Here is a 57,671-nt window from a genome sequence, read left to right as displayed (position 1 = left end):
ATACTGAACTGAAAGTAAGAACTATAAGTGTTAGTAATGCGGCTAATCGCTTTCCTTTTCCTTTCATGATTTTTTCCTCCTTATCTGACGTAGTATATCGCATAGAATTCTCTTCTATATGCCATATAATAAACCGTTACTAGTTACAAACTAGTTACAAAGAAAATCTTTTTTATATTTATTTTTGTAACACCCTGTTATCGGCGAAAAATCACAAGATTTCTTTGCTTTCTAGCCACCTGTACTATGGCCGCTGCTGCAAACAGCATAATCAGAATTCCTGCTGCACGTCCTGTTTCTTGCCCACTGTCACCAGTGGCAGGAAGATAAACCGTCTTGTAATCCAACCAGACCAGATCAAATACGCAATTTCCTTCCATATATTCCTCATCCTGCCAGTCATCCGACTCTATTATGTAGGAATACTCTGAAAGGGCGAATCCTGGAACATGGTCTGTCTGCATTATCAGATATTCTCCGGTGATAATGCCACCAATAGCTATCTGCGCTTCGTCGTTCAAACTAAGCAGTGCATATTCTGTATATTCATTAGTTACATTCAAAGCCGAATCATAGACCAGCTGAACTTTATCCTTATTCTCTGTTGCAACCTGCGTAACAGCTTCATTAATGTCACCTGAATAGGTGTTAGTCTTTTTATAAAGAGTAAATTTGTCGTCAAGCATTCTAGGAGCTGTTGCTAAAATCTCATCGCCAGTCTTCTGATATGAATCTGCATATCCCATGCAGGCTGTGAGTCTGATTCCATAGGCTGCCGCTCGTGCAGACTCCTTAATCACAGCTCTGAGATTCTTATCAAGTGGGCTGACTGAATAGCTTAGACATGTGTAAATGTCATACCATCCATCAGGTGTGCTGTACTGATTCTTCTTGGCACTGATTTTCGCATTTAAGGTACCAATCTCTACTGATGTATCAAGTGAAACAATCACAAGGGATACTCCACCTGTCTTATATACAAGATTAGAGGTATCCACAGATGTATCACCTATAGACTCTGTCTCTACAGTCACTCCTTCTGGATCAGTCTGTTCGTCATCTAAATTCTCTGACTCATCTGAGACTTCTTCGCTGCCATCCTCATTTTCTGTTTCTTCCAATGCTTCAACTGGCTCACCTGTCTCCGCAGCCTGAGCTTCTCTTATCTCCTGAGTTGATGTGTTTCCTCCCACACCTACAGTCTTTAAGCCTTTCTCCTCAATACTGTACTGAGTACCATAAGCTTCATTAAAAGCTGTTAATGCAAGCTCAGGTGTGCCGTCTGGTCCCGCCAAATGATTTCCATCTATCTCGTAAAAATAATCCTGAGAACCAAAGAAAACAAATTTGTCACTATAATCCTTATAGAACTGGGCATTACTGTAATTCATTACCGTGTAAGCAGCTTCTGGAAGTTCTGTTTCCTGCCCCTCTTCTGTTGTAGTAAGCTTCAAACTGTCAGCTATATACTCCATTCCATAAGGTATAACAAATGACACTGTAAGTACTCTTTTACCATCTGAATACATACTGTTATAGGATGGCATTGTAATATTTGATGTTACAGTAACCTGATCATCCAGCTCTGTCAGTGGAACCGTCTCCTGAACCATTCCTCTATCGCTAGTATCATTTGCGATTGAAGTAGTCATGGATGGAACACTGTAATTATCCTCTGTATAGGTAATTGTTTTTTCAGAACCCGGTGGTAATACAAACCATTCCAAGTCGTATACTCGGCTATGGCCCTTAGGCAGGACGATATAATATCCTGCTTCTATCTCAACTGTATTTCCACCACCCACCTCATAGGTAAAGGACTCGCCCTGTAAATTAGCTACTCCTGTAGAAGTGTTTCTCAGTCCATCCAAGAGCAATTCACAGAACTCCTTTGCAGCCTTCGGCTTCATTTTTGAAAGCCCTGCCGGACTTAAATCTGCATAGAATTGTCCCGTTCTTTTTTCAGACATCCATGAAGTTACTGCAAAAGCCCAGGAATAGCTGGCAGATGATTCATCGTAATTACAGATACGATAAATCTCCACCACATCTTTTACCTCCAGTCCTTGAAAGATTATGCTTGATGTGGCTGCAGCATATGAAGTTGTCCCCCTAAGCATTGAAAGTATTATTGTAAAAACCACCAGCAATGCCTTCATCCTTTTTTTCATCCTTTAGCTACCTCACTGAGCAAAGAATAACCATTTAACGTTACTGTTACCTATTGGTAATCTAAACTGAATATATGTCTCCTCTTCTATATTATTTACATGTACTGCTCGATCACTATCCACAATCATATCTGTATAAACATCGCCATCGCTTAAATAATAAATTGTTGTACCCACTACTCTGCTTCCATCTAAGAATACTGCCTGTAAAGCACTGTTTGTCGAAGAGTATTCCGGCTCCCAATCAAGTCCCATCGGAATATCTACCCTTGGATCTTCTTCTAATATCTCAGCTTCACCACTGTTCGTAGCTACTATTTCAATGGTGTATTTAGCGATGTCTGGATTAACTGGTTTTTCTCTATAAAACATCCAGCTTTCTCCAGGATTTAATACAACTGACTTGGAAGTCCCCATCTCATTCCATTCCAGTCTGCTTTCTATTCCATCATCCACGTTTATGAAATAGTAATAGTACAACTGCACTAAATAGGATTTTCCACTGGCGGCTGCATTATGGATCAAAATATACTCATCATTCTTATCATTTAACGAATCATAGCGAGAATAAATGATATCGTTGTTTGATATTCTATATGCAACATAACCGTAGTCAGTAGCATTGTTTTTATATTCTTCACTTGGAAGAGGCAAAGAAAGTATCGCATTCATAGCTGCTTCCCTAATCTTTTCCAGCATATCCTCTTCCTGTTCTGTCATATTATCAGGATCTTCTCCAGTCTGATTTGCATATTCTTCTTTCGGCTGTGTAAGACCCTTAAGAGAATCTGTAATCTCATTAATCTTATTTGAAATATTTTCAAACACTGTCGCCGGTGTTGGTGTAGGTGTTGGTGTTGGTGTCGGCGTTGGTGTCGGCGTTGGTGTTGGCGTTGGTGTTGGTGTTGGTGTTGGCGTTGGCGTTGGTGTAGACTTTGGTGTTGGTGTTGGCTTTGCTGTCGGCGTTGGTGTTGGCGTTGCTGTCGGCGTTGGCGTCGGTGTTGGTACTGGTGTAGTCTGTGTACTTTGTTGTTCTGTAGTCTGCTGTGAAGAACCAGAAGATTTTCGACCAGAACCTGATGAACCAGATGAACCTGACGAACCAGATGAAACAGCGGAGCCGCTACCTGAGTTCTCTGAAGCTGGTTCTGGCTCAGGCTCCTTTATCTCACCAAAAGACTGTGTCTCACCTGATGGAATACTTACTGAATTGCTATCTGCATCAACAATACTGATTTCACTACTTGTGTTGTTATAAAAATTAGTTAATACATCATTACTGGTAAGAGTCACCTGAGAATTCTCAGCGCCTTCTAACATAAATAAATCTACTGTTCCGCTTGAAGTCAAATCTACAGGTACAGATGTCTTTACGATTGACCCATCTGCCCCACTCTGAACTCTTACAGAAATTTTCTCTGCTCCTGCACCTGAAAGAGCAAGATTTGTCTTGCTAAAAATATCGAGATTTTCCAATTGTCCATCTATACTTACAGAGGATATGGACTCTTCTGCCTCAAGTGAAAGCTCTTTTACAGTTCCATATATTTCTACAGCCAAAGTTGAGCCATAGGAAATATTAGATATGCTTTCAACCATACCATCAGCTTCGACAATTATATGGCTGGTGTTTGCCTGAAGAATAATATTGTTACCGCTTGCATGTTCAACCCAAGTGTTAGCTGAAATCTGGGTAATATTAATAGTATTAAAATTGGCATAGTTAGACACTTCAGTGTATGGAGCATCCACATTTAACGCCAACTGACTGTAATCTCCAGCAGGAATTTCCAAAGACTGCTCCTCTTCAGACTGAATTGTAATAGAGCCGATTGTTGCATCCTGAGTAGAGGCTGAGAGCTTTTCCTCAAGCTCAGCCTGATTGGTTACAATAATACTGCCATCCTCTGTGTAACTATCTGTAACAGTGTATGTATCAACTACTTCCTCGGTAGCACCAACTGGTACTCCCAAGCCTTTGTGTCTGATTGCAATAATCGCTAAAACTACAGCCAAAACTACAACTGCACTTACCACGAGGGCTATAATTATGGACTTTTTTTCATCTTTTTCGAAGGAAATCATTCCGCCCCTTCGAACCATTTTGTTTTTAGCCATAAAAAATCCCCATAGACTATTTCCATGTTACATGAATTGTAGTCTATAGGGTGTTACAAACTCGTTACATCACAGCATATCAAGCAGAGTACCTAGTGTATTCTCTGCCCATGGATACTGCATCATGTATTCATCTGCGAAAGATTTCTTTGCCTTTTCGTCTCCCTCAAGAAATTTTAAGTAATCACAGGACATGGACTTTATATCTACACTGTAGCAATCCATATCGTTACGAAGGAAATTTGAAATACCAATATCCTCCATGCTCTTTCTAATATCGTTGGCAAGCACCCTTATATAGCCCTTCTTCTCTTCGTTGTCCTCTTCCTCCTCCCAGAGAGCACTTCTAAGCTCTCCGGTGGAAACCATCGCACCTTTTCGATCTATAAGGTATGCCACCATTTCCTTTGATTTCTTTCTGGCGAAATGAACTGGAGCGCCCTTATGAAAAATCTCAAAGTTTCCAAAACAGATGACCTCCAGCTCTTTCCCATCTGCTTTATCAGCAGTCTCAGATACTCCTGCCGGTTTTCGGCTGGCGGTTAGCCTGTCGATTGCTGCCTTCATATCCTCTTTGGATACTGGCTTAAGTATAAAGGCTTTCGCTGTGGTCTTCCAGGCATCCAGGCTATAGTGAGCATAGCCTGTACAAAAGACTATATCCACATCAGGATTTACTTCGGAAAGAGACTGCGCCAGCTTCAGACCATTCATTCCTGGCATATCCACATCTGAAAACACCATATCTACCTGATGAAGCTTCATCATTTCAATGGCTTCAAATGGATCAGAAGCAGTGTAAATAGCTGCACTGTCCCCCACTATTTCTCTCAGGGTGTCTTCCATTCCCTCAACTATGATTTTTTCATCATCAACTATCAGATACTTCATCCTTTTTACCCTTAGGCACATGGACTATAGCCTTACAGCCATGTCCTACCTGAGACTCAACTTCTAAGTATCCATTAATCATAAACTTAAGTCTACTGTTGGTATTCTTAAGTCCTACATGATTCTTTCCATCATCAGTTTCAAGCTCTGATGAATCAAAGCCTACACCATTATCCTCAACCTTTGCCAGATATTCATTTTCATCTTCGTAAACGCGAATTGAAACTCGTCCGCCTTCTGTCTTCTTTGCCACTCCGTGGCGTACAGCATTCTCAACAAGTGTTTCCACAGAAAGAGGTGGGACGCTAAAATGCTCACAGCTTACAGCTATCTCCACTTCCAGTCTGTCACCGTAGCGAAGCTTTTGCATATACAGGTAATGATTTATAATCTCCAGCTCCTCAGATATTGGAATACATACATCCATATCGTAGGCGTCAATATATGAACGAAGGAAGGCAGATAAATTAACCACTGCCTCGGCTGCAAGCTCCGGATCCTTCCTACATAAAAACTGAATAACATTTAAATTGTTATATATAAAATGTGGCTGGATTTGAGTCCAAAGCATATAGTTTTTAAACTGGTTATTTGCACGCTCCGCCTCTACCAACTCTTCTGCCTGCTTTAGCATTCTCTGGTTCTTTTCTATCTCATAAAACAGATACATAAGCATCAGCGAAATTGTAATTGAGATGTTTATAATAGATGAAACCTCACCTGTAACCACCATAATGATGGCACTGCAAACAGGAAAAGAAAGGTAAATAAGCAATGCCAAAACTTGGAGATTGCTAAAATAATGTCGAGAATAAAACACAATGAATAGTATTAGTGCAAAGCAGATAAACACTGGCATTAATGCCAGCACATAGCTTTCTCCCCTATGATATATATTATTCTCATCAAAGTAATAAATTCTGTGTGTATACTGATCAAAAACAAGTATTACTATGGAAATAACCATAAGAAGTATTCCAAGATACTTAAACCAGACAGAAAAGCTACCTCCATTATTTACAATTACTGCCTTAAGATATGCTAAAAAGTATATTTCCAAAAGATAAAGGCTGAAAAAAAGTCCAAAGTTAGCCACTCTGAGAATAACTCTGCTCACATTTCCCGGTTCGCCGTTATATGTAACAGCAAACATGTCAAAAACCAAAATAACAGTATTTATAAGCAAAAGATATCCCAGCTGGATGTTTTCTCTCTTTTCAACTGTCTTACCACGGTCAATTGAAAAAGCTGCTATCAGGCAAAATAACGAACCCCACAACTCCAATGCACCGATTCCAACACTTCCTGGAAACATATCATCCTTTCTACTTTATAAGTGAAATGATAAAGAAGCACATTAGCGCCAAAAGAACAACTATCCCAATGGAATCTGCAATAAGGAACGTACTTATTGATGCCAATTTCTGGAGCACATCACCGATTGTCTTTGTTCCAAATTTTTCTGCCAAAGTTTCCCTCATGCCCTCAGCGGCAATGCCCATCTGTTCCTTCATTGGTTCTGTATAATCAAGGTTATCCTGCAATGTTTTTAGTCTTTCTTCAATAGCCTGACATTTTGCTTCCATAGGCATATTTGCCTCTTCAAACTCATCTCTAATGGAGCTCTTAAGCTTATCTAAACCATTTAGATTATCCATTCTTGTAGACATATCGTTTAAAGTGGCAGTAATAGCAGTCAAAAGCTCTGCATTGTTCTTTTCCGCCTGTTTGATTGCCATCTTTAGATCCTGATTTTCTGCTCGTCTGTTTTCTAAAGCATCCTTAAGATTATAGACTTCTCTTCTTAGACGATCGATTTCCTCGCGGATTTGTCTTTCATCCATGGTATCACGGTCGCGATTTCTGTCATTATCCCTATCATAATCACGGTCTCTATCTCTGTCTCGATCACGTCCTCTGTCATCATCCCTGTCATAATTACGATCCCGGTCGCTGTCTCTATCCCTGTCTCTGTCCCTATCGTAATCCCTATCCCTGTTGTAATCTCTATCTCTTTCTCTGTCATAATTATTATTTGACATAGCCTCTACCCCCTGAAATGCTGTACCTAAAGACACAATACTCACAATTATGTTTATAAAATTGTAGCATTAAAAAAAGTTCATTCTGTTTAGGAACTGTGAAAAAATCTAGACACATAAAAAAGCCAGCTCAGATGCTAACATCTGAGCTGGCTTTATGGGGTCTTACATATACGAACTTGAATCCATTCTTCTTTGTCTTACAACCATAAGAACTAACGCTGATGACATGATAGAAATACCTATTACTGTAAACAGAAGAATACCTATTCCACCTGTACTTGGAAGTGTCAAACCTTTATAGTTCAATACTCTAAGTGATATAATACCATTTTCAATAAGCTGCTTGCTATTATCGTAGCCATCGTAGAATCCACAAAGGCTTCCGTTAAATTCAAGCTGTGCAGTCTCATCATCTATACGATTAATAGTAAAGAGAATATCCTCTGCAAGTGAATTGTATCCACTTGGTGCTCTTGTTTCCATGAGGATGTAATTTCCTTCATCCAAACCTGTCACTGTAACACCTGCTTCTGAAGCAACTGATGTAAGCGAGCCATTGAATTGTGCCACCCCATTAATGTATCCTGCTGTATATTTGGTAAATACATATGCCAGGACATCACCCTCATCATACTCTACACCTGCTTCTGTTGTTCCAGATTCTGACTTAGTCTCCTCGTATGTATAATAAATGCTTTCCTCTTCCTTCTCTTCTATATCCTCTTTAACCTGCTGATATGTGAGCCCAAGCCTGTCTGAGTCACTTCCGCTCATATCTGCCTGCCATACATATTCATCATTTATCTTCTTGTATGTGTTTACTTCCTTGTAAATATTAAACTGAGCACCTGCGATTGGAGCATCAGTATCACCATCAACCTTTATTACCTGAAGACCATAGCTGTAACCTCTTACAGTATCACTAATTCCAGAAGTTCCTTCGTATACTATTGTTGCCGTATTGTAGTTATTCTCAGAATTAACTTCCACATTATCTGTAATGATTGCCTTGTAAGACATTGTTACAATTGCAGAATCAAAGCTTCGTCCCTCTGGATCCTCCTTAATCATCTGCTTTAAAACACCCACGTTAATATTTAATTTTAGATATGTGCAATCTCTGTTGTCGGAATTAGTTTTTGTTCTGACAGGATCAAGAGTATAAACCGGCGCAGACACCTTTATTGCATAATAAGTCTGACCGTTTTCATAGCCTTCCAAATCAGATACATGTGTACAGCCTGATGTGTAGTCAGCTATATTGTCATCTGTAAGTACAAAGTAATCAACATCTGCTGTCAATCCACTTCTATCATATGAAGAATCAGCTATCTCATAATAATCAAAGTTTGATGTTGGGAACGGCTCTTTAACAGATCCAGGCGTAGAGCCTGTTGTTGTAAAGCTTACATCCTTTTCATCAGCAACACCATCATTATTTGCATCATAAAGTGTGAAAGACTGACTCATGTAATCCTCAATGTACATTGAGTATATCTGATCCATTGCTCTTGTGTATGTAATTCTGTCACTGTATAAAGTAGGTAATGTAATATCGATATCAAAATCTACAACCTCACCTATTCTTACGGCATCAGCCTGCTTGCCATTAAGCTTTTTGTCGATTGTAGCATCAGCTGCCTTAAGCTCTGCAAAGTATACGGAATCTACATAGTAATTTCCCTCCGGCCCATTCACTCTAGGAGTAAGATCCTTTACTACAGGAGTAAATCTCTTGGCGTCAGCCTTTACCATGACAGCGTAGATACCAAGCTCAAGATTATCGAATGTTACTTCAAATGTTTCTGCATCATTTGCAAGTGTAATACTATCTGTATATGGTTCAAGCTTTCCGGAAAAAACTGTATTTCCATCTACTTCCTCTGATGATGAGCCATACTCAATTACATTTAATGGTCCTCTGCTATCTCTGTTATAAAGAAGATACTTGTAAAACTCTGTCCATGTCGACTGACTTGCTGAGGAAAGATTCTTAGGAGTTGCATATGCAGTCTTGATAGTTCCATTTGTAGAATATGTGTCATATGCACTGAGCCAGTTTGAAACTGCTGGTACCCAATAAGGGTCTGAATATTTCTTTGTAACTGTATCATAGTTAATTGCAGCCACCTTATAAATTGTAACTGTCTCCCCCTTAGCTGTAAGCTTTACAACAAGATTAGTTGTAGCACTTTCACTATCCACCTTAATAGTAGTAGCTGCTGCAGTACCAGAGGTATTTGCTCTGTTATTCAGGGAATCAGTCTGAAAATCTGCTGCCAATGTCTGTACAATAAACATAGGGAAACATGACATTACAAACATCATTGCAATTATGAGACTAATAAGTCTGTTTTTTCTTGTTTTTGAGTTTGCTCTCTTCATATTTTCCACCTTCCTGTTCCCTGTTAGTAAGGCTACTATCTTTATGATGAGTTCATTTTAATCTAAGGAGTGTTACAAAGCCGTTACATTTTATACGGAATTCACTTTGTAATTTTCTGTAATAAAAAATACCCAGAGGACTTTAAAATCCTCTGGGTATTAAGGTTAATTCATTAAATCATCTGACGTTTTCTTCTGCCTAAGATAATAACGATTACAGCACCCATTACACCAGTACCAATGATGATGAATAACAGGATACCAATTCCACCTGTACTAGGAAGTACTAATCCCTGATAGTTGTATACATCAACCTTGATACATCCATTTTCATTTATAATTGCTGAATTTGGATCTGTATCGCTATAAGGCTTATCATCTGTTTCCATCTCTCTGAACCAGATATAAGAATTATCTGCCTTTGCCATTTCACCGTCATTAAGCTGATTAATCTCAAAATAGATATCCTCTGCCAGCTCGTTATAGCCTGCAGGAGCCTTTGACTCTACAAGTACATAACTTCCAACACCAAGACCATGAGCTGTAATACCTTGTTCAGTATTTACAGAAATCAAAGTGTCATATACATCTTGATTATATTTGTTCTGGAAAATTCCATTGTTCATTGATACCTTCTTAAAGTATCTTGAAGCTTCGTCATTTTCGCCTGGAAGTACATAGTAATTATTCTTTTCTGCACTCTCAAGTGCTTCATAGTCTGCATCCGATAAAGATAATTCCTTATAAAGGTTAAACTCTGCACCTGAAAGGTAAGTTGTAGTTGAAGCACTACCATCAATCTTTACAATGTTAAGACCATATGTGTATGCATGTACAACGTCATGCATCTCTGTCATTGTCCTACCATTAGAATCCTTCTCGTAGTGAATATAAGCTGTATTTGTATTTTCGTTAGAATTAATCTTTGCATCCTGATCAAGAATTGCATAATATCTAATTCTAAATCCTGATACAGCTCTATCCTCATTTTTAGCTATATTAGCCTTCCATGCTCTGATTATAGGCTCGTCAAAGCTAATTGAAATATTTGTTGTAGCCTGACCTGTAGGAATAGTGAATTGCTCAAATATTGGGCCTGTTCTTGGTGTAGCATAGTATCCAATAAGATCAGAATTCTTTGTAAGAATTGTATTATCAGATGGATTAGCTATGTAAACTATAGTGCCATCCTTCGCATTATCCTCTGTAAGTAATATAGAACTTGATCCCTGAGAATTCTCAGTAAACTTATATGCTGTAGCCTCTGGAATACTATTCTCATCAATCCTAGCTTCTGCTAGATTTTCACCATCCTTATACAGATAGTATAATGCTAATCTGTGCTCTTCATCAGGTTCATATAATGTGAATCCTTCTGCCATCAAATCTTCAAATGACAGCTGGTAGCCACTGCCAGAACCTGTAGTTAATCTGTCCTTATACTGTGGAAGCTGGAAATCAATAGTAAACTCTATTGGATTAGCTGTATCATTAATCTCAGCTACATCCTGCTTCTGTCCATTAATCTTCTTTTCAATAGTAGGCTCAACTTCCTTGATATAAACGGTGAATAATTCCTGTGTAAAGAAAGCTCCCTGTGGTCCTGACTGCTGTGGATATACTGATGCTACTGTAACTGCATATGGATTATTATTACCATCTGTAGCAAGAATAGCGTATATACCATATTGTATGTTATCAAATACCATAGAGTATTCTTTGGCGCCATCAGCACCCTCAGAAACCTCATGATTATCAGCATCAACATACTTATAACCCTTTGAAGCGTACTGTCCAGATGGCGTAGCATAAAGGTCTACAAGCTGATCATCGCCTGCAGTTGTAAATACATCATATCCCTCTACTCTAAGCATATCCTTATAGAAGGATGCTATTGTTGAAGATGATGCCTTACCATTTGACAAGTCGTAAGGGGTAGCTGCTGTTGCAGCATAGCTTGACTGATTAATCCAGTTCTTGACCTGGCTAACCCATTCCATATCCTTTAATGAGTCTGCCTCATCATCCCATGTCATTTCTGCAAGCTTATACATTGAAAGCCTATCGTCAACTGTTGCAAGAACTACCTCAAGATCTGCATAAGCTGTTGTCTCTGTTACCTTTCTCTGATAAGGTACTGTCTCCTTGTCTGCTGCTTTGTTATTTAATGATTCTACTGCGTATTCTGCATTAGGATCATAAATCTTAAATGGTACTACAGCCTTAGCTGAAACTGTATTAGAAGCAAGGACTGTATTCTTAATTGTTACTGTAACCTCTGCATAGTAATAGCCTATTGCAGTTGGTGGAGCTGTCTGAATTGTTCCACCAGTCACTGTATCTGCCGTTGATACCTTATAATACTTAATATCTGAAATGTTAGCTGTATTATTGGTAGCAGACATAATGTCATCAGCACCTACAATGTTAGAGCTTGAGTACGCTCTTCCATCATAAGGAACATCCGCTGCCTGAATCGTTAAATCAATAGTTTCCCCTAAGCTTGATGCACCAACTGCATAATATGAGCACTTAGGGTCAGATGCTGAACAGAACATATGAATAGTATCTGAACCATCTGCTGCATAAAGGTTCCAAATGTGATTTAGAGGCTGAGTTGTTGTCTTAAACTCAAAGTTTGTTTTCTGAACAAGGGCTGTCTGGGTTAATCCCTTTACATAGTCACCGTATTCTACGAAGAAACCTGTAGCTGTGTAACTTGTAACCTTAGAACTACCATACTGAGCCCAGTTAGTATCAACAATATCATTCCATGAATAGCCTGAAGCTACATAGTATGGAGAGTTTGTTCCAATCTTTCCATTTCTGTTACCTGTGCTCCAACCAGAACCAATCTTAAGAGTTGTCATTGAAAACTCACCATTGGAGTTGTTTGGCTCACCGTTGTTCCAGTTGTTGTAGTATCCTTTTGAATCAGCTGTCTGTAAAACAGAATTTGATGCAGCTGTAGGGCTCTGTAAGAACTTTCCACCACCCTCGTTTACATCAGGACCTACTGCCCAGTACCAGTATCCGATACCATCACCATTGCCGGATGGTGTAAATGTCTTATAGAAAGGAATACCATTCTTAGAGTCAGCTTCACCATGGGTCATCTTAGTACCACCAAGCCAACCAATCTCGTTAGAGCATCGATAGATGAATGCATCCTCTTCAACAGTTGATACTGTTGCAAGATATCCCTGAAGTCCTTCATATGTCATATTAAGAGCTGTATAGTAAGCCCATTCCCAACTACCATATGACCAAGACTTTCCTGTTGGATCTTTAACAGCTGTACCTGACGCTTTGTCAAACTTGATAAACTGGTAGTAATGCTGAGAATCCTCTGAATAGAAGGTCATGTACTTAACGATATCTTTTCCTACTGAGAAGTTAATCTTCTGGGAAGAATTCTGACAGTTCAAGAACTGAATCTTTCTAATATAGGCTGCAATCTGTACAAGATTCTTTCCTTCTGGGATGTTAATAATATAAGTACCATCTGTAGAAAGAGATGTCTCATATGTAAATCCACTTACGCTAGGAAGTATTATCTTCTCACCGTTCTCTCGAACAGATGTGAAGTTAATAACAAGACTCTTGTAAAGATTTGTACCTGTACCTAAGCAGTTATAATAGGTCATAACACCAGAAGCATTATAGCCTGGCTGGCCTACATCAATTGTGTCGGCAACTGCGTAGGATGGGAATGATGGCACGGCAATAGCGGCCACCATCAAGATTGTCATCATCACTGATAATAATCTCTTTTTGAATGTCTTTCCTCTTGCCATAAGATAACCTCCAATCACAACTCTATTGTTCAACGCATAAAAAATTCACGTACCCACTATCAATTGTGTAAGGTCATTCTAGACTGTCCCCTGTTACAAACTAGTTACACTCTCAAAAAAAATTTTTGTAATTTGCATTTTTTGTTACGAATCAGCGGAGAAAAGGCTACTAAACAGATATAATGAGCCTGCCATACAGATTACGTCTGCATCACTCTCAAGCTCTAAAACATCGTCTCCTGTAAAGGCCTGTGCCTTAACTCCTCGTAATATGATTCTCTCAGCCAGCTCATCTGCAGACATGGTGCGAGGATTTGGCACCTCTACGGTGAAAACCTCTTTAGCAAGAGGAAGAAGCTCATCAAGCATAATTTCAACTTCTTTATCCTTTAAAATTCCTAGAACAAAAGTAATCTTCTTTTCTGGGAAATAAGTTCTTAATGAATCAGCAAGGACTGCTGCCCCCTGACGATTATGTCCTCCATCAACAATCACAGGAGGATTATTCTTAATTACAGAAAATCTGCCAAACCAGTTTGTATTGTTAAGACCAGTCCTAAGTGCTTCATCAGAAATTATAAAGCCTTGTCTTTTAAGCTGCTCTACAGTTTTCATGGCAAGTGCTGCATTTTTCACCTGGTAGGTGCCAAGAAGCTGCGTGCTGAGTCTGCTTCCAAATTCAGCCACCATAAATTCCTGTCCCTTAAGATTTCTTGAAACTACCACTGGCTCTGATGCAAAGTGAAGCTCCACATTCTTTTCTTTACAAACCTGAGCAAGAACCTCCACTACCTCAGGCTCCTGCTTTGCAGATACCACTATAGTGCCAGTCTTAATAATTCCTGCTTTTTCAGTGGCAATCTCTGTCAGTGTATTTCCAAGAATAGACATATGATCAAAGCTAATTGGAGTAATTACACTTACAAGTGGAGCCGGGATAACATTTGTAGTATCTACTCTTCCTCCCATGCTCACTTCCATAACAACAATGTCACAATCCATATCCTTGAAATACAAAAATGACATTACAGTCAGGATTTCATACTCACTTGGGTAAATTCCATCAGAAGCAAGCTGGTCATAGTACGGTTTTACGATACTAAATATTCTGGCAAACTCTTCATTAGAAATATCCTGACCATTCACCTTATACATTTCATTGTAAGCAAACAAAAAAGGTGAGGTAAAACACCCCACCTTGTAATTTGCTTCCTTTAATATAGTAGCGATAAAAGCTGAAGTGGAACCTTTTCCATTTGTGCCTGCCACATGGATATATTTTAAATCCATGTGGGGGTTATCAAGCTTTTCCAGCAATGCATTTTCTGCATCCAGTGAAAATAAGCTCTTAGTCCCTCCACAGTTATTAACTGGTGGAACAAAATGTGGAAGATTCTTAAAAAACTCTATCGCTTCTTCATAGGAATATTCTCTCATTTTAAGCCATAGCTCCTACTTTTACTTTGTCGAAAGCTTTAAGCACACTATAGAATAAAATAGTGTAAACAGGAATCATAATTAATTCCTTTGGAAGTCTTGATACTATAGCTGCAACATAACCTCCCTGCAAATATAATAGACTTAACCAGTAGCTGTTCATGATTACTCCGACAATTACCGTATATACGATTTGTGTCATAAGCACTCTAAGGAATGTAATCTTCTTGCCATGAAGCATCAATCCAAAGATGATACCGCCTACAATACCGCTAAGAGTGAAGCCAGGAAAGAATGGGCCAGTTGGTTTCACCAAGTATCCACCAATATCAACAAGAGCCCCTACGACTCCTGCTACACCTGGGCCAAATAGCATTCCTGCCATGCTGATTGGTAATGAGCCAAATCTAATCTCAATTAGCTGATTGATTGGAAGCTTGAAAAATCCAAGTACGATTCCAATAGCTGTAAGCATGGCTGCAACAGTAAGTGTCTTTGTGTCCATAAGTTTCTTCATAAAAAATGCACCTCCTTTGCAGTTCCTTTTGTCTACACTAGGAGGTGCATAATGCACTTCTCATATGTAGCAGCGGGATGCGACCATAAAACCGCGGATAAAACCTTCGTCCAAATGACAACTCCCTGTTCACCTGGCACTTAACGCTTTACAGTCTACTCTGCATTTGTTTTTTTGTATTATAAGTGTCTTATATGCTAAATGCAATAACAAAAATAAAAAAAGCTGTGAATACTTTTTTGTGCTCACAGCTTTTTTTGGTAATTAACTATTATTTAAGGATAATATTTCCCTTTACAGTGCCGTAATCTTTAGCAGTAATCTTTCCGCCAAGCTGAGTATTAACATAATCCATAACAGCCTCGTCCATTACGATACCTGTATCAAACTGGTTTGTAGCGCTACCAAATGCGTAGTATGTGTCACCACCTGCAGCAACGAAGTTATTTGTTACAACTGCATATGTGTCATCCGCCTTGAATGGCTTACCATTGATGCTGTCGATTGTAACTCTGTTAATAGAAGCTGGCTTATAGTATGTAGACTCTGGATAAGCCTCACCCTGTGCAAATGGAACAGCTGTGTTTACTGTAAACTTAATTCCTGATACCTGTGGGAAGCCACCGATTGCATCTGGTGTACAGTATGTGCTGGCCTCAAGAGCCTCTAAAAGAACAGAACCCTTTACATAAACAACTGCTACTGTATTTCCAAATGGAAGAACTGTATTGATATCCTTCTTTGTTACAGAACCTGCACCTATAGAAGCACGGATACCACCACCATTTGTGATAGCAACAATATGATCCTCTGGAACTGTAAGGGCGCCCTTCTCCTTTGTAACACTCCACTTAAGACCGTCAGCAATCAAATCACCAAGATTAGTCTCCTCTGTACGAACACCAGGAGCCTTCTTTCCGTTAAGATCAATCTCAGACTTTGCAAGCTCAACACCATACTCAGCATCTACTGCATCCTCGATTGTCTTGTCTACTGCTGCGATAAATGTATCCTGGATGATTCCATCATCAAGCTTTACAAGATACATATCTTCAATCTTCTTAGATGCATTATCGATAACTACTACACCAGCTGTCTCAAGCTTTGTTCCAGTAGACTGAACTGGCTCATCACCTGGCTCGTTAGGATCTGCATCCTTGAGAGACATAAGTGTGTGTGAATGACCATCGATTACTAAATCAATACCTGTTGTGTTAGCAAGCATATCAACACTTCTGTGTCCATCAGGCGCTGACTCCTCATCAACACCAAGGTGGCTAAGGCATACTACAAGATCAACGCCCTGAGCCTTAAGAGCCTCTACCTGTGACTGAGCGCATGTGTAAATATCGCTCTTTGAAAGGAACTTAACACCCTTGATTGTTGCAGGATTAACCTTTGTCTGTGTCTCTGGTGTCTCAAGACCAAAGAAACCAATCTTTAATCCAGAAGGTGTTGTGAAAACAGTATTTGCATCAAAAAGATTCTTTCCCTTAGCATCTACTACGTCTGCGCAAACTACCTTGAACTTAGCATTTGAAAGGTTGTACTTAAGCTGATCATAACCATAATCAAATTCGTGATTTCCAAGTGTTACAACATCGTATCCCATAGCATTCATCATGTTGATGGCATACATACCCTTTGTTGAACTAACGTAAGGTGTTCCCTGGCTGAAATCACCTGCATCTGTAAGAATAACATCAGCGCCTCTTGCCTTAAGCTCATTTCTAAGAGCTGCAAGCTGTGAGTACTTATCCATTGCACCGTGAACATCGTTTGAGTGAATGATAAGTGTCTTGCCAGATAAATCCTTGGCAATCTGTGGCATAATCTTATACTGTGCTTCATAAGCATATGCCTTAGTTGGAGTAAATCCCATGGTAACCACCATGGCAGCTGCGAGGACAAATGTAACAACCCTCTTTAAACCATTTCGCTTTTTCATTAATTACCCTCCTTAAAAAAATGTCTATAAGACAATTATATCCAATTTTAATAAAAAGGGTAGATTCTATTTATACGTATTTACGAATTATTCCTTGTCCCTCCAAGTAATAATCTTAATCCCTTATACAACAAAAGGGCCCTATGTCTCCATAGGACCCCTGAGTATCTGGGAAAACTTTATTATTTTGTAAATACGATAACAAGTCTTGTGCCAAAGAATGGATCTTTACCACGAACCTCGCAAATGCCAGTTCCTAAGAATTTGCAATATGCTAACATACGTGCTTCGTAATCCTTACCGTCCTTGAGTGTTACAGTTGTTCCCTTCTTAACGCCGAAGTAAGAAGCCTCGTCATTTGCGTTAACTGTAAACTTCATGCCTAAAGTAACACGATTTGTCTTCTTATTCCACTTAACATTTCTCTCATTTACCCATGCGCGAAGAATATGTACCTGTGCATCGGCAATTACATCAAGTGCAACAACCTTCTCACCTGTAAAGTTAGTACTTGTAGCTCTAACAACTGCGTAGTACTGTCCATCACCATTTGATGCAAATGCTGGAAGCTTATTCATCTCCTTACCATTTTCACCAAGCTTGTATGTAACAGTGTAATCGTTCTTAGAAACCTTCTTACCGTTGAACTTAACAGTTACGTTAGGTGTAGTAGCCTTCTTCTTTTCCTTTAAGTTCTTTGGTGCTTCAAACTCAAAGTTGTCACCAGCAAAATCAGCTGCTGAAATTGTGAAGTTAGCCTTAAGCTCACCTTCGTACTCACCCTTAAGCTTAACGATTACTGTAGGAAGTGACTCATCAAAGTCTTCTCCCATACCTGTGCTAACCTTTGTAGCTGCGTTCTTATTATTCTTGTAAGAAACCTTGTAATCGATGCCCTTAACTAATGTCTTGTCACCAACTACAACAACTACCTCTGGCTTAAGAGCCTTGCCTGTATAAACTACATCATCAACAAGTGCGATTGTAGGAACTTCTTCTACTGGCTCCTCAGGCTCTGCTGCAGCATCAGCAAGTGTTACCTCACCGTATACTCTAGGTGCGCTCCATCCGTTACCAGTCTCATCATACCATGTTCTTGTACCAACACGGCCACCGTTTGCACCATCATTAATCTGAAGATCAAAACCGATAGCTGTGCCTACCTCTGGAGTAATATCTGTCCAAGCAAAAGCTGCCTCAACCATGTAGCCATCATCTGTTAATGTAACAGCGTGCTCACAGTTTTCCTCAAGGCACTTAGTACCATTGAAGCTTGTCTCGTCTAAGTAGTTAATTCTGTACTGCTTATCGTCATCCTCAAAAGCGTCTGACTTATGATTGTTCTCATCGATGAATACCTCAACAGAATCCTTCTCGTGAACAGCTTCTGCACTGGCATCAAGAACATCATCCTTTACATTCATAAGAACATAAAGCTTATTCTCATCCCAGAGAACCTTAGCTGATGCTGTTGCATTTGGATGTGTACCACCTGTAATTGTGAGTTCAACAGGCTCAACATTCTCCCAAACCTTATCAACATCACCATCAACTACTGGTGTACCCTTAGCAACTGACATGTATGGCTTGCAAAGTGCCTTTGCAAAGTACTTGCTGCCCTCATCCTGTGTAAGTCTTACGTTGTTGTATGCGTGTTGACCTTCAGTATCTGTTACAACTACATCCATTGCAAATTTTGCAGAAGTAGTAAACTCTGTTGGTCCTTCGATAGAAAGAACGCACTCACCGTTCTCATCAAATGCAGCCTCAGCTGTCTGAACCTCAGCGCCATCAGCCATAGCCTGAGCAAAATCAACATAAAGCTTTGCAGATGTAGCACCAGCTGCCTTAACCTTTACAGAAACCTTCTTACCATCCCATACTGGAACAAAGCTGTACTCTGTACCATCGATAGAGATGTTCTTACCATGAGCAAATGGATCACTGCCAACAGCCTGAACTACTGTAAGGCTATTGATTGCTGGCTCAAGCTTTGTAGGATCTACAAGTGCCCAATAAGCTGGCTTAGCCTTGTACTCTCCGTCGAAGAGAAGTGGCACCTGCTTCTGTCTTCCGTTAGCTCCACCACCAACGCTGCTGCTTGTCTGAAGCCATGAGTTAGGATCGATTACACCCCAAACTGTAAAGCCGTTTACATCGATACCAGGCTGTGCATCAATTTCCTTGTATGCATCATAAACATCCTTGTATCTGTAAGCTTCCTTTGTGTACTCAGCAGAAAGCTCTGCGTCTGTACCTCCAAAGTCTGAGCTGCACTTGAAGTCAAGCTCTGTAACCTGAATCTTTCCAACAATCTTACCGTATCTGATACCACAGTCGATAATCTGCTGCTTTGTTGCAGAAAGCATATTGTGATGTCCCTGCATACCATAGCCTGAGATTCTTGTAGGAAGAACTGAATCCTTCTCGTGTCTCTTTACGCTTTCAAGTAACTGAGCGATTGCATCTGGCTTGTTGCCTGAGCACTCATTGTAATCATTGTAGTAAAGCTCAAGCTTATCCTGGCCCATCTCGTGTGCATAGTAGTTTGCGAATCTAAATGCATTAAGGATGTAATCTGGTGCATCTTCCTTGCTACCAATACCATAAATTCTAGCCCAGTTTGATCTTTCGCTAGGATCCGCACTTCTGTATGTGCCAGAGCCATCAGAGCATGCCTCATTTACAACATCCCATCCATAGAACATATCCTTGTACTCTGATGAGAATACATGCTCAAATACACTCTTAATGAACCACTCGTGACGAAGAGTCATCTCTTCTGGAGATACCCATGCACCATTAGGATCATAGTTCTCCTTGAAGAACCATTCTGGTGTCTGTGAGTGCCATGTAAGAACGTGACCTCTTACCTTAATCTGATCCTCAGGATGCTCATCATTCCAATCCTTTAATAACTCAAGCATCTTTTCTGGACGAGAGAAGTCCATCTTTGGAACCTTCATGTTCTCGTGCTTAACACCCTTAGCATCTGTCCATGTTTCCTCAACAATCTGACCATCATATGGCTTGTCATTGTTGTAGCCAAAGAGTGAATCTGGCTTGAACTCATTGCCAAATGTAACTGCGTTGAAATGCTTCTCTACAAGGTCCATAAGAGCCTTATCAGAGATTTCTGAAAGCATGATAGCTGCACCTGTGTAAGAATCCTTACCAAGACCCTTGTCAGATGAAACATAGTCCTTTAAGTCTGGAATATCCCACTCGATTTCAGTCTTCTCTTCTTCCTCTGTCACCTCAGATGGTGTTGGAAAATCATCCTTTGAGCCTTTTAAAGTAAGTGTAATGCTTGTGATAGTATAATTTGCGCCGCCATCAGCTGTAGTCATCAAACCAATACCATCAAAATCCTGATTATCACTATTTTCAATAACATTTGTACCATAAGCTGGCTTAATCTCTTCGCCTTCGTTGCGAAGCTTAACAGAAAAGTAATTAACATCACCTTTCTTGATATTTACCTTTACTGACTTAACCTGCTTACCTGTAATACCTTCTGGTAAACCTAAAACCTTTTCAGCATACTGTCCACTATAGGAAATCTTAAAAGCGCCACCACTGACAGTAATGTCAGTTCCCCATGAACCGCCTTTGTTATAGTCCCTATCAAAATCAATCATAGGATATGTGATTTCACATTCCTCGTTTGACTCTTCCTCAGCTTCTTCATCCTCAGCTGGAACTGCTTCTTCTGCAGACTCCTCCTTAACCCCATCAGAGTCCTCATCTTTAGCTTTGTCTGCCTCGTCAGATTCTACTGTTTCTTCTGTTTCTTTTTCAACGTCATCAGAATCCGCTGTTTCTTCTGCCTTTGATTCTGTGTCCCCTTCTACAGCTACGGTAGCATCATCCACTTCTGTCGCGTGAACAGATGGTGGAACTACAGATGTAGCCATCATTGCAGAGATTGCAACGAGGGACAAGAATCTGTAAAGTTTTCTTTTTACCATTCCCATATATTCTCCTTTTTTTTTGATAATTGAAGAACTGCCATTTAAAATTGCCTTCGGCAATGGGCAGTTCTTGATATCAAGGCATCTCCCCTAAAGGGTCCCCCCTTGATATATACACCGGCCGGTAATTTTATAATACATGGGAGAAACATAAAAAAAGAGGGGATAATCTATAGGATTATCCCCCACAAAATATATGTCGTCTTTTATTCTACTTGATGTATAGTGTTTTCTTGTTTTATAATATGTAATTCTTGCTTTCTTTAGGCCCCAAATATGATTTACGAATCTCTGTGTTAGGATTCCAAAGTACAATCTTTTCTATTACTACTGCTGGGTCTATTGCTGAAAGTGAAATTTCATTTAATCCCTTCTTAAGGGCAAGCTTACACTCTCCAACATGAATATTATCAAGTACCCCCACTCTCCAACTAGCTGACTTCCATGGATCAAAGCCCTTATCTGGAATAGTATTTACAGCAATTCTGTCTGCTCCATTTGCAGCCACACCTATAGAAAGCTTTCCATGGTACACTACCGGATTTGATGCTGCAGCATAAATCTGGCAGGTATACTCACCATCCTCGGCAGCAAAAACCTTATAAGAAAGTACTGGTGCATCCTCAGTATTATCAAATCTAATATTTTGAGGATAAGCCTTCATACCACTAAGAGTACGACCAAAGCCTTTTATCTCTTTATATTCTGCAAGCTTAGAACTCTTATTTGAAGCACAATGAGCGGCTTCTATAGATATAACACCATTTCCCTCTAAGAAGCAGTTTTCCTTTACTTCAGATAAATCCAGTGTAGATACTTCTACCTGAATCTCCACTACTGGTACACTTGTACAATTCTCAGACTCGTCTGCTACCACTTCACCATTATCTACGTATATACGAATCATAGCATTTGGCTTGTGATCCCACTTATCCTTTAATATCTTGACCTTATAATTATTTGAAACATCTGTGCGTCCAGCCTCATTCTTTGAAAGAGTTTCTCCAGTAGATAAATCTGTTATCTCTATCCAATCACCCTCCCAGTCAATATGGTATTCAAGGGCGCGTAATCCACCGTTTGCCACTTCAAATTCACCAAGCTTATTTGATTCAAAGCATAGTGGCATTTTTAGTACATGTCTTGTCCAACGATGAGCCCAAGTGTAGTCAGTCTGATTAACAACACTAACAATCAATCTTGGATCCCTTACTGGATTAACATAGTGGCTTATTGGAAGCTGACACTGCTCATCATTCCAATGAGTAAATCCAATATGATAAACAGACTGCATATGATTCCATTTGCCATTATTTCTTGTGTGGAATTCATCAGTAAGGCTGCGCTCTCTTTCAATACATTCTGTAATCAGTTTTGCATATTCATTAGCCTTAGTTTTATGCTGCTTAGCGTATAGCTCATTTAAGCCACTGTAAATCTGCATTTTATTGATTTCAGCAACTGCATTAACTGGGTAATAAACCTCCTGGAAGAAGCATTCCTCCAAATCAGTTCCTTTTACCTTTTGATACAAATCTTCTGATTTTTCAGTTGCTTCGTATATACGATTTAATATATGGCGAGCTTCATTTTCATGACATGGATGATAGTGGTCATGATGAAGGGCCTCTGGTCTTCTTCTACCGTTCCACTTAGTATACTCTGTAGCAAGTTCTGCAGCCTGTACACCCACATCATCCTTAAAGCCAAGTTTATTGAAAAACTGTAATGTATACTCATCTGTTTTATTGATTGCTTTTGTGCCCCACTTATCGAAATCATAAGCTAAATCTATGAAATAGCTAAGTGGAAGCTCCTGGTTTTTAATATCTCCTACATTAACAATCCATGCTGAGCGGATGCCATAATCATAGGCCATAGTCATCTGCTCCCACACCTTTGTAAGTGGAGATGAATTTATCCAAAGATAAGAAACAGGCTCACCAAAATAATCGAAGTGATAATACATTCCAAATCCGCCTGGCTTCTTTCTAAGCTCCTCATCAGGAAGTGTTCTAACATTTGCGAAATTGTCATCGCAAAGCATCATAATATCATTATCAAGGACATCCCAATCTTTAAGTCCCTTTGTATTTTCATCACCGAAGTAGTAATCCTCTACCTCCTTGTAAATTGCAAGAAGCTGTGGATGCTCAGATGGAGCATACTTGGCGATGAGCTCCTTCTGCTTTGTGATTGCCTTTTTCAAAACATTTATATTGTCCTCAAGAGTGGCATCCTCAGGCATAAGGTATGAATCGTTCTCTCCGCGCATACCAATGGTGATTAGATTCTCAAAGTCCTTATTTCTAATAAGACCATCCTTCCAAAATTCTGTTATACCCTCGGCATTTGAAAGGAAGCTCCAATCAGTACCGTACTGAGGATTATCTCTTCTTAATGTTTGAAACTCCTGTCCTGAACGACAGCATGGCTCATGGTGAGATGCCCCCATTATTACACCCATCTCATTTGCAAGCTGAGCGTTTTCGATGTGATCTAATGTAAAATCAGAGCGCCACATAGCAGGCCATAGGTAATTGCCCTTTAATCTAAGAAGAAGCTCAAAAATCTTCTCATACAATTCTGGACATGGTCTGATGCTTCCGAACTTTTCTCTTGCCCAATTGCCAAAGCATGGCTGCTCATCATTTATGAAAAAGCCTCTATATTTTACTGATGGCTCCTTAGACACCCTGCAGATGCTCTCATCAAAAACCACCTGACTTTGTCTTTTTACCTTTGCATCAGCCCAATAATACCATGGTGAAACTCCCATTTTTTCTGAAATGCTAAACATTCCATAGATGGCGCCTCTCTTGTCACTGCCAATGATTGCAAGAATCTTCTGTCCAGGATTGATAACATCCTCTAAGATATAAATTCCATAAACTTCCATTTTGCCTTTAAGCTTTGAAAGATCAATGTAACCTGCAAGCTTTTCTGAGACAGTCTTACTCTCACATACTCCCACATATATAACAAACTCATCCTTTGGAAGCTCCTTTAATACCTTTGGCGTAACGCCAGTGACTCTCTTAATATCCTTAGCGAATATACCAGTCATTTTTTCTAAGCCAAATACACCATTATCTTCCAAGAGGATTGGTGCTGCTTTTCCATTTTTAAATAATTCAAATTTCGCCATGATGTCTCTCCCATTTTCAACTTGTATACTAGTATAGCACACCGATTATTATAATCAATCAATTTATTCTAATTATAAAAAAATAGGAGGTGATGGAATGTCAAATCCATCACCTCTTAATAGGCTTTTTTTATTCTATTTACAATCGAGTTACTCTGTTAAATCTGCCTCAATTTTAAACTTGGCAAGTTCATCATTAATTGCAAGTGCAGAATCTGAAACAGAATTAGCAACATTCTCTACACCTTGGCTTTCTGATGCAATCTGATTTGCACTTTCAGCTAAGGCAGTAATTGTAGCTGAAATTTCTTCTGAACTAGCTGACTGCTCTTCTGAAATAGCTGCAACAGATGAAGCAATATCATTTACCTCACCCATCATATTAATCATTTGCGCCATAGTTTCAGCTGCCTGATTCAAATCATCATAAATCTTATTAAAACTTGTTCCCGCCTTTTCTACAGCTTCGCCACTTTCATTAATTGAATCTGTATTTCGCTGAGATTTATCAGCAAGATCTGATATAAGTCCTGTAATCTGCTTAATAATATCTCCAATTTCCTTAGCAGCATCCTGCGAATTCTGAGCAAGCTTTCCAATTTCATCAGCAACAACTGCAAAGCCCTTACCAGCCTCACCGGCACGAGCAGCTTCAATTGAAGCATTAAGTGAAAGAAGATTTGTCTGTTCAGCGATAGAATCAATCATCTGTACAATATCTGTAATCTGCTTTGCAGACTCACCAACAGTTGTAACAACCTCATTCATCTCACCCATGGATTCAGTAATACGTCCCATGTTTTTCTGAACGGCTGACATATCTTCCTGTCCAATCTTTGCCTGTTCAACTAAATCAAGCATTACTGTATTGGTTGAATTACCATTATCAGTCAAATCAGAAACTGCCTGAGCAAGACTTGTTGCGTTTTCAGCAAGTTCACCAACTGCATTTGTTATGTCATCCATGGTCTCCTGAATCTGCCCCATAGATGTAGACTGATCCGATGCCTCTGAACTCATCTTTCCAGATGCACTCTTAGAGGTTTCCGAATCCTCCTGAAGCTGCTCAGCCTTACCTTGAATTGAACTAATGGCTCCGTTCATTATTTGAACGAAACGAGTCATCTCATTACTGATAAGACCAATTTCATCGCCTCTATCCCTTGGCATTTTTGCAGTAAAATCACCATCTGAAATCTTTAAAATACTATCTGAAAGGCTATTTACAGGCTTAGTAATTATTCGGCTAACTGTAAGTTGAATTACGATTACTATAAGGAGTATAAGCAATACCATTACAAACAACGAAATTCTCATAAAGCTATTTGCTTCCTTCATTACATCATCCACTGAAACAGAAGAAATTAGTGTCCATGGTGTACCAGGAATTGCTGCAGCACTTACATAATAATCAATTCCTGTTGTTGGCTGATTAATCTTAATAACCTCTGTAGAACCACTATCTATATAATTCTTACAATCTATTAAGAACTGGCTTCCAGACTCTTCTATTTTCATACCATTCTTATCTGTTTCGAAATAAGAAACAATATATTCTTTATCAAGAACAACTGAGCCACCAGTTTTCATAGGAGTAAGCTGAGAGACTTCATCTTGAAGCTGTGTTAAGAAAACATCAACTCCAGCAACACCAAATTCACCATTATAGAAATCAACTGCTCTAACATATGTAACGCACATTTCACCTGAACCTGAATCAATATAAGGCTCTGTGGCTACGAATGTCTGATTATCTTTTCCCAAAGCATACCAACCGCGTTCAGTTGGCTTCCATGAAGCATCCTGTATAGTTCCATTTGCAAAGAAATATGAGTTATCCGAGAATCCAACATAAATACCAGAGTTTGGAACAGGCTGATAGTTAACTGATGGTTCACAGTACTTTAAATATGTATTATGGTCTTCCATAGGAAGCTGTTCCATAGTGTCACAATACTCACCAAATTTTGCAGTCAACATCTTAAAGCCACTGCCAAGTGTCTGTGCATTATCATTACTCTCTGCCTGCAAATCCATCATTGCAATTTCGGTAATAATACTTCGTGCATTAAAAGAAATAAACAGAATGATACCTACAGTACCTATCAAAATAATAGGTACTAAACGAATCATTAATGAAGCACCGATACTCTTCTTAACTCGTTTCGTCTTTTTTGCCTTCTTAGCCATATTTATCTACCCCCCAATAGTAATTAGTGGACACATTACGTCATTAAGTATTCTACAACTAATTGAGGTTCGATTTATTTTTTTCACACTTTTTTCGATATATTCACAGAATATTCTGATAGTTTATTTCTGCTCAATGGTACTTTGAAGTTCTTTAATAGTATCGACCAGCTTATTATCACTATCAAAAGAATATACATATCCATGAAGTGACTTTGCCTTCTGCATAAGATTCTTTGAATTTGCCCAGACAAAGATGGCTGATTTACCTTTACCATTCTTTGCCTCCTGGATAAGGTTAGTGGCTGCACTGTTGCCATCGAAGGCTACTACGATAGATGGACGGCGCTCAAAAATCTCGTAGTTAAAGCTTTTATATATCCCCATGCCCTGAGACTCAGTAGATACTCTTACCTTTACCCCTGATTTTTTTATTTTGTCTGCCTCTCGTTTAGTAATAACAGCTGGTACAAAGGAATAAATCCTAAAGCCCTTATCATTATGATCCAGAAGATACTTTTCATAACCAGAAAGCTTATGTCCAATGACGAAGCACACCTCATCAGGACTTAATAATTCCATCAGCTCATCAATCTGCTTAGTAGCATTTTTACTAAGCTTTGTAGAACGACTTTCTGTATTAAAGCTTCCTCCCAAAAGTACTACAGGGAATCTGTCCCATGTAATCTCGGAAATCTGCTCCTTTAATTCTGCATTTGCATCCAGCAGTACTTCGCCTTTAGTCTTCTTTCCCGCAATCTTTACAGTCTGCATCTTTTCTAAAAGTACATCCTCTAAATCTCTGTCTCCAATCAGCTTGGCAAAGGCTGCCTTCTTATCAGAGTATGCCTTCTGGCCCTCTTCTATGATAGTAGCCTCAGCTTCTCTCATCAGCTTAAGCTCTGCATCAGAAAGACCAAGCATCTTCTCAAGAGAAAGCTCTTCTTCTATTGCATCTGTTCCATAAAGTGCGGCACCATCTGTACCCTGAACACATCGAATGCCTTGCTTCAGGTACTGCTTCAATGGATGCTTATCAAGAGAGTTAAGATTGTTCAATCTGACGTTACTTGTAATCTGAAATTCAAGTACTACATTGTTCTCCTTAAGCTCCTTTAATGCCTCTTTTCCCTTCTTACTATTCAAGCTATAAGTATAAAGTCCATGACCTAATCTCATCTTTGGCATAGGCTGTCCCTTAGCCAAAGACTCCTTTACGCATGCAATTGAATGGGCAATGTTATCCTTCTGGCTGTCGTTTTCACCTGCGTGAACACGAATGACAAAGCTTGGATCATTTGCCGCAATCTTTACAATCTCTTTAAATGCAGGCTTCAACTCGATAATATCATTTATCTCCTCACCTACGAAATCGCATCCTGCCACGTATGGGTCAAGAGCTGTAGCCTTAAGTACCTCAAGGTTCTGCTCGAGATAGTTTTCAGGTGTGACTGCATCCTTGATAATGGTAAGCGGAATTCGTCTCATAGCTGCAAGGAAACGGATCATTACGCCAGTCTCCTGATAGATGCTTGGCATAACAGCATGCACCTGTCTAAGCATTTCAATAGATTCGTATTTTTTTACCAAAGTGGTATCACTTATCTCTGCATAATATGTTCCCTGCTTCTTATAGCCTCTTGCGATCCATAAAAGCTTATCCTGGAAAATAGTGTTGGTGCTATACACTGGATTTTCCTTATCACGAAGCATCTGCTGAAGTGTATTCTTAACATCCTCGTCAGGAATCATCTCCACCTTATTAGAAATGCTAATCTTATCCTCATGCTCCACACCCTTACAGAAGACATAACGATAAAGGTATACCTTTTCCAAATTCGTAAATACGGCCTGACCGTCTTTTATAACAGCCAAAGAGCCACGAATCTTTACAATATTATCCTCTGCATTATCCAGATTATTAAGAATAAGATCTGCAAAATTTATAAATGTATTATCATCAATTCTTCTATCAAGGTACTTTCCCTGTAGACCTGATGATACAAACTGTCTGGCTACCTTCTCACGCTGTTCCAACGCTTTTGTCCACTGTGCATCAGTAAGCTTTAAATCCAGCTTCTTAACATAGTAAAGTGGGTATCTAATCTGATGCGATATACCAAGAGCAATCAATACATCTCCCGTAAGATTTCCGTTCATATGAGTATGTAAATCTGCTCTGAATTTGTATTCTCTTCTAATAAAGGTTTTGAAAATAGTCTTACCAACTGGTAAATCAAAATCCTTAGTCTGGCTCATAAGAGTCTTTGCAATTGCAGGAATGGTCGCCTTAACATCAACTGTTCCGTCAGGGCTAATGCTGGCAATCTCCATATCATTAAGACTAAAGATATAGCTTTCCTTATTATTACCATCAATAAAGCAAGGAATCTCTCCCTTGATGACGAGCATTTCATTCTCATCCTTGGTAAGCTCCAAATGACAAGTCTTTGCAATATTTCTAATCAGATTCCCCGTTCCATGATTAGGCGTCTTAAGGATATAGAGCATTCTATCCAAATCCTTATAAAGATTTACAATAATATCCTTTTCTTTATCTAAGAAAAAGCAGGTGAAATATGTCATTTATATACCTCGTTTTAATCTATTATTTCTTGCTGCAAAGTTCCCAGAATGTAACTGCGCTGGCAGCCGCTACATTAAGAGAATCCACTTCATTGTACATAGGAATGATTGTAACATAATCTGATTTCGAAATTGTGTCGTCTTTGATTCCTGTACTTTCTGTGCCAAATACTATGGCTAGCTTATCCTGATTTTTTAATTCAGGTGTGGAAAGTGGAATAGCATTTTCTTTTAATGCCATAGACACTACCTTAAATCCGGCCTGTTGTAAAGTCTCCATATAATCTGAATCCTTTACGAAGTAAGTCCATGGAACCTGAAATACCGTTCCCATAGATACTCTGGCTGCTCTCCTGTAGAAAGGATCTGCGCTTGGATGAGTGAGAAATACAGCTTCCACTCCCAGGGCTGCAGCACTTCTAAATATAGCTCCCACGTTTGTAGGGTTCATTACATCTTCAAGTATTGCTACTCTTTTTGTCTGTGCTAAAAGTTCTGCAGGTTCTGGAAGTGCAGGCCTTCTACATGCAGCCAACACTCCTCTTGTTAGATTGAATCCAGTGATATTGTTAATCACATTTAAAGGCGCCACAAAAACTTTCACGCTATCGTCAATATTTTCAAAAAGTTGACGCACAACTTCAGTTTCAAAGGCTTTTTCTTCCACAAGAAATGCTAAAGCCTCTGCACCTCTGTTTAAAGCTCTCTTTATTACCTCTGGTGTCTCTGCTATAAACACTCCACCATTAGGTTCAAAATAATGATAGAGCTGCGCCTCATTATATTTGGTAAACAGCTCTACACGTTCATCATTTATATCATCAATTCTAATTACTTCCATAAACATTGTTCCTTTTTTTATTTTAGAGTGCTAAAATCGTTTTTATATTTTTATTTTAACGATACTTAGATCTTATTGAAAGGTATAGGATATATTATATGAAGACTTCAAACAATATCAAGGGAATTATCTTTATTCTATTAGCAGCTTTTGGATTTTCCCTTATGACTTTCTTTGTCAGACTTTCTGGAGATTTGCCTACCATGCAAAAGGCATTTTTTAGAAATTCTGTAGCTCTTGTTGTAGCAGGAAGTGTAATCCTGCGCTCAAAAGAAAAATTTGTTATCGGAAAAGGCAACAGGCTTGATGTATTTATGCGCTGCCTCTTTGGCACAATCGGTCTTATTTCCAATTTCTATGCTATCGACCGACTTGGCATTGCTGATGCAAATATGCTTAACAAGCTCTCACCATTTTTTGCAATCCTTTTATCAATCATTATTCTCAAAGAAGTGCCAAACCGCTTTGATATACTGACCACAATAATTGCTTTCATAGGCGCTTTGTTTATTATCCGACCAACAGGCTCTTTCACAGCAGTGTTCCCAGCTCTTATCGGTCTCCTTGGAGGATTCGGCGCAGGAACAGCCTACGTTTTCGTAAGAAAGGTAGGAAAAAAGGGAGTGAAGACTCCAATAATCGTCTTCTGCTTCTCCCTTTTTTCATGTATTGTCACTCTTCCATATTTAATTTTTTACTACACACCTATGAGTGCAAAGCAGCTTCTTTTCCTGATTCTTGCCGGAGTATCTGCATCCCTTGGACAGTTCTCCATTACAAATGCCTATAAATACGCTCCTGCAAAGGAAATCTCTGTATTCGACTATACACAGGTTATTTTCGCAGCCCTTCTTGGAATTATATTCCTTGGGGAAGTACCAGAAGTACTTAGCATCATTGGCTATGCAATCATTATCTGTGTGGCCATCATCAGATGGAATAGAAATAGAAAGCTGGATTAACTAGCTCAAAACTTCATAATCGCATCTGCCATCAGATGTACCTAAGACCTGCAGGATTAAATCTGCTTTTGCTGATTTGGTCAGGCAGGTCTTTACATTTACCATATCGCTGTAATCTACAAAGGCTGTGGCATCCTCCAGGGAATTTCCACTGAGAGCCTTTCTTGCGATAAGACGGTCTCTTAGCGTCTTTTCATCTGCTGTCACAGAGATGGTGTAATCTGCAAATGCTTTAAGCTCATCCCAGCCTGACTCATTTAATAGAAGATAATTTCCCTCTAGGATAACGATGTCCTTTGTTATCGTAATTACGTTATCTACTGGATTGTGAAGTGTTCTGTCATATACAGGCCAGCCACATTCCTTTTCACTGAGGCACTTTTTGATGCGCTCTTTGAAAAGCTCTAGATCAAAGGTCTCTGGTGCACCCTTAACCTTTACCATAGGGATTACCTGACCATCCCTTACTGTGGTATGACTGGTGAGATATTCCTGTCTCCGATGAAATCCATCCATTCCAATGGTCTGGATTTCTGCTACACCCTCTGTCTCCTTTGAAAGCTTTTCAAGGAAGCTTACCAGTGTGCTCTTCCCAGCCCCCGGAGGAGCTGCAAGCATCACAAGAATCCTTCTTCCCTTAGCCTGCTGCAACTCTGTTAGCTTTTTTAGAAGAGGAATAAAAATATTATTTACAGCATCTTCACTGTAATTTGCTTTTACATCAAGTCCATTTATATTTACGTTATAGTCAATCATCTTATTTAAATGCCTTTACGCCATGTGGTGGTATTGTAAGCTTTAAGATTTGTCCTGATTCTACATAAGACTTGGACCAAATCTCCTTAAAGTGATAAATCTCTTTGCTGTCGTCAAAAATAGTATTCAGATCAATCTCAAACTCTTTGTACTCATCAGATAGATTAAATACCGCAAATACGGTTTTCTCAAGAGCTTTATTCTGAGATTTCCAGATAGCATATCTGTCATCGCGATATACCTGAGCTGCCTTCCAGCCATCCTTCATAAGCTCCAGTAAATCTTCGTTGATAAGCACTGACAAATCTCCATCTGTCATCTTGGTAAGCTCTCCACCAATCATAAGAGGTGAACGGAACATACACCAAAGAGTCATCATAGTCATAAGCTCGTCATAGTTGAAGTTTGATAATCTTTCTTCACCAAAGCCTGCACCTACAGTACCTACTGGAAGCATATCGCAGTCTGGAAAACAACCAGCCTTCACATGATCCTGCCACATTTCACAGCGCCAAAACATGTTCTTAAGAAGCTCCCACTTATCCCAGAAATCGTCAGTAATACGCCACATATTAGCATTGTCACAATAATGGAATGCCTTATCGATGTGAGCTGGTCCTGGAGAAAGACTTAAGACGATGTTTCTACCAGTCTTCATGATAGCCTCATGAAGCATTCTTGTCTCATGCCATCCACTGAAGTGCTCATCCCTGTACATCCATGAATCGCAGATGTCATCGCACTTGATAAAATCTACGCCCCAATCTGCATACATCTGGATAAGTGAATCATAGTATGCCTGACCTTCGATAACATTTCTCACGCCATACATATCTGGATTCCATCCACAGATGCTACCTGGGTCTGCAATGTCAGCTGCTGTTACATTTGTTCCAAAAACAGGAAGATGACGCTCTGCTGCTGCACGAGGAATACCACGCATGATGTGAATTCCAAACTTCAATCCAAGGTTGTGACAGTAGTCCGCCAATGGCTTAAAACCTGCACCGTTCTTTGATGATGGGAATCTTGAAGGGCTAGGAATAAATCTGCCATACTCATCCATCTCATCATCGCCAAATGGAATATACTGATGCTCGTATCTTTTGGTACCGGCATCATTCGAATACCACTCAATATCAACTACAATATACTCATAGCCAAACTTCTTTAAATGCTTTGCCATGTAGTCGGCATTAGCCTTCACCTGTTCTTCGTTTACAGTAGTATCATAGTAGTCGTAGCTGTTCCATCCCATTGGTGGTGTAATAGCAAAATCATTTTTGTTCATCTCATCCTTCTCCTTCAAGCAAAAAAACTAGTTAACTGTAAAACCCTTATATTATTTACATAACGCAGCTGCCGCCACGTGACTCCATATCCATATCTTTTACGTATCTGGCATTGAACTCCATGTTAATTTCGCGAAGCTCCTTCTTTCCTTCAATGTATTCCTGATACATCTCTGCAAGACCTGCCATGCACCCATCACAATTTGCCTCTATATTTCCAAGAGAATCCTTTACAATCTGCTCTCTTTCTTCTCTTGTAGTATCTTTAATTAAATATGACATAAAGTATATCCTTTCTATTAAACAATGGAACTCTAGGTATTACTAGAGTTCCCATTTTATTCCTTATAGTATTTTTCGATGTCCATAACCAGCGATTCTATAAGCACATAATAATCTCCAATTATATCATCATAATACCTAAGAGCAACCTGGCCATCATAATCATGTGCTAATGTATTTCTGACTCTTAACATATCCATCCATCTGTCATCATTTATTAGTCCAACAGAAAATGCAGACTTAAGTGTCTCCCTTGGTGAGCCTGCAGCAAAATCAGTTAAACCAAATTCCTGTGTTACAAGCTCTTTCATTACCTTCCAGGATAAATCAAACGTAAGATTGAAATTCTGGACTGTAGCTGGTAGAACAAATGGAGCATCTTTATCCTGACCTCTGGACATTCTTAAATTAGCTAGACTTTTACACAAACTCTGGTATCTATTAAAATATTTGCTTTCCATATTTGTCCATATCCTCTCTTAAGTATTCGCTACACACTTCATCATAATTGAATATATCTATTTTACGGAGTGTAGGAATATTTTCAACTTCCTCTTCGAAAGCATTTATATCTTCACAACCATATATAATAAAATCTATATCACTGGTTTCTGTCTGTGTTCCTCTTGCAAATGAACCAAATAAATCTAATCTCTTAACATTATACTTGTGGGCTATAGCTGTTACACGCTCTACTATTTCCTCAGCAGACATAATATTTCGTTTAGTCATCTCTGAATCCTCCCACAATATTTTACTATTATTTTAATACTAATTCCATGTCAATCTCAATGAAATAATAATCAGCAATAGAACATGTGTAGAAAAACAGTATAATCAGAATTATTTATATTAATCCTGCAAATACAGAGGCAAGTAGAACAGTTAGTATACCAGCTACTGCGATTGACAGAGAGCTCATAGCTCCTTCAACGTCACCAATCTCCATAGCCTTTGCTGTTCCAATGGCATGAGCAGCGGTTCCAAATGCAAGTCCCTTTGAAATAGGCTCGTGGATTCTGAAAATCTTACAAATGAACTCACCCATTATGTTGCCAAGAACGCCTGTAATAACAATAACTGCAACTGTGATAGTAACATATCCACCAAGCTCCTCAGATACACCCATTCCAATGGCTGTAGTGATAGACTTTGGAAGAAGGGTTACATAATTTTCGTGATCAAGTCCCATAAGCTTTGAAAGAGCAAATACTGTAACAAGGCTTGTGATAACCCCTGAAGTAACTCCTAGGATAACTGCCTTTGCATTGTTCTTCAATAACTCCCACTCTTCATAAAGAGGAATGGCAAGACATACTGTAGCTGGAGTTAAAAACCAGCTAAGATATTTTGCTCCTTCATTGTAGGTCTCATAATCAACATGACCACCTACAAGGAAAAGAATTGTAACTACTATAGAAATAAGAAGTGGATTAAACAATCCAAATCCAAACTTCTTCTTTAACGCTGCACCTAAACCATATGCAACAAGACTGATTGTGACTCCAGCATAAGCACTGGTCTGCATAAATTCACTCATTATTTTGTCTCCCCCTTACTCTTCTTTATAATGAATTGGGAAACAATTCCCGTAGATGCCATAACAGTAAATATCGTAATTACGGTAATAACTGAAACTGGTAAAAGCACAGGCTGAAGAACGCTCCATGAAGACATGAGACCTACTCCTGCTGGAATAAACATAACAGGCATGATTTCAATCAGAAATTTACCTGCATCTCTAACCTGCTCAAGCTTAATTACACCTGTAAGTAATAAAATAAACATAAGCACCATTCCATAAATACTTGCTGGAATAGGGAATGGCAAAACACTTTTAAGAATTTCACCAATCAGTGAAATCGCTAAAATTATCAAAAACTGTTTTAAAAACTTCATTGCTCTACCTCTTCAAAAAAAATTAGGGCTAAAGATTATCCTCCCTAGCCCCTGCTTAATTATACTACTTATTTTTTGTATGATTGTCCTTTTTCAAGTACTATCCGCTTCATTCTCTCATCAAGCTCATGATATACAGTTGTAAGTGGCCATGGCATAAGAGTAATATACTCTCTGTCCCCAGGTTCTAGCCTTTCAAGAAATGCCTTAAAGTCTTCTGTATTCTTGTAAAGCTCTTTACCAAATTCACACTGGACATACTCTTTATCAGCATTATCAACAGTTTCAGTAACTCTTCTAAAGCTTATTCGCCCAAATTCATCCTGTTCCTTTACAAAGGATGCTTTTTCATAGACAGGCTTTGGCTCCTCTAAAGAAATCTTACCTATGTTGAGATAATGCTCCCACATGTACTGGGCAATTCTTTCCTTTGAAATAGGATAATTGATTTCCTCCGCTATTTTGCTGATGGAATATCCCAAATCAGCCAAATGACGAACTGCACCACCTGCAGCCGCATCATTTATGAAATTCCCCAAAGCCTTGTTGAATTCCTTCAATTTTACACCTTATCCTTAATAATGATTGTCATCATATATTTAGAATCATCAGGAATCATAATTGCACCATTAAAAATCTGCTCTGTCTCCATGCCACAGTCTACTACCGCATATACAGATATTTTATCAGCCTGTTCCTTTTCAAGAAGACGTTCTTTAATACTGGCCACATTTCTACCACTTTTCATAATTATTTTTGTGCCAGAAAGCTTTAACTCTTCATCCAGATTTCCCTGACCAGAAATAATATGAATGTTTTCATCTCTCTCGCTAAGAAGAATTCCTGCTGCTGCAGCAGACCCACAGAAAGAAGTGATACCATTAATAATCTCTACTTCTATGCCATCCTTCTTTGCAAGCTTCATTATATAACCAAATGTTGAATAAACTGTGGGGTCTCCAATGGTAAGAAAGGCAAGGTTATAGCCATCCATAATAAGTTGCCTGTACTTCTCATAAAATTCTGCATGCATCTTCACAAGAGCATCTTCATCCCTTGTCATTTCAAAATCAAAGCTTATTGTTTTTTTATATTTTAGCTCTGGCACTGCAGGAAGTGCTATCTGAAAAGCACGGCACTCATACTTATCTGCCTTTGGAAGACAAATAACATCCGCCTCTTTTATTGCCCTGACTGCTCTAAGAGTAAGCATCTCAGGATCACCTGGTCCTACACCTATTCCATACAATATTCCCGCCATAGGATACTCCTTAATTCATTCCAATGTTTGGTTTTTTATCTCCAATGTTTGATTTTCTTTGGTTCTAGTCTAGCTCTCTAACAAAATTCTGAACAGCCTTTACCACTAAATCTAAATGGCTACCATAACAATGGTCCTCGCCTTTTATTAACTCTAATTTACAATTAGAGAACTTTTTTGCAGCTTCAATACTTTCCTGCACTGGCACAGCCTCGTCTGCATCTCCGTGTACGATTAAAACTGGTCCTTTAAATTTCTTTATAGCTGCATCTAAATCAATTGACTGAGCTACTCTAATATAGTTTCCGCTAAGGGTTCTGTCATCCCATGAAATCAGCTGATCTGGGATGTTCTCTGGATCAAATGGCTGTCCTAATAATTCACCCTCTTTTGCACCCTTGATTATAACGTAAGCAGGTGAAAGTGGCATAAGAGCCTTTACTGTATCTCTTAACATCGCTGCTGCAAGTGTAACAGCAAGTCCTCCCTGTGAGTGTCCGCAGATGTACATATCAGTAACAAAATCTAATTTCTTAGCATAATCTACTACAGCCAAAATATTATTGAGCCACTTGTAAAGATTGTGCTCCCTGAATTCTCCATCGCTATTTCCATGGCCATATAAATCTACTCTAAGTGTAGCAACACCGATTTCATTTAATCCCTTTGCTACCGCAACAATATGGTCTTCCTCAATGTGACCTGTAAATCCGTGAAACACAAGGCAAAGTGGACATTTCTTTACATCCCCTACAGGCATATCAAGCTTAGCATTTAACTTAATTCCATCATCTGTAATATACATTATTATTCTCCTCTTTTTTAAGATGTTATTATAATATCACATCATTTCTAGCATTATACGTAATAAAATGTCCTGCTCTATTCCAATTTTTGTCAGATTGTATTTAAAAATCAAATATTATTGCTAAGACTTGGCCTTGTCTTTATGGAAAATATAAACCTTTTTTAAAATTTACAAATATTCCACAATTATTTTAGGGTATACCATAATCTATGTGGTAATATGAACACATATAGTACCTTTATACAAACAAAAATGTTTGTTTCAAATCTTTAGTTTAAAGTAATCTATGAGGAAACAATATGTACACTAATTCAGATATCAAAAAAATAGTCGATTCACAAAGAGCTTTCTTTCTATCTGGAACAACCTTGGACATAAACTGGCGTCTTGATAAATTAAAAAGACTAAAAATGGCTGTCATATGTAATAGAGAAAAATTAGAGCAGGCACTTTTTGAAGATTTAGGCCGTGCTCCAATGGAAGCTTATTTTTGCGATATTGGAAGTCTTATATTAGAAATAAATGAAACTATTAAGGGATTAAAAAAATGGGCAAAGCCTGAAACTCATTTTAGTGGAATCCATTGTTTTCCAAGCATTATTACGAAGGTATACAAAGTTCCATACGGAGTTTCTTTAATTATAAGTCCATTTAATTTTCCTGTTATACTTTCTCTTGGTGTACTGACTGCCGCTATAGCTGGAGGAAATACCGCTATCATTAAGGCAAGTTCAAAATCTCCTGCCTGCACAAAAGCTTTAAAAGAAATAATAAGTGAAACTTTTTCAGAGGAATACATCACTCTCATAGATGGAGGCCATGATGTTGCTGATATGTGTCTAGCTCAGCGTTTTGACAAAATATTTTACACTGGTTCTCCTAGGGTTGGGGTCCATGTACTTCAGGAAGCGGCTAAAAATCTTACTTCTACCGCTCTTGAGCTTGGTGGTGAAACTGGAAACTGGTGCATTATCAGAAAGGATGCCAATCTAAAGGATGCCGCCAGAAAGATTGCCTTTTTCAAAGCTCTTAACAGTGGACAAATCTGTATCAATATAAATCAGGTTGCTGTGGCAAATGAGGTAGCTGAGGCATTCATAGAAGAACTAAAGCAGGCTTTCATAAATCAGCTTGGTGAAAATGCTACATTAAATGAAGAATATCCACACCTTATAAATGAAGCAGCTTATAACAAATGCGCTTCTAGTGCAGAAGCTTATAAAGAAAAAATAGTATTTGGAGGTTTTGGGGATAGGGATACTTTAAAATTCTCCCCTACTATTTTATATCCAATAGATATTAATGAAGAAATTGTTAGGCGGGAACTGTTCTGCCCTCTTCTTCCTATAGTACCTTTCACAGATTCCCAGATAGATGAACTGTTAGATACTATTTCAAAAAGAGAAAAAGGACTGTCCCTCTACGTATTTACGAAGGACATAGCCTGGGCAAAAAATGTGATGCAAAAAATTCAATTTGGTGGAGGATGCATAAATGAAGTATGCCTTCATATGATGGTAAAGGGCGTTCCATTTAATGGCGTGGGACATTCTGGAATGGGTGCTTACCACGGTAAATGGGGCTTTATGGAATTTACCCATCCTCAGACCGTCCTAATTGGTTCCACCATATTTAATCTGTCTATGAGAGAGCATCCTTACTCTCATAGAAAAAATAAGCTTGTCGAACTCTTTGAAAGATAGGTTATTTTACCAAGATCTTTCTAGCTATATCTATACCAATTTTATATGGCAGGGGTCTCAGATCCCTGTCAGCTTCTTTTAACTTTTCTCTGATGCTAATGTGCTGAGGACAGTGCTGTTCGCATTTGCCACATCCAATACACTGACTGGCAAATCCCGGCTCCTTCCTCAAGCCCATATTCTGAGCAAACTCAAATCTGGCTGCTGATTTCTTCTCCATATACATTAGATTGTAGTAATGGAAATTACCTGGAATATCCACACCTTTAGGACATGGCATACAATATCTACATCCAGTACAGCCTACCTTTTCTCGCTCCTTGATGATAGTTTTTATTTTCTCTACTAATTCAAAATCGCCATCAGTAAAATCATTAACCTGAGTTTCTGATGCAATCCTTATGTTCTCATCAAGCATCTCAATGGAATTCATTCCTGATAAAACACAGGTAACCTCTGGCTGATTCCATAGCCACTTTAAGCCAAGCTCTGCGGGAGTATAGCTCTTATCATGCTTTCTAAGTTCTTCCTTTGCTTTTTCAGGAAGATTTACAAGCTTTCCTCCACGAAGAGGCTCCATTATCACTACCGGAATACCTTTTTCAGCTGCTGCATGTAATCCTTTTTTTCCAGCCTGGGAATTTTCATCCAGATAATTATACTGAATCTGACAGAAGTCCCAATCAAATGCATTTAGAATCCTAAGGAACATGTCAGTATCCCCATGATAAGAAAAACCTATATTTCTAATCTCTCCAGAATCCTTCTTATCTTTAATCCACTGTTCGATTCCTAGAGTCTGAAGATGCTCCCATTCACTGAAATCAGTAAACATGTGCATCAAATAATAATCTATATAGGTGGTTCGAAGGCGACTAAGCTCCTCTTTAAAGGTCTTTTCAATCTGCTTATCAGAACGCATAAGATACTGGGGCAGCTTTGTGGCAATTTTTACCTTTTCTCTATTCTTTGATTCCTCTAGAATACGCCCTAAACATTCCTCACTACCTGGATAGATATATGCTGTATCGAAGTAATTGATTCCGGAATCTATGGCATGTAAAATCTCACCCTTAGTTTTTTCATAGTCAATTATAGTGCCTTTTTTGGTAAACCTCATACAGCCATAACCTAGCTGTGAAATAGCATCCCCATTTTTGTCATTTCTGTATCTCATCCCATCCTTCTCCTTTTAAAGGTAATTCTACTAGATTTCAAAAACCTTTTATTAATCTTATATGAACTTTTTAGCAAATTCCTCAGCCTGCTTTAATTGATTATCATTTGGTTTATTTCTAAAATAGCAGGCTTCTTCCTCTACCTGGATTCCCTTTTCTTTAAGTGCTTTCTTAATCAAATCTATTGAGTGCTTTGAAATCCAAGAAGTAGAAAATACAACTGCCTTCTTTACTTTCTTTCCATCGATTCCTGCTAAGTAGTTGTTCATCTCCTTATCAAGACCATATGCATATAATGCGCCACCGATAAATAAAACATCTATATCTTCTGTAATCTTTGCGCTGTCCTCATCTACAGAAATTGGAAGCACACCTGCACCTCTTCCTATAGCCTCAGCAAGAAGCTTTGTATTACCTGATTTTGAATAGTATCTAACTGCAACCATAATTTACCTCCTATGAGTGAATCGTTTTTATTATACTATTTAATTGTGCGCAATCTATATTTTTTAATATACAACCCCTTTATATATATGTCAAGCAATTAAACCGTGCTTATGGATTTTTTTGATAAAAAAAAGCTATCTTGCATTCAAATCGAACAAGATAGCTTTTGAGTTTTATCTTTTTATATCTTTGCTACATCAACAAGTGTGTACTCTGTTGTAGCACTTTCAAGTGAAGTTGCAAGAGCCACTGCGGTATCCATAGCTGTGATACAGTTGATACCAGTCTCGATGGCATTTCTTCTGATTAAGAATCCATCTCTTGTCTTATCACCGTGACCCTGAGTTGGTGTGTCGATTACAAGATCAATCTTGTGACCAAGGATTAAGTCCATAACGTTTGGAGATTCCTGAGTAATCTTGTTAACCTGGCGACATTCCACTCCACCATTCTGTAAATACTTAGCTGTAGAACGTGTAGCATAGATTGTATAACCAAGCTTCTCAAATCTCTTTGCCACCTCAAGAGCTTCTGGCTTGTCGGCATCCTTTACTGTTATAATCATCTGCTTGTGCTTTGGAAGAACTACTCCTGCACCAAGGAATGCCTTGTAAAGAGCCTCTTCAAAAGTCTTTGCGATACCTAAGCACTCACCAGTTGACTTCATTTCTGGTCCCAAGCTAATCTCAGCACCACGAAGCTTCTCGAAGGAGAATACTGGCATCTTAATTGCAATGTAATCTGCCTCTGGCTGAAGTCCCGGCTTGTATCCCATATCAGTAATCTTGTGACCAAGAATTGCCTTTGCAGCAAGGTCAACGATTGGAATACCTGTAACCTTACTGATGTAAGGAACTGTACGTGAGCTTCGAGGGTTAACCTCGATTACATAAACCTCTCCGTCCATGGCGATGAACTGGATGTTAATCATACCAAGTACGTGAAGCGCCTTTGCAAGTCGCTCTGTGTAATCTACAATCTTATCTTTTATATCCTGGTTGATTGTATGAGCTGGATATACCGAAATACTATCTCCTGAGTGGATACCAGTACGCTCGATATGCTCCATGATACCAGGAATAAGGATGTTCTCTCCGTCGCAGATGGCATCAACCTCAATCTCCTTACCCTGTAAGTACTTATCTACAAGGATTGGATGATCCTGAGCAATCTGATTGATGATGTCCATGAACTTCTCGATTTCTTCATCGTTGAATGCAATCTGCATACCCTGTCCACCAAGTACATATGAAGGACGAACAAGCACTGGATAACCGAGTCTGTTTGCAACTTCCTTTGCTTCCTCGGCTGTGAAGACTGTTCCACCTGCTGCACGAGGAATCTGTGTCTTTTCAAGAATCTCATCGAAGAGCTCTCTATCCTCTGCTGCATCAACATCCTCTGCTTTTGTACCGAGGATTGGCACACCGATTTTCATAAGGTGTTCTGTAAGCTTGATAGCTGTCTGGCCACCGAACTGTACGATAGCTCCATCTGGCTTTTCAAGATTTACGATTGATTCTACATCCTCGTTTGTAAGAGGCTCGAAGTAAAGCTTGTCAGCAATATCAAAATCTGTAGAAACTGTCTCTGGGTTGTTGTTTACAATAACTGTCTCCCAGCCTTCCTTTGCAAATGCCCATGTAGCATGAACTGAACAGTAGTCGAACTCAACACCCTGTCCGATACGAATAGGACCAGAACCAAGAACAAGAACCTTCTTGCGGTCATTAGTCTTAACTGCTTCGTTCTCACTACCGTATACACTGTAGTAGTAAGGAGTCATGGCATCAAACTCTGCTGCACAGGTATCAACCATCTTGTAAGCAGCCACGATGCCGTTGTCGTAACGCATCTTTCTAACTTCTTCCTCAGTCATCTTGCCATTCAAATGAGCGATGACATTATCTGGGAACTCGATTCTCTTTGCTTCCTTAAGAAGCTCTACTGTAAGCTCTTCCTGCTGAAGTCTAAGCTCCATTTCTACAAGAATCTTAATCTTATCAATGAACCACATATCAATCTTTGTGATATTGTGAATGGTTTCATATGAAGCTCCACGTCTAAGTGCCTCTGCAATACAATATATTCTTCTATCATCTACTACTGTAAGTGCTTCTTCCAGCTCCTCATCTGTCATATCGCAGAAATCGTAGCTTAAAAGTGAATCTACATGCTGCTCCAATGAGCGGATGGCCTTCATAAGAGCACCCTCGAAATTGTTGCAGATAGACATTACCTCGCCAGTAGCCTTCATCTGAGTTGTAAGAGCTCTTGTTGCGGTGATGAACTTATCAAATGGCAATCTAGGTATCTTTACAACACAGTAATCAAGCATTGGTTCGAAGCTGGCGAAGGTCTTCTTTGTGATTGCATTTGGAATCTCATCAAGTGTGTAGCCAAGAGCAATCTTTGCAGCAACCTTTGCGATTGGGTAACCAGTTGCCTTTGATGCAAGAGCAGATGAACGAGATACACGTGGGTTTACCTCAATAACGCAGTATTCGAAGCTCTCAGGATGAAGAGCATATTGTACGTTACATCCACCTGTGATACCAAGCTCGTCGATAATACGAAGTGCAGATGTACGAAGCATCTGATATTCCTTATCACCAAGTGTCTGTGATGGAGCAACTACGATTGAATCACCTGTGTGCACACCAACTGGGTCGATGTTTTCCATATTACAAACTGTGATGCAGTTGCCATTGGCATCACGCATTACCTCGTACTCGATTTCCTTCCAGCCCGCAATACATCTTTCTACAAGTACCTCGTGTACACGTGAAAGACGAAGACCGTTTGTAAGAATCTCAACAAGCTCTGTCTGGTTGTGAGCGATACCACCGCCTGAACCTCCAAGTGTGTAAGCTGGTCTTAAAACTACTGGGTATCCGATAGTATTAGTAAACTTGATTCCATCCTCTACTGTATTTACAACGAGTGAAGCTGCAACAGGCTCACCAAGCTTTTCCATAGTGTCCTTGAATGCCTGTCTATCTTCTGCTCTAAAGATTGTCTCTGCTGTGGTACCGATAAGCTTTACACCATGCTCCTCAAGAAATCCTGATTCAGCAAGCTCCATACCAAGGTTAAGTCCAGCCTGTCCTCCAAGTGTTGGAAGAAGTGAATCTGGCTTTTCCTTAATAATAATCTGCTTTAAAACATCTACTGTAAGAGGCTCGATGTATACCTGATCTGCAATTTCCTTGTCAGTCATAATGGTAGCTGGATTTGAATTTACCAGACATACCTCCATGCCCTCTTCCTTAAGTGAACGGCAAGCTTGAGTTCCAGCATAGTCGAACTCCGCCGCCTGTCCAATGACGATAGGACCAGAGCCAATCACCATTACTTTCTTAATGTCACTTCTCTTTGGCATTACTGCTCTCCTCCCATCATCTTAATAAATCTATCAAATAAGTATCCACTGTCCTGTGGTCCTGGGCAAGCCTCAGGATGGAACTGAACAGTGAAGATATTCTTTCCTGTGTATTTAAGCCCTTCATTTGTACCGTCGTTTACATTTACAAATGCAGGAACTGCAATCTTTTCATCAAGTCCGTCTGTATCTACTACGTAACCGTGGTTCTGCGATGAAATGTAAACCTTGCCAGTCTCCAAATCCTTAACAGGATGATTTCCGCCTCTGTGGCCGTACTTAAGCTTATGTGTATCAAGTCCATTTGCAAGAGCCATCAACTGATGGCCAAGACAGATTGCAAAGATAGGCACCTCACTGTCATAAAGCTTTTTAACCTCATCAATGATAGGTCCACAATCCTTTGGATCTCCAGGTCCGTTTGAAAGCATAATTCCGTCTGGATTTCCTGCTAAGATTTCCTTAGCTGTTGTGTGAGCAGGATAAATTGTAACCTCACAGCCTCTATCATTAAGTGATTTCGCAATATTTTTCTTTGCACCAAAATCTAAAAGTGCAACTTTCTTACCATTACCCTTCATTACCGATTTTTCACGACAGGTAACCTTAGATACTACATCGCCAGTTGCGTATGCTGTAAGCTTTGGTTTGATTTCTTCGAAATTATAATTTTCGTTTGTTGTAATCATTCCATTCATAGTTCCGCGGTCACGCAATATCTTTGTAAGGGCACGTGTATCAATACCTGAGATACCAGTGATGTTGTGCTTTACCAAAAAGTCCTGAATGGTTCCCTTACAGCGGAAGTTTGAAGGAATTCTGCTAAGCTCTCTCACGATAAATCCATCTGGCCAAGGACGTGAACTTTCCATATCATCAGTAATACCGTAATTACCAATAAGTGGATAAGTCATACATACCGCCTGACCTGCGTAAGAAGGATCAGTAAGAACCTCAAGGTAACCTGTCATAGAAGTATTGAATACTATCTCGCTGACAACCTCTCTTGTGGAACCGATGCTTGTTCCCTCAAAAACTGTACCATCTTCCAAAATTAAAAATGCTTTCATCTTTCCTCTTTTCTACCCTTTTGATTTTTATAAAAATCCAAGGTATGGTTCCATACCTTGGATTTACGTTTTATCTGAAGTAATCTACGCCTGCCTCAAAGAGCTTCATATCTTGATTGCCGTAGATGTTAAGAGCTACGCCATCACCTCTACGCTCTGCATGACACATCTTACCGTATACACGTCCATCAGGGCTGGTAATACCCTCGATAGCGCAGTAGCTTCCATTGATGTTCCACTCTTCATCCATTGTAGGATTTCCGTTTTCATCAACGTACTGTGTAGCAACCTGTCCGTTCTCGAAGAGCTTCTTAATCCACTCTTCTGAAGCAACGAAACGGCCCTCACCGTGTGAAGCTGGTGAACAATATGTCTCACCAAGCTGTGCACCTGCAAGCCATGGAGACTTGTTGCTGACTACCTTCGTATATGCGATTTTTGAAATATGACGTCCGATTGTGTTGTATGTAAGTGTAGGAGCATCCTCTTTCTGTGTATGAATCTCGCCGTAAGGAACAAGACCAAGCTTGATAAGTGCCTGGAAACCATTACAGATACCAAGCATAAGACCATCTCTGTTGTTGAGAAGTCCGTGGATAGCTTCCTTCATCTTTTCATTTCTAAATGCGGTAGCGAAGAACTTGGCAGAACCCTCTGGCTCATCACCTGCTGAGAAACCACCTGGGAACATAACAATCTGTGACTGAGCGATTGCTCTTGAGAACTCGTCAACTGATTCTCTGATATCCTCTGCTGTCTGGTTCTTGAATACCTTTACGTTTGTAATAGCACCAGCATTTTCAAATGCTCTTGCTGAATCGTACTCACAGTTTGTACCTGGGAATACTGGAATAAATACTCTAGGCTTTGCAATCTTATTCTTGCAAACATAGAAGTTCTTAGACTCATAAAGTCCTGTATCTACAAGAGCTGTATCTTCATGACTGCGTGTCTTGAATACCTTCTCAAGTGTACCTGTCCATGCTGCGATTGCCTCATCAACAGAAATCTTTACATCCTTATATGTGAATGTAGCATCATCAGTAACTTCACCTACCTCAAAGCCACAGTCAGAAAGACCGCGCTTTTCAAGCTCATTAATGATTGCAAGAACTCCGTCCTCTGAGACTTCTACTACGATATCACCGATGACACAGCCAAAGAGCAATACTGACTGGCACTTCTCATTAAGCTTTACACCAAACTTGTTACCAAATGCCATCTTTGAAACAGCTGGAACAAGTCCGTATGCATCAAGTGCATATGCAGCCTTAATATTTCCAAGCTCAACCATCTGTCTTACAATCTCGAAGATTGCCTTAGCCTGCTGGTAATTTGGCTGATCATAATTGTCACGAAGAATTCTAAGTAAGAAGAGCTTATCTCCTGCTTCCTTAAGTTCTGGTGTAACAATATCCTGTTGCTTTGCAACATCTACTGCAAAGGAAACAAGTGTAGGTGGAACATCGATTTCGTTGAAAGTTCCTGACATTGAATCCTTTCCACCGATTGATGGAAGTCCAAACTCCATCTGTGCCTTATATGCACCAAGAAGTGCTGCAAATGGCTGGCTCCATCTCTTTGGATCCTCGCTCATTCTGCGGAAGTACTCCTGGAATGTAAATCTAATCTTCTTGTAATCACCACCAGTTGCAACGATGCGAGCTACAGACTCTAAAACTGCAAGCTGTGAACCGTGATATGGTGACCATGAGCTAATATAAGGATTAAAGCCATATGCCATCATTGTAACTGCATCTGTCTTACCGTCAGCTACTGGAACCTTAGCTACCATAGCCTGTGTTTCTGTAAGCTGATACTTTCCACCGAAAGGCATAAGTGTTGAGCCTGCGCCGATTGAACCATCGAACATTTCAACAAGACCCTTCTGTGAGCACTCGTTAAGATCAGCAAGTGAATCAAGCCATGCTGCCTTGAAGTCGCCCTTTGCAACATCCTCTGCAACCTTCTCGATGCCAATCTTATCGATGTACTTATCATTGCTGTCAGGAAGCTCTACATAAACATCTGTCTCCTGATGAGCACCGTTTGTATCAAGGAATGCTCTTGAAAGGTTAACAATTTCCTTACCTCTCCAGTTAAGAACAAGACGTGGCTCCTTAGTAACAACAGCAACCTCGATTGCCTCTAAGTTTTCCTCAGCTGCGTACTGAAGGAACTTATTTACATCTGCTGGAGCAACAACTACTGCCATACGCTCCTGAGACTCTGAAATAGCAAGCTCAGTTCCATCAAGACCTGCGTACTTCTTTGGAACCTTATCCAAATCTACTGTAAGACCTGGAGCAAGCTCTCCGATGGCAACAGATACACCGCCGGCACCAAAGTCGTTACACTTCTTAATGATATAAGAAACTTCTTCTCTTCTAAAAAGTCTCTGAATCTTTCTTTCTGTAGGTGGATTACCCTTCTGAACCTCAGCACCACAAACTGCTGTAGACTCTGTATTGTGTGCCTTTGAAGAACCAGTAGCACCACCGATACCATCACGACCTGTACGTCCACCAAGGAGGATGATCTTGTCTCCTGGATCAGAGTTTAATCTCTGAACGGCACGTCTTGGAGCAGCACCCATAACAGCACCAATCTCCATACGCTTAGCAACATAATCTGGATGATAAATCTCTTTTACATAACCTGTAGCAAGACCAATCTGGTTACCATATGAGCTGTAACCGTGAGCAGCCTCACGAACAAGCTTCTTCTGTGGAAGCTTTCCTTCGATTGTTTCCTTTACAGAAACTGTAGGGTCAGCTGCACCTGTAACACGCATAGCCTGATATACATAAGTACGTCCTGAAAGTGGATCACGGATTGCACCACCAAGACATGTAGCAGCGCCACCGAATGGCTCGATTTCTGTAGGATGGTTGTGTGTCTCATTCTTGAAGTTGATGAGCCACTCTTCTTCTGTTCCATCTACGTTGATTGGAACAACGATTGAGCAAGCGTTAATCTCATCAGACTCTTCCTGATCCTCAAGCTTGCCATCAGCCTTGAGACGCTTCATAGCTAGAAGTGCAAGGTCCATAAGGCATACAAATTTATCATCTCTATCCTTGTAGAGAATCTTGAAATTATCAAGGTAGTCATTGAAAGTATCCTGGATAGGAGCCTTATAATAGCCATCCTCGATAGTAACGTTCTTAAGTTCTGTAGAGAAAGTAGTATGTCTACAGTGATCAGACCAATAAGTATCTAATACTCTGATTTCTGTAACAGTTGGATCTCTATGTTCGTCATTGGAAAAATAGTTCTGAATGTGAAGGAAATCCTTAAATGTCATAGCAAGATTTAAGGAATCATATAAAGTGCGTAAATCTTTCTCAGCCATAGAAATGAAACCGTCAAATGTATTGACGTCGGCTGGCTCATCGAAATTATTAGAAAGAGACTCTGGCTTATCAAGAGAAGTCTCTCTAGAATCAACAGGATTAATACAATGCTTTTTGATAGCATCGAATTCGTCGTCAGTAATGCTACCCTCAATAACATAGGTAGTCGCTGTGTGGATAGTAGGCTCTTCATTTTCATTTAAGAGCTTAAGACACTGCTCAGCAGAATCGGCACGCTGGTCGAACTGGCCTGGCAAAAACTCAACAGAAAAGACACGACCATTGTAATCAAATGTCTCTTCGTAAACATCATCAACAGGAGGCTCAGAAAACACTGTCTTAACTGCTTTCTTGAAAACGTCGTCAGAAACATCCTGAACGTCATAACGAATCAGAACTCTAACTCCTGTAACATCCTTGATGCCTAAGTAACTTCCTATTTCGGAAAACAGTGACTTGGCAGATACTGCAAATTGTGGCTTTTTCTCAACGTAAACTCTTCTTACTTTGCCCACATTACACCTCCGTATTATTAACTTGAAATCTGTGAGACAAGACTCCTGCTATGAAATTTGGGCCACTAAAAACTAGTAAAAATAGCAGGTAGCCTCACAGTTAAAAAGAGTATAACACAAAAAATTCACAACTCCTAATAATATTTTAGTCCTTTTTCTTCCAGAAATTTGTTAATTTTAACGAAACCTCGTCAACCGTGGTAAATTCAGCATCGTTCCATTCTCGAGGAAATGTTTTTCTATAGCTTCCAAAACGGAATCTCTCATCAAGTAGTGCAATAACACCAACGTCATCTTTGGTACGAATAAGTCGGCCTGCAGCCTGAATAACTTTATTCATTCCAGGATACAAATACGCATATTCGAATCCATTCTTTCCCTCATCGTCAAAGAAATCGGACATAAGCTTTCTCTCGTTTCCAACCTGTGGCAAACCAGCCCCCAGAATAATGGAACCAATAAGCTTTCCACCAACCAAATCAATTCCCTCTGAGAAGATTCCACCAAGTGTGCAAAATGCCACCATGGACTTTTCTCGTTTCTTCTCAAATTCTAATAGGAAGTCTTCTCTCTCCTGCTCGGTCATATTCTGCTGCTGAATTATTATCTCAACATCATCACCAAGAGCCTGGTACTTTTCATGTATGTCTTCAAGAAATTTGTATGAAGGACCAAAGACCATATAATTTCCCTGCTTCGCATTTACGATAGTCTGAATGTATCTGGCAAACTTCATATATTCATCTTCACCACGTCTGGTGTACTTGCTGGTAACATCTGTACCCAGAAGAAGTAATCTATTCTGCTGGTCAAAAACTGAATCAACATATATCGCATATACGTCTGTAATATTGCACAGCAAATCCTTATAATAATCTATTGGCAAAAGTGTGGCACTGAAATACACAGTGGCTCTTGCCATGGCAAGTCTTTGCTGAAGTTGTGCAGAAGGATCTATGCAGTATAAATGAAGATTGAAGTTTTTATCATCATCAAAATCGCAATATATCCTGTAGTGATCTGGGTCCTGCTGATAGGCAAGGGCTGTGAAATTGCGAAGTCTGAAATAGAAATCCAAGACCTCATCCTGATAGATTCCAAACTTCACTTCTTTTTTGAATAGCTGCTCCATAATCATCTGCAGATTATCACAGGCATTAAGAAGCATATCTATGTCATCCAAGACTGTGATATCTCTATCGCATTCACGCTTGTACTCAAGCATTATTCGATTGCATTTTTCTAATGCATTAACCAGTTTTTTACTAACTGGCTTTGCATATCTTTTAATAGAAAGAATCTCTTCTTTTATAAGAGTTTCTGAGTACATTTCCCTGGCACGGTCTACCATATTATGCGCCTCGTCTATAAGGAAGATATGCTCACCAGATTTTCCTTCTGCAAAGAAACGCTTCAGATAAACATTAGGATCAAAGACATAATTGTAATCGCAGATGATTCCCTCGCACCATGTACTTACATCAAGAGCAAGCTCAAAAGGACAGACCACGTATTCCTCGGCATAGCCTAAAACTACGTCTCTTGTAATGACTGTTTCCTTGGTAATAATTTCGTAGATAACGTCATTTACCCTGTCGAAATGACCTCTGGCATATGGACAATTATCAGGATTACAATCAGCTTCGTCGCAAAGGCACATCTTTTCCTTGGCAGTAAGCATGATAGTTCTGCCTTCATATCCGTTCTGCGCAAGAAGGCTGTATGCATCTCTGGCTGCGAGTGCTGTAGCAGTCTTTGCAGTAAGATAAAATACTCTTTCTGCCAGGTTCTGCCCCAGTGCCATAACAGCAGGAAAAACGTTAGCTATAGTTTTTCCTGTGCCAGTTGGTGCCTGCATAAATAAAATTTTTCTTCTATATATACTGCGATATACATCAGACACAAGCTTCTTCTGTCCATCCCTGTATTCATATGGGAACTCAAGCCCCTGAACAGATTCCAATACTTCCTGCTTGTGGTAATACTGAAAATCTGCCCACTTTCTAAATATATTTATAATAGTAAGAAACCATTCTTCGATTTCTTCAAAGGAATAAGTCTGATTAAAACGTTTTATTTCTTCAGTTTCAAGGCTGACGTACGTCATCTGAACATCTATTTCAGGAAGATTATACTCACTGGCAATTATGTAGGCATAGCATTTTGCCTGAGCCTCATGTACAAGAACTGGCTTCTCAAATGTCATTACGTCCATATACATGCCTTTTATCTCATCAACAGTGGCTGACCAGACAGTGCCATCCTCATCCATATCCAAAACGACACCATCAGCTCGTCCCTCGAGACCGATAATGTAATCATCATATTCAACCTGATATTTCAGAGGAACTTCTGCACGATAAAAAGGACCCATAGAGTTTTGTATCTTTCTATGAATCCTACTCCCTTCCTGCATGGCCTCAAATGGATCAACCGAGCCCTTTCGGTCATCTATATCACCCTCTCGAAGCAAAAACTCAACAAGGTTCCTAACGGATATATTAATTTGTGCTTTCTCTCCCTCTGGAGTAACTAATCGCGCAACTTTCATTTATTACTTATTCTCTCTATAAAATAAGAAACTCACCTGTGCTTTTTGCAAAGAAAAAGCCTGTGAATATCTCACAGGCTTAATTATACATTATTCGATTTTATGCAACAACGAACTTTTGTACAGCTTTCTTTAATGAATAATCTTCTGGGTTGTTAAGATGAACACTCATCTCTCTCTTGATACCCATTGCGATAACTCCTAAAAGTGACTTTCCATCGATGTAAACTACTCCGCTATGTAAATCTACGTCTCCGCCACACTGAGCAGCTGCCTTTACAAATTCCTCAGCCTCGGCTGTATTTTCTAATCTAATTTTAAACATCGTAAAAAACTCCTATTACAAAAACAAACACTAAATTAAAATTGCTTAGTATTATATAACATTTTTCCACAGCCGTGTCAATGTAAATCTTGCTCATAAATAATCAATTCTTTTGTCCTATATCAAATACAAAGCCTCGGATATGAATAATCCGAGGCTTGATATACAATATTATGTGACTATTCGATAAACATATCTCCATACCACTTAAGAGCTTCAACATATGCATCATAAACAACATGCATTTCAATATCCTGAAGCACCATTAGTCTAGATACCTCCTGCCAATCTCCAGCTTCATAGCTAAGAAGGAACTCAAGCTGAGGTGAAAAGATACCATCATCATTAACGAGTGCCTTTTTAATTTCTGCACTAACACCAACCTGGTTTAATGCATCTTCCATTGGCATATCTAAAATAAGATTTAGCAGTGAGAATAATCCCATTAGGAATAATTCATCTTTGCGCATAGCATAATCAAATGCTGGTGCAAGATTCTCTGCAAATCTTGCTCTTATTAATGATAGTCTTGTAATCTCGTTTGGCTTTCCAGCTGCTAATTCATGGAACAAAGTAGTATTGAGCCAACGTCTAATCTCTTTCTGTCCCAAAAGGGCTGTAGCCTGATTAATTGATCTGATATTTGAATTAATAGTAAGCTTGTTTGCAATCTTTAAAAGCTCAATAGATAAAGCAGGATCCTGTGCAACTACATTTGCAACATCCTCTAAATCAAAATCTGACTGATTAATAACAGTCATAAGCTTCATATAGTTAATTTTAATAGGAGTAACCTCAGTATCCTGTGTATTAATAGGAACTCTAAAGAAAGTACCCTCGAATATCTTGAATAAACCAGAATCCTTTGCCTTATCAAATTCTTCCTTTGAATGAAGATTTTCAGCACAGAAAGTCATTTTTGGCAATACCTTTTTGAAAGCCTGAGTCTGCTCAACAATATCACCTGAATCAGCGTTAACAAGGAATAAATCAAAATCATCAAGCATAGCTTTATATTCTTCTAAGCTATTAATAGGAAGATCTTTAATTCCAAGTTTAAAGCCCTTACTTTTTAAATCGTGCAAGCGCTTTTTATAAGAATCTTCTGGTTTTATTGTATGGTCCATAAGAAGAACAATACGACCATCAAAACCAGTTAACTGCTGCTCAATATTAGCAAATAATGAAATATTATTAATAGGAATAATAATATCGCAATTTGCAACTAAATCGTCCTCTGAAATACTCTCAAAAACCTCTATTCCGACGATTGAACCTGCTCCATCGTACTTTCCTGCAGCAAGTAAATGTGGATTTTCGAACATGTTCTCCTTCTGTGCATATAAGCAATATGAAGCAACAGACATGTCCTCGTAAAATAGTGGTACTAATGTAGCTAGCATAACCCTTCTCCTTTTTTAAGCCCCGTATTTTTAATAAAACCCCCATAAAGTATTCTGACAGAATTGTCTGAATATTTATAATTAATTATAGCACTCCATATTTTCATATTCAATTACATGTAGGCATACTAATACGATTTTTATTCAATTTTTTTGAAAGCATTAGACTTCTTCCATTCTATTTTACTGATTTTCATATTTAGCAGTCTGTTTAATAAATCGACCTGTTTCAATTTCATGGAAAGCTGTCTCCAGCTCCTCTTGTGTGTTCATTACTATAGGTCCACCCCAAGCTATTGGCTCTCCAAGTTTTTCTGAACACATATAAATGATTTCTATTGGCTCATCGCAGGCTTCTATTGTGACAACATCCCCATTTCCAAGCTTCGCCGCAGTCTTTGCAGGGACATGAGTGTCACTAATTACAGCATCTCCTTCCAGTGTAAACAACATTATAGATTTTTCTTCTCCTGAAACATTAATCTCAAATTTACCATGTGCATCAAGGAAAATATCATAATAGTCTAGTGGTAAATATTTACCTTGAATGCCTGAATGTCCGTTATAATTTCCCGCAAGTAGTCTCAACTTTCCTGATTCTAAATCGAATGTTTGAATCTCTTCATTAATTACACCATGATAAAAAGGTGGCGCTGTCATTTTGTCTTTTGCGGGAATATTAAGCCAAAGCTGTAAACCAAGCATTCTTTCTGCTGGCTGAGGCATTTCAGAATGGTATGCGCCAGAACCGGCTGTTAGCCACTGAGCTTCCCCATCAATCATCACAGCTTTTGTTCCAAGATGATCCTCGTGTATGATAGAACCCTTAGAAAGAAACGTAAAAGTCTCTATACCTCTGTGGGGATGCATAGGAAAGCCTGCTATATAATCATTAGGATCCGTCGAATCAAAGGCATCCAACATTAAAAATGGGTCGAATATCTCCACAGTTTTAAACCCAATTACACGAACTAAGCTAACTCCTGCGCCATCATGTGTTCTATACCCTTGAACCTGATGTTCCACTTTTCTGAGCATAGCAATACCTCATTCTTTCTGAAAAAAAGCACGATTAAGCTGAATACCCTACATGATGAATTCTACAATTGAAATGTGTTATTTATTTGAAGCTAGTATATTTAATAATTTGTTCGATTGAAACATCTGTTCGAAAATGCTATAGTATAGTTAAATCAGAACAAATGTTTTTTAATGTAATTAAGATGTCTATACTTGAAAAAGTATCTATAGAATATTTATGAAACAACTTTCATTATTTTCAGAAGAAAATATTGATCCAAGGCCTCCAATTTCCACTAATTGGAACCTTTGGCACGGATGCACCAAAGCTAGCACTGGGTGTTTGAATTGTTATGTGTATCGTCGCGATGAATCTATAGGTAAGGATGCATCAATAGTATACAAAACAGAAAATTTTGATTTGCCTATAAGAGTTTTAAAATCAGGGAAAAATAAAGGGCGCTACAAAATTCCTACTGGCTCAAACATTTATACCTGTTTTTCATCAGATTTCTTCCATCCAGCTGCTGATGAATGGCGAAATGATGCTTGGAATATGATGTACGAAAGACAGGATTGCTCCTTCTTCATGATTACTAAACGTCCTGAGCGTATTGCTAATAATCTTCCTGCAAATTGGGGCAATGGTTGGGAGCATGTAATAATAGCAGTCACCTGTGAAAACCAGGAGATGGCCGACAAAAGGCTTCCACTTTACCTATCTCTCCCACTCTTTCATCATTCTGTCATGATAGAGCCTATGCTTACAGCAGTTGACCTTGAACCTTTTATAGAAAAGTACAAGACCCACGACGGAACTCCGGTTATCAAACACGTTAGCGTTGGTGGCGAATCTGGTGCAAATGCAAGGCCATGTGATTTCGAATGGGTAACACAGCTCAATGCACAATGTAAAACCAATGGGATTTCATTTTACTACCATCAAACGGGCGCCAAATTGATAAAAGACGGAAAACTATATAATATTCCAAGAAAACTCCAACATTCCCAGGCACACAGGGCTGGACTAGATTTTGAGTAAAAAAAAGTGCTATAAACATTGATTTTCAATGTTTACAGCACTTTAGTCAAACAGGGGACGAGAGAATCGAACTCCCACCAAAGGTTTTGGAGACCCCTATCATACCATTTGACCAGTCCCCTAAATCGTAAGCGAAACTGCTGCATTTATGATTATTCTGGTTTAGTAGGTAAACCACTTAGTTTTCTTATTCTTTATCTAATAATAATCATATAGGTTACTGTAATAAAGCCAATACTACTATTAGTCAGTTTTAAATTGCTTCTTAAACAGCTTTGGGTAATCTTGTCTAGTATCAAATATGTGATAAATAAAAATACTAATATCAATCCTTTTAAATATGGCCACATGCTTTTCGCATATCAGCATTCTATATCCACGTTTATTAAGCCAAGGATCTGGAGTGTCATTTCCGATATCTGGAAAAGTTTCCAGTTTTTCAATTTTATCAAGGATAGAATCACTAACTTTTATTGCAGTTGCAACATCAAATTCCAGTGCGTAATAATCCTCAATTGATTTTAAGTCATTCCACGCTGTGGGAAGTATTTCAACTTTATAAGTCATTCATTCTCTCCCTTAAAAGTTTTCTCGCCTCTGAAACACTAAGTGTCTTTTCACCACGTATACGTTCTTCTTCAGCCTGAAGCACTTTTTCTCGTAAATTTAGAATTTCCTCGCGCTTTTCAAAAGCATACATATTCATGTATACTCCATCTCCCTCACCATTTACAGTAATAAAAATTGGCTCCTCGGATTCTCTAGCTAAATCTGATATCTGTGAATAACTGTTTCTTAAAGCAGCTGATGGCTTAATAATCATGGTCATGCCCTCCTTGTATATCATAATTCTATCATTATTATACATATGAAGTGGTATCACTGTCAAATCTATACCTCCATATATCATACTATTCTCTGATATAACTATATCTTTACAATTCTATTTTGTTACAATCATGTTGCAAGCCGTTTCTTGAACGGACTTCTGAAATTTGAGAACCAATTATGACCATCGTTAAATTTATCATTTTGAGGATTGAATGCAGCAGCTGGGAAAGGAATTTGCTTTATTCTATCTAGCTTATCAAAATCTTTACGCGTCAGTGTAAGTGCCACGTTCTGCCTTGATAACGCATCTGCCTTAGTATTGTGCTTTCGGTTTACATAATTAACACTAACACTTCTGAAGCATTTATTAACGACAAAGTTTTTCTTCCTCTTTTTCCAATGCCCTCTAACTGTCATATTATCAATGAATATCTTCACGTCGTTAGTATAATTGTACTCATACAGTAGCGTGAATAAAGCATTACCAATTGCTTCAGCAGTTATTTCCTCGCCATGAGTTGTTGTATGAGCCTCGCCCACCTTCTCATATATAAGGTTAACAGAATTGATCTGAGATTCTTTCTTCAAATCACCTAAAGCAATTAGATAACTATAATTACTAATCACACCACCATTAGTAGATAAGGGATTATTCTTAATAGTCTCGTCAATGAAGATAGTTACACATTCTCCAAATCTGGCATTATTCTTCTTTTCAAATGACCTTTCAGCTAGATATTTCTCGGCAATTGTATATAAGAATTGTTTATCCATCAACATCGCCTTAGATTGATTCAGCATATAATCTCTAAATTTTTCAGCGTGAAAATCACTAAATCCATTTGCATACTCATACAAAAGTAGACCTTCCCATTTAGCAATTATATGTGCAAGATTATCCATGATTCTATCAACGCCTTTAGTAACTATCTCTGGTTTATTAACCTTCACTCGACGATACTGAATATAATTAGCCTTGGCTTTATGTAACTTTTCTTCAGGTAATGCTTCGGTACTAGATACACCTAGCTGTGCCATGCGTAATGGATACTTTCCAACAGCACCCTTTAATGCTCTAACATCGTCCTCTAATGACACTTTACGGTTAATCTTTATGCATTCACATCTACACATTAACACTTCGTATGCAAGCTTTTGATATATTTCCAGTTTATACACTATAGCTCACCATCCTTTCCGCCTCTTTCCGCCTTCTTATGATAAGAAATTTTAGCATTTTTTGATATCCATAAATAAGGACAGTTAAAGATCCAGAGAAGGGGATGTTATGAATGTTGTTGAACCTTAAGTGAAATTTTAAATTCCGGTTTTATGGGCTTTTTTTCTCTCAAACTGGAATTTAGTCTTGCACAAGCATTTTTTATTATTCATGATTGTAAGTGGTTATCTGTCTGCCAGGGAGAATTAATTATGGCAAACAGAAAGAAAAGACAACGTCATTTAACTCTTACTGACAGAACTTATATTGAACAAGAAATCACATGCGGTTCTACATTTAAAAGCATTGGTTCAGCACTTG

At 39.0% G+C, this 57,671-nt stretch carries 41 protein-coding genes, 1 tRNA gene and 1 riboswitch (1 of these 43 running past the window's edge); of the genes, 3 read left to right on the top strand and 39 right to left on the bottom strand.

Going from position 1 to position 57,671, the window contains the following annotated elements:
• The 16 genes from BUA88_RS02005 to BUA88_RS01930 form a co-directional block, all read right to left on the bottom strand.
• Positions 1-67: the beginning of an LPXTG cell wall anchor domain-containing protein gene (locus tag BUA88_RS02005; protein WP_072911964.1), read on the bottom strand. The gene continues 5,075 nt to the left of window position 1, outside the view; the window shows 67 of its 5,142 coding nt (coding positions 1-67); the start codon lies at positions 65-67; its stop codon lies beyond the left edge, outside the window.
• A 130-nt stretch (positions 68-197) separates the two neighbouring features.
• Positions 198-2,171: a hypothetical protein gene (locus BUA88_RS02000; protein WP_072911960.1), complete on the bottom strand. Its 1,974-nt coding sequence runs from the start codon at positions 2,169-2,171 to the stop codon at positions 198-200.
• A gap of 12 nt (positions 2,172-2,183) precedes the next feature.
• Entirely contained in the window at positions 2,184-4,289 is a 2,106-nt protein-coding gene (locus BUA88_RS16300) for a hypothetical protein (RefSeq protein WP_200798839.1), read from the bottom strand.
• A gap of 69 nt (positions 4,290-4,358) precedes the next feature.
• Positions 4,359-5,180 carry a response regulator gene (locus BUA88_RS01990; RefSeq protein ID WP_072911957.1) on the bottom strand — a complete coding sequence of 274 codons (822 nt, stop codon included), beginning with the start codon at positions 5,178-5,180 and terminating at the stop codon, positions 4,359-4,361.
• Positions 5,161-6,495: a sensor histidine kinase gene (locus BUA88_RS01985; protein WP_072911953.1), complete on the bottom strand. Its 1,335-nt coding sequence runs from the start codon at positions 6,493-6,495 to the stop codon at positions 5,161-5,163. Before BUA88_RS01985 ends, BUA88_RS01990 begins: the two co-directional genes overlap by 20 nt.
• A gap of 10 nt (positions 6,496-6,505) precedes the next feature.
• Positions 6,506-7,222: a hypothetical protein gene (locus tag BUA88_RS16295; protein WP_072911948.1), complete on the bottom strand. Its 717-nt coding sequence runs from the start codon at positions 7,220-7,222 to the stop codon at positions 6,506-6,508.
• Between the two features lie 165 nt (positions 7,223-7,387).
• Positions 7,388-9,610: a SpaA isopeptide-forming pilin-related protein gene (locus tag BUA88_RS01975; protein ID WP_072911945.1), complete on the bottom strand. Its 2,223-nt coding sequence runs from the start codon at positions 9,608-9,610 to the stop codon at positions 7,388-7,390.
• A gap of 173 nt (positions 9,611-9,783) precedes the next feature.
• Positions 9,784-13,407: a SpaA isopeptide-forming pilin-related protein gene (locus tag BUA88_RS01970; RefSeq protein ID WP_072911942.1), complete on the bottom strand. Its 3,624-nt coding sequence runs from the start codon at positions 13,405-13,407 to the stop codon at positions 9,784-9,786.
• A gap of 144 nt (positions 13,408-13,551) precedes the next feature.
• Positions 13,552-14,844, bottom strand: a complete 1,293-nt coding sequence (locus tag BUA88_RS01965; protein ID WP_072911937.1) for a bifunctional folylpolyglutamate synthase/dihydrofolate synthase — start codon at positions 14,842-14,844, stop codon at positions 13,552-13,554.
• A gap of 1 nt (position 14,845) precedes the next feature.
• Positions 14,846-15,361, bottom strand: a complete 516-nt coding sequence (locus BUA88_RS01960) for a folate family ECF transporter S component (RefSeq protein ID WP_072911933.1) — start codon at positions 15,359-15,361, stop codon at positions 14,846-14,848.
• Positions 15,362-15,429: 68 nt separating this feature from the next.
• A riboswitch (THF riboswitch) is annotated at positions 15,430-15,526 on the bottom strand.
• Positions 15,527-15,632: 106 nt separating this feature from the next.
• Complete coding sequence (locus tag BUA88_RS01955; protein ID WP_072911928.1) at positions 15,633-17,309, bottom strand: bifunctional metallophosphatase/5'-nucleotidase; 1,677 nt, start codon at positions 17,307-17,309, stop codon at positions 15,633-15,635.
• Between the two features lie 182 nt (positions 17,310-17,491).
• Entirely contained in the window at positions 17,492-21,280 is a 3,789-nt protein-coding gene (locus tag BUA88_RS01950; protein ID WP_159430870.1) for an endo-1,4-beta-xylanase, read from the bottom strand.
• 241 nt (positions 21,281-21,521) lie between these two features.
• On the bottom strand, positions 21,522-24,431 hold the full coding sequence (locus tag BUA88_RS01945; protein WP_072911918.1) for a glycosyl hydrolase 115 family protein: 2,910 nt from the start codon (positions 24,429-24,431) through the stop codon (positions 21,522-21,524).
• A gap of 150 nt (positions 24,432-24,581) precedes the next feature.
• A complete protein-coding gene (locus BUA88_RS01940) occupies positions 24,582-26,621 on the bottom strand; it encodes a methyl-accepting chemotaxis protein (RefSeq protein ID WP_072911914.1) in 2,040 nt (679 codons plus the stop codon).
• A gap of 123 nt (positions 26,622-26,744) precedes the next feature.
• Entirely contained in the window at positions 26,745-29,207 is a 2,463-nt protein-coding gene (locus BUA88_RS01935) for an amidohydrolase family protein (protein ID WP_072911909.1), read from the bottom strand.
• Between the two features lie 22 nt (positions 29,208-29,229).
• A complete protein-coding gene (locus BUA88_RS01930) occupies positions 29,230-30,048 on the bottom strand; it encodes a TrmH family RNA methyltransferase (RefSeq protein ID WP_072912603.1) in 819 nt (272 codons plus the stop codon).
• Positions 30,049-30,146: 98 nt separating this feature from the next.
• Between BUA88_RS01930 and BUA88_RS01925 the strand changes: the two genes are divergently transcribed.
• Positions 30,147-31,010: a DMT family transporter gene (locus tag BUA88_RS01925; RefSeq protein WP_072911904.1), complete on the top strand. Its 864-nt coding sequence runs from the start codon at positions 30,147-30,149 to the stop codon at positions 31,008-31,010.
• Here the strand turns inward: BUA88_RS01925 and BUA88_RS01920 are convergent, their stop codons facing one another.
• The 10 genes from BUA88_RS01920 to BUA88_RS01875 all read right to left on the bottom strand — a co-directional run bounded on the left by BUA88_RS01920 (position 31,011) and on the right by BUA88_RS01875 (position 37,305).
• Positions 31,011-31,766, bottom strand: coding sequence for a nucleoside/nucleotide kinase family protein (locus tag BUA88_RS01920; RefSeq protein ID WP_072911900.1), 756 nt, complete (start codon positions 31,764-31,766; stop codon positions 31,011-31,013).
• A gap of 1 nt (position 31,767) precedes the next feature.
• Positions 31,768-33,057, bottom strand: a complete 1,290-nt coding sequence (locus BUA88_RS01915; RefSeq protein ID WP_072911896.1) for a glycoside hydrolase family 27 protein — start codon at positions 33,055-33,057, stop codon at positions 31,768-31,770.
• A 55-nt stretch (positions 33,058-33,112) separates the two neighbouring features.
• A complete protein-coding gene (locus BUA88_RS01910; protein WP_072911892.1) occupies positions 33,113-33,340 on the bottom strand; it encodes a purine biosynthesis protein PurH in 228 nt (75 codons plus the stop codon).
• 56 nt (positions 33,341-33,396) lie between these two features.
• Positions 33,397-33,801, bottom strand: a complete 405-nt coding sequence (locus BUA88_RS01905; RefSeq protein WP_072911887.1) for an HI0074 family nucleotidyltransferase substrate-binding subunit — start codon at positions 33,799-33,801, stop codon at positions 33,397-33,399.
• On the bottom strand, positions 33,782-34,090 hold the full coding sequence (locus BUA88_RS01900; RefSeq protein WP_408633786.1) for a nucleotidyltransferase family protein: 309 nt from the start codon (positions 34,088-34,090) through the stop codon (positions 33,782-33,784). Before BUA88_RS01900 ends, BUA88_RS01905 begins: the two co-directional genes overlap by 20 nt.
• A 97-nt stretch (positions 34,091-34,187) precedes the next feature.
• Positions 34,188-34,880 carry an LrgB family protein gene (locus tag BUA88_RS01895; protein ID WP_072911882.1) on the bottom strand — a complete coding sequence of 231 codons (693 nt, stop codon included), beginning with the start codon at positions 34,878-34,880 and terminating at the stop codon, positions 34,188-34,190.
• Positions 34,880-35,239 (bottom strand): CidA/LrgA family protein, encoded by a 360-nt coding sequence (locus BUA88_RS01890; RefSeq protein ID WP_072911878.1) that lies wholly within the window; start codon positions 35,237-35,239, stop codon positions 34,880-34,882. Before BUA88_RS01890 ends, BUA88_RS01895 begins: the two co-directional genes overlap by 1 nt.
• Positions 35,240-35,307: 68 nt before the next feature.
• Complete coding sequence (locus BUA88_RS01885; RefSeq protein ID WP_072911871.1) at positions 35,308-35,799, bottom strand: hypothetical protein; 492 nt, start codon at positions 35,797-35,799, stop codon at positions 35,308-35,310.
• A gap of 2 nt (positions 35,800-35,801) precedes the next feature.
• Positions 35,802-36,500, bottom strand: coding sequence for a precorrin-2 C(20)-methyltransferase (cobI, locus tag BUA88_RS01880; RefSeq protein ID WP_072911866.1), 699 nt, complete (start codon positions 36,498-36,500; stop codon positions 35,802-35,804).
• Positions 36,501-36,564: 64 nt separating this feature from the next.
• Positions 36,565-37,305, bottom strand: coding sequence for an alpha/beta hydrolase (locus BUA88_RS01875; RefSeq protein ID WP_072911861.1), 741 nt, complete (start codon positions 37,303-37,305; stop codon positions 36,565-36,567).
• Between the two features lie 302 nt (positions 37,306-37,607).
• On the opposite strand from BUA88_RS01875, the gene BUA88_RS01870 reads away from it, so the two are divergent.
• Positions 37,608-39,011: an aldehyde dehydrogenase family protein gene (locus BUA88_RS01870; RefSeq protein WP_072911856.1), complete on the top strand. Its 1,404-nt coding sequence runs from the start codon at positions 37,608-37,610 to the stop codon at positions 39,009-39,011.
• A gap of 1 nt (position 39,012) precedes the next feature.
• Here BUA88_RS01870 and BUA88_RS01865 read toward each other — a convergent pair whose 3' ends face one another.
• The 9 genes from BUA88_RS01865 to BUA88_RS01825 all read right to left on the bottom strand — a co-directional run bounded on the left by BUA88_RS01865 (position 39,013) and on the right by BUA88_RS01825 (position 54,276).
• A complete protein-coding gene (locus BUA88_RS01865; protein ID WP_072911843.1) occupies positions 39,013-40,188 on the bottom strand; it encodes an aldo/keto reductase in 1,176 nt (391 codons plus the stop codon).
• Positions 40,189-40,245: 57 nt separating this feature from the next.
• A complete protein-coding gene (locus BUA88_RS01860) occupies positions 40,246-40,635 on the bottom strand; it encodes a flavodoxin family protein (protein ID WP_072911840.1) in 390 nt (129 codons plus the stop codon).
• 182 nt (positions 40,636-40,817) lie between these two features.
• Entirely contained in the window at positions 40,818-44,018 is a 3,201-nt protein-coding gene (carB, locus tag BUA88_RS01855; RefSeq protein WP_072911835.1) for a carbamoyl-phosphate synthase large subunit, read from the bottom strand.
• Positions 44,018-45,088, bottom strand: a complete 1,071-nt coding sequence (locus tag BUA88_RS01850; protein WP_015550053.1) for a carbamoyl phosphate synthase small subunit — start codon at positions 45,086-45,088, stop codon at positions 44,018-44,020. The genes carB and BUA88_RS01850 overlap by 1 nt, the downstream gene beginning before the upstream one ends.
• Positions 45,089-45,158: 70 nt before the next feature.
• Positions 45,159-48,959: a phosphoribosylformylglycinamidine synthase gene (locus BUA88_RS01845; RefSeq protein WP_072911830.1), complete on the bottom strand. Its 3,801-nt coding sequence runs from the start codon at positions 48,957-48,959 to the stop codon at positions 45,159-45,161.
• 145 nt (positions 48,960-49,104) lie between these two features.
• Positions 49,105-51,510, bottom strand: a complete 2,406-nt coding sequence (locus tag BUA88_RS01840) for an ATP-dependent DNA helicase (RefSeq protein ID WP_072911825.1) — start codon at positions 51,508-51,510, stop codon at positions 49,105-49,107.
• Between the two features lie 100 nt (positions 51,511-51,610).
• Complete coding sequence (locus BUA88_RS01835; RefSeq protein WP_072911821.1) at positions 51,611-51,835, bottom strand: HPr family phosphocarrier protein; 225 nt, start codon at positions 51,833-51,835, stop codon at positions 51,611-51,613.
• 179 nt (positions 51,836-52,014) lie between these two features.
• Positions 52,015-53,238 carry an EAL and HDOD domain-containing protein gene (locus BUA88_RS01830; RefSeq protein WP_072911816.1) on the bottom strand — a complete coding sequence of 408 codons (1,224 nt, stop codon included), beginning with the start codon at positions 53,236-53,238 and terminating at the stop codon, positions 52,015-52,017.
• Between the two features lie 183 nt (positions 53,239-53,421).
• Positions 53,422-54,276, bottom strand: coding sequence for a pirin family protein (locus tag BUA88_RS01825; RefSeq protein ID WP_072911811.1), 855 nt, complete (start codon positions 54,274-54,276; stop codon positions 53,422-53,424).
• A 220-nt stretch (positions 54,277-54,496) separates the two neighbouring features.
• Between BUA88_RS01825 and BUA88_RS01820 the strand changes: the two genes are divergently transcribed.
• A complete protein-coding gene (locus BUA88_RS01820) occupies positions 54,497-55,300 on the top strand; it encodes a DUF5131 family protein (protein ID WP_200798838.1) in 804 nt (267 codons plus the stop codon).
• A gap of 51 nt (positions 55,301-55,351) precedes the next feature.
• Here BUA88_RS01820 and BUA88_RS01815 read toward each other — a convergent pair.
• From BUA88_RS01815 to BUA88_RS01800, 4 genes are all read right to left on the bottom strand, one after another.
• Positions 55,352-55,422, bottom strand: a tRNA-Trp gene (locus tag BUA88_RS01815).
• Between the two features lie 121 nt (positions 55,423-55,543).
• Complete coding sequence (locus tag BUA88_RS01810) at positions 55,544-55,867, bottom strand: type II toxin-antitoxin system RelE/ParE family toxin (protein ID WP_072911806.1); 324 nt, start codon at positions 55,865-55,867, stop codon at positions 55,544-55,546.
• The gene (locus BUA88_RS01805; RefSeq protein ID WP_072912594.1) at positions 55,857-56,123 is read right to left on the bottom strand and encodes a type II toxin-antitoxin system Phd/YefM family antitoxin; all 267 of its coding nucleotides are present in this window, start codon (positions 56,121-56,123) and stop codon (positions 55,857-55,859) included. The genes BUA88_RS01810 and BUA88_RS01805 overlap by 11 nt, the downstream gene beginning before the upstream one ends.
• Positions 56,124-56,257: 134 nt before the next feature.
• The gene (locus BUA88_RS01800) at positions 56,258-57,265 is read right to left on the bottom strand and encodes a ribonuclease H family protein (protein ID WP_143151387.1); all 1,008 of its coding nucleotides are present in this window, start codon (positions 57,263-57,265) and stop codon (positions 56,258-56,260) included.
• Positions 57,266-57,671 lie beyond the last annotated feature (406 nt).

Origin of the sequence: Pseudobutyrivibrio xylanivorans DSM 14809 (assembly GCF_900141825.1) — a bacterium.
Classification (GTDB): domain Bacteria; phylum Bacillota; class Clostridia; order Lachnospirales; family Lachnospiraceae; genus Pseudobutyrivibrio; species Pseudobutyrivibrio xylanivorans.
The sequence above is the reverse complement of the archived record's forward strand: the minus strand, read 5'-3'. Positions and strand labels throughout refer to the sequence as shown.

What these genes read in the sequence shown, in the direction of transcription:
- BUA88_RS02000 (WP_072911960.1), bottom strand. Translation starts at nt 2,171, where the DNA reads ATGAAAAAAAGGATGAAGGCATTGCTGGTGGTTTTTACAATAATACTT.
- BUA88_RS16300 (WP_200798839.1), bottom strand. Translation starts at nt 4,289, where the DNA reads ATGGCTAAAAACAAAATGGTTCGAAGGGGCGGAATGATTTCCTTCGAA.
- BUA88_RS01990 (WP_072911957.1), bottom strand. Translation starts at nt 5,180, where the DNA reads ATGAAGTATCTGATAGTTGATGATGAAAAAATCATAGTTGAGGGAATG.
- BUA88_RS01985 (WP_072911953.1), bottom strand. Translation starts at nt 6,495, where the DNA reads ATGTTTCCAGGAAGTGTTGGAATCGGTGCATTGGAGTTGTGGGGTTCG.
- BUA88_RS16295 (WP_072911948.1), bottom strand. Translation starts at nt 7,222, where the DNA reads ATGTCAAATAATAATTATGACAGAGAAAGAGATAGAGATTACAACAGG.
- BUA88_RS01975 (WP_072911945.1), bottom strand. Translation starts at nt 9,610, where the DNA reads ATGAAGAGAGCAAACTCAAAAACAAGAAAAAACAGACTTATTAGTCTC.
- BUA88_RS01970 (WP_072911942.1), bottom strand. Translation starts at nt 13,407, where the DNA reads ATGGCAAGAGGAAAGACATTCAAAAAGAGATTATTATCAGTGATGATG.
- BUA88_RS01965 (WP_072911937.1), bottom strand. Translation starts at nt 14,844, where the DNA reads ATGAGAGAATATTCCTATGAAGAAGCGATAGAGTTTTTTAAGAATCTT.
- BUA88_RS01960 (WP_072911933.1), bottom strand. Translation starts at nt 15,361, where the DNA reads ATGAAGAAACTTATGGACACAAAGACACTTACTGTTGCAGCCATGCTT.
- BUA88_RS01955 (WP_072911928.1), bottom strand. Translation starts at nt 17,309, where the DNA reads ATGAAAAAGCGAAATGGTTTAAAGAGGGTTGTTACATTTGTCCTCGCA.
- BUA88_RS01950 (WP_159430870.1), bottom strand. Translation starts at nt 21,280, where the DNA reads ATGGTAAAAAGAAAACTTTACAGATTCTTGTCCCTCGTTGCAATCTCT.
- BUA88_RS01945 (WP_072911918.1), bottom strand. Translation starts at nt 24,431, where the DNA reads ATGGCGAAATTTGAATTATTTAAAAATGGAAAAGCAGCACCAATCCTC.
- BUA88_RS01940 (WP_072911914.1), bottom strand. Translation starts at nt 26,621, where the DNA reads ATGGCTAAGAAGGCAAAAAAGACGAAACGAGTTAAGAAGAGTATCGGT.
- BUA88_RS01935 (WP_072911909.1), bottom strand. Translation starts at nt 29,207, where the DNA reads ATGACATATTTCACCTGCTTTTTCTTAGATAAAGAAAAGGATATTATT.
- BUA88_RS01930 (WP_072912603.1), bottom strand. Translation starts at nt 30,048, where the DNA reads ATGGAAGTAATTAGAATTGATGATATAAATGATGAACGTGTAGAGCTG.
- BUA88_RS01925 (WP_072911904.1), top strand. Translation starts at nt 30,147, where the DNA reads ATGAAGACTTCAAACAATATCAAGGGAATTATCTTTATTCTATTAGCA.
- BUA88_RS01920 (WP_072911900.1), bottom strand. Translation starts at nt 31,766, where the DNA reads ATGATTGACTATAACGTAAATATAAATGGACTTGATGTAAAAGCAAAT.
- BUA88_RS01915 (WP_072911896.1), bottom strand. Translation starts at nt 33,057, where the DNA reads ATGAACAAAAATGATTTTGCTATTACACCACCAATGGGATGGAACAGC.
- BUA88_RS01910 (WP_072911892.1), bottom strand. Translation starts at nt 33,340, where the DNA reads ATGTCATATTTAATTAAAGATACTACAAGAGAAGAAAGAGAGCAGATT.
- BUA88_RS01905 (WP_072911887.1), bottom strand. Translation starts at nt 33,801, where the DNA reads ATGGAAAGCAAATATTTTAATAGATACCAGAGTTTGTGTAAAAGTCTA.
- BUA88_RS01895 (WP_072911882.1), bottom strand. Translation starts at nt 34,880, where the DNA reads ATGAGTGAATTTATGCAGACCAGTGCTTATGCTGGAGTCACAATCAGT.
- BUA88_RS01890 (WP_072911878.1), bottom strand. Translation starts at nt 35,239, where the DNA reads ATGAAGTTTTTAAAACAGTTTTTGATAATTTTAGCGATTTCACTGATT.
- cobI (WP_072911866.1), bottom strand. Translation starts at nt 36,500, where the DNA reads ATGGCGGGAATATTGTATGGAATAGGTGTAGGACCAGGTGATCCTGAG.
- BUA88_RS01875 (WP_072911861.1), bottom strand. Translation starts at nt 37,305, where the DNA reads ATGTATATTACAGATGATGGAATTAAGTTAAATGCTAAGCTTGATATG.
- BUA88_RS01870 (WP_072911856.1), top strand. Translation starts at nt 37,608, where the DNA reads ATGTACACTAATTCAGATATCAAAAAAATAGTCGATTCACAAAGAGCT.
- BUA88_RS01865 (WP_072911843.1), bottom strand. Translation starts at nt 40,188, where the DNA reads ATGAGATACAGAAATGACAAAAATGGGGATGCTATTTCACAGCTAGGT.
- BUA88_RS01860 (WP_072911840.1), bottom strand. Translation starts at nt 40,635, where the DNA reads ATGGTTGCAGTTAGATACTATTCAAAATCAGGTAATACAAAGCTTCTT.
- carB (WP_072911835.1), bottom strand. Translation starts at nt 44,018, where the DNA reads ATGCCAAAGAGAAGTGACATTAAGAAAGTAATGGTGATTGGCTCTGGT.
- BUA88_RS01850 (WP_015550053.1), bottom strand. Translation starts at nt 45,088, where the DNA reads ATGAAAGCATTTTTAATTTTGGAAGATGGTACAGTTTTTGAGGGAACA.
- BUA88_RS01840 (WP_072911825.1), bottom strand. Translation starts at nt 51,510, where the DNA reads ATGAAAGTTGCGCGATTAGTTACTCCAGAGGGAGAGAAAGCACAAATT.
- BUA88_RS01835 (WP_072911821.1), bottom strand. Translation starts at nt 51,835, where the DNA reads ATGTTTAAAATTAGATTAGAAAATACAGCCGAGGCTGAGGAATTTGTA.
- BUA88_RS01830 (WP_072911816.1), bottom strand. Translation starts at nt 53,238, where the DNA reads ATGCTAGCTACATTAGTACCACTATTTTACGAGGACATGTCTGTTGCT.
- BUA88_RS01825 (WP_072911811.1), bottom strand. Translation starts at nt 54,276, where the DNA reads ATGCTCAGAAAAGTGGAACATCAGGTTCAAGGGTATAGAACACATGAT.
- BUA88_RS01820 (WP_200798838.1), top strand. Translation starts at nt 54,497, where the DNA reads ATGAAACAACTTTCATTATTTTCAGAAGAAAATATTGATCCAAGGCCT.
- BUA88_RS01810 (WP_072911806.1), bottom strand. Translation starts at nt 55,867, where the DNA reads ATGACTTATAAAGTTGAAATACTTCCCACAGCGTGGAATGACTTAAAA.
- BUA88_RS01805 (WP_072912594.1), bottom strand. Translation starts at nt 56,123, where the DNA reads ATGATTATTAAGCCATCAGCTGCTTTAAGAAACAGTTATTCACAGATA.
- BUA88_RS01800 (WP_143151387.1), bottom strand. Translation starts at nt 57,265, where the DNA reads ATGTGTAGATGTGAATGCATAAAGATTAACCGTAAAGTGTCATTAGAG.